This window comes from Streptomyces fructofermentans, assembly GCF_014651055.1.
GTDB classification, from domain to species: Bacteria; Actinomycetota; Actinomycetes; order Streptomycetales; family Streptomycetaceae; genus Streptomyces; species Streptomyces fructofermentans.
On record NZ_BMWD01000036.1, the window covers coordinates 1 to 57,671 of the forward strand.

The window sequence follows — 57,671 nt, forward strand, 5'->3', positions numbered from 1 at the left end:
GCGGGACGGCCGCCCGCGACCCGGCCGCCCGCGGGACGGCCGCCCGCGACCCGGCCGCCCGCGACCCGGCCGCCGTCGTCGGCGGGCCCGTGGCGGCCCGGTCGGGTCTGTCCGCCCGGAGGGGCCGGTGTGTCAGCCGAGCCGCTTCGTCAGCGTGTACTCCGTGATCCCCGGCGGATAGCCGGGGATCACGCACACCACCTCGTAGCCCTGCTTCCGGTAGAAGTCGGGCGCCTGGAAGTCCCAGGTCTCCAGCCGCGCGTGCAGGCAGCCGTGCTCCGCGCGGGCCAGGTGCTCCGCCCGGGACAGGAGGTGCGAGCCGAGTCCGGAACCGCGGTGCGGGTCCGCCACCCAGAGCAGGGCCACGTGCAGCCAGCTCGCCCAGGTGTGCCCGACCAGTCCGCCCGCGAGGTCACCGGAGTCGTCCAACGCCCATACGTGGAGCGGGACTTCCCGTTCGCCCGGAGTTCCGCGCAGTGAACGCAGCACCGGTGAGGCCGCCGTGTTTGCCGCCCGCAGCCGCGAACGCAGCAATTGGCCGCGCTCCTTGTCGACTTCTGTCTCGATACGAAACATACGGCTCACCATAAACGGGCCCGGCAATCAGTTCTGCAAATCACCTTCCGCTCCCGGCCCCCAGCCGTACTCTGATGAGCAGCACCGGTGGGGGCCGGTGCTGATCAGGGGGCGAGACAGTCGGGTACGACGCCCGGAGTGGGGGTAGCAGTTCCAGCACGGCGGCGGCCGTGCGGCTGCGGCACCCCGATTTCCGAACAGCAGGCGGGTTCGGGATCACACCGGGCGCCGTACCTGCGCCGGTCCGTCCCCCGACCAGTGGGGGTTTCTGTGGTTCGCATCCGTGTCCTGGTCGTCGACGACCACCGTATCTTCGCCGAGTCGCTCGCGGCCGCCCTGGCGGCGGAACCCGACGTCGACGTGTCCGCGGCGGGCAGCGGCCCGGCCGCGCTGCGCTCGTTGGAGCGGGCGGCCGCCGAGGGCCGCAGATTCGACGTCCTGCTCGTCGACGCCGATCTGGGCGGCAACGTACCGGGCGCCCGCCCGGCCGTGCCCGTGCACGACAACAACGAGGAAGGCCTGGTCGACGGCATCTCGCTGGTCGCGGGCGTCCGTTCGGGACAGCCCGGCGTCCGTACGGTGGTGCTGGCCGAGAAGGACGACTCACGGCGGGCGGCACTCGCCCTCCAGGCCGGCGCCTCCGGCTGGGTCGCCAAGGACTGTTCGCTGTCCCGGCTGCTGACCGTCATCAGGGGCGTACTGCGCGACGAGACCCATCTGCCCCCCGCCCTGCTCACCGGCGTGCTGCGGGAGTTGACCGCCGCGCGCAAGCACCGCACCGAGAGCGAGCGGCTCGTCGAGTCGCTCACCCCGCGCGAGCGCGAGGTCCTGCGGTGCATGGTCGCCGGGCTCGGCAGGAAGGCCGTGGCCGAGCGGCTGTTCCTGTCCCCGCACACCGTCCGCACGCACATGCAGAACGTGCTGGGCAAGCTCGGTGTGCACTCGACCCTCGCCGCTGTCGCGCTGGCACGCAGGGCAGGGGTCGGACCGGTCGACCTAACCGGGGATGTTGTCGAACGGGGCGGTCAACTGGCGTAGCAGCCCGGCCAGTTCCCCGCGCTGTGCCCTGCTGAGTTCGGCGAGGATCGCCCGCTCCTGGTCGAGGAGGCCGGCGAGCGCCTGGTCGGCGCGGTCGCGGCCCTCCTCGGTGAGGCGTACCAGCACGCCCCGGCGGTCGCTGGGGTCGGGCAGCCGCTCGACGAGGCCCTTCTTGGTCAGCCGGTCGATGCGGTTGGTCATCGTGCCCGAGGTGACGAGTGTCTGGGTCAGGAGTTGGCCGGGGGAGAGCTGGTAGGGGGCTCCCGCACGCCTGAGCGAGGTCAGGACGTCGAACTCCCAGGGTTCCAGGGCGTGCTCGGTGAAGGCGATCCTGCGGGCCCGGTCCAGGTGCCGGGCGAGCCTGCTGACCCTGCTGAGCACCTCGAGCGGTTCCACGTCGAGGTCAGGGCGCTCCCGGCGCCACGCTGCGACCAGCCGATCGACCTCGTCCTCCATGACGATCAGTGTAGTGGTTGTGTCGACATGAAGTCTCTTGATGTGAAGTCTCTTGACGTCGAGATACGTGCGGTGTGAGGCTGGAGGGACAGCCCGCACGTGACCCGACGTCGAGGAGGCCGCTCGTCATGTCCGCCGCCACCGCTCCCACCTGGGACCCGGGCCAGTACCTGCGCCACGCGGAGCACCGCGCCCGCCCGTTCGCCGACCTCCTCGCCCGCGTCCGGCCGCCGGCCGGCGGCCCGGCCCGGATCGCGGACCTCGGCTGCGGTCCCGGCAACGTCACCGTCCAGCTCGCCGAGCGCTGGCCGGCGGCTCGCATCACGGGCTACGACAACTCCCCGGAGATGCTCGCCGGCACGGCCGCGTACGCGGGGCCCACGGCGGGCGGCGGCCGGCTGGACTTCGCCGAGGCGGACCTGACGGACTGGGCGCCCCCGCGGACGTACGACCTGATCGTCTCGAACGCGGCGCTCCAGTGGGTCCCCGGGCATCTGGACTCCTTCGGGCCCTGGCTCGACGCCATCGCCCCCGGCGGCACCTTCGCCTTCCAGGTCCCCGACAACACGGACGCGCCCCTGCACGCCCTGATGCGCGAGCTGGCCGCCTCCGCACGCTGGAAGGAACGCCTCGCGGGGGTCCTGCGCCGCGAGGACTCCGTGCACGACCCGCTCGTCTACCTCGAACGGCTGGCCGGACTGGGCTGTTCGGTGGACGTCTGGCAGACCACGTACATGCAGATCCTGCACGGCGGGGACGCGGTCCTCGACTGGTCCATGGGGACGGGGATGCGGCCCGTGCTGACCGCCCTCGCGGACGACCCGGGGGCCCGGGACGCGTTCGTGGCCGAGTACCGCGACCTGCTCCGCGAGGCGTATCCGGCGGCCCCCCACGGCACGGTGCTGCCCTTCCGCCGGCTGTTCGCCGTGGCCAGGAGGCCGGACTGACACCCGCCGGGCTCGACCGCGTCCGGTCCGGTGCGCTCGACCCTGCCGGTCCGCCGCGCCGCCCGGGACTCGCCGCGCGCCCGCGGCTCCGGTGTCCTGGGCGGGGCGCAGGCGGGGCCCGGTGCCCGAAGACCGTGCCCGTCGCGGCTCGCGGCCGGCCGGGTCCCAGGGGACGGGGTCCCACGGGGCGGCTCCCGCGGGAAGGGTCCCGGGGTGGGCCTCAGGCCTTGCGGTGCCCGATCAGGCGCGGCTTCGCCGCCAGGCCGTCCAGGCCGTGCCAGGCCAGGTTCACCAGGTGTGCCGCGACCTCCGCCTTCTTCGGACGGCGGACGTCCAGCCACCACTGGCCGGTCAGGGCGACCATGCCGACCAGGGCCTGGGCGTAGAGCGGGGCCAGCTTGGGATCGAAGCCGCGGTTCTTGAACTCGCGCCCCAGGATGTCCTCCACCTGGGTGGCGATGTCCGAGATCAGCGACGCGAACGACCCCGTCGACTGGGGGATCGGGGAGTCGCGGACCAGGATGCGGAAGCCGTCCGTGTACTCCTCGATGTAGTCCAGGAGAGCGAACGCGGCCTGCTCGCACAGCTCGCGGGGATGCCCCGCGGTCAGCGAACTCGTCACCATGTCGAGCAGCCTGCGCATCTCCCGGTCGACGACGACCGCGTACAGGCCCTCCTTGCCGCCGAAGTGCTCGTACACCACCGGCTTGGAGACACCGGCCTTCGCCGCGATCTCCTCCACCGACGTGGCCTCGAAGCCCTTGGCGGCGAAGAGGGTGCGGCCGATCTCCAGCAACTGGGCCCGGCGTTCCGCACCGGTCATCCGGGTCCGGCGGGCGCGCCGCGGCTTTTCATTGCTGGGTGTGCTGGAGTCGGCCACGCCGTCAATCATGCCGCCTCGGCCGTCTCCGCCTCGCGTGGGGCGTCCTTCCCGGCCTTGATCCGACGGGAATCGATACGCGAGCGTGACGGCCAGCGCACGTCGTACGCCCAGCCGAACTTCTCGAACCAGCGGATGAGGCGGGCGGAGGAGTCCACCTGCCAGCGCTCCACTCCGTGCCGCGCCGACGTCGGCTCCGCGTGGTGCAGGTTGTGCCAGGACTCGCCGCAGGACAGCACGGCCAGCCACCACACGTTGCCCGAGCGGTCACGCGACTTGAACGGGCGCTTGCCCACCGCGTGGCAGATCGAGTTGATCGACCAGGTCACGTGGTGCAGCAGGGCCACCCGCACGAGCGAGCCCCAGAAGAAGCCCGTGAACGCGCCCCACCAGGACATCGTCACCAGGCCGCCGATCAGCGCCGGCAGGGCGAGGGACAGACCGGCCCAGAGGAGGAACTGGCGGGAGATCGTCCGCAGCGCGCTGTCCTTGATCAGGTCCGGCGCGTACTTCTCCTGAGGCGTCTGCTCCTCGTCGAACATCCAGCCGATGTGCGCCCACCACAGGCCCTTCATCAGGGCCGGGACCGTCTCGCCGAAGCGCCACGGCGAATGCGGGTCGCCCTCGGCGTCGGAGAACTTGTGGTGCTTGCGGTGGTCGGCGACCCAGCGGACCAGCGGTCCCTCCACCGCCATCGAGCCGGCGATCGCCAGCGCGATGCGCAGCGGCCGCTTCGCCTTGAAGGAGCCGTGCGTGAAGTAGCGGTGGAAGCCGATCGTGATGCCGTGGCAGCCCAGGTAGTAGAAGAAGACCAGCAGGCCGAGGTCGAGCCAGCTCACGCCCCAGCCCCAGGCCAGCGGCACCGCCGCGAGGACGGCCAGGAAGGGGACGGTGATGAAGAGGAGCAGGGTGATCTGCTCGATCGAGCGTTTCCGCTCGCCGCCCAGCGTGGCGGAGGGTAGCGGGGTGTCGCCGTCCGCCTCCGGAGCGTCATCGATCACATCGGAACTCGTGGTCATGGGGCGTCCCCTGTGGGGTCGAGGGTGGAGAGGATGGCCGGTAACCGTGCCCACGGTTTTCCGGAAACGGTGCCTACGGCTCCGTAACCTACGGCGTCGTAAGTATGGCAGCGCGGCGCCCTGCGGCAAGAGCCCGTGAGACTGCACCTTCCGACGGACACCTATCCTGGTGTCGGTCGGACAGCGCGGTCCGCTCTGTTTTCTTCCCGGATGCCCAGGCCCTATGCGGCGGCGCCCGCTGCTCGGGCCGACGGGTTCCCCTCCAGACGAGCTTCAACACTGCAAGGAGCCGCACCTGTGAGCAGTGCCGACGACCTGACTACGAGCACCACCTCGACCAGCAGTGAGCTGCGCGCCGACATCCGCCGCCTTGGCGATCTGCTGGGCGAGACCCTCGTACGCCAGGAGGGCCCCGAACTCCTCGAACTGGTCGAGAAGGTCCGCCGCCTCACCCGAGAGGACGGCGAAGCCGCCGCCGAGCTGCTGCGCGGCACCGAACTGGACACCGCGGCCAAGCTGGTCCGCGCCTTCTCCACCTACTTCCACCTGGCCAACGTCACCGAGCAGGTGCACCGCGGCCGCGAGCTGCGGGCCAAGCGCGCCGCCGAGGGCAGCCTCCTCGCCCGGACGGCGGACCGCCTGAAGGACGCCGACCCCGAGCACCTGCGGGCGACCGTCCAGCACCTCAACGTCCGCCCCGTCTTCACGGCCCACCCCACGGAGGCGGCCAGGCGCTCGGTGCTCAACAAGCTCCGCCGCATCGCCGCCCTGCTGGAGACGCCGGTCATCGAGGCCGACCGGCGCCGGTACGACACCCGACTGGCCGAGAACATCGACCTCGTGTGGCAGACGGACGAGCTGCGCGTGGTGCGCCCCGAGCCCGCCGACGAGGCCCGCAACGCCATCTACTACCTGGACGAGCTGCACGCGGGCGCGGTCGGCGACGTCCTGGAGGACCTCACCGCCGAACTGGAGCGCGTCGGCGTCGAGCTCCCCGAGGAGACCCGCCCCCTCACCTTCGGCACCTGGATCGGCGGCGACCGGGACGGCAACCCGAACGTCACTCCCCAGGTCACCTGGGACGTCCTGATCCTCCAGCACGAGCACGGCATCAACGACGCGCTGGAACTGATCGACGAACTCCGCGGCTTCCTGTCGAACTCCATCCGCTACACCGGGGCCACCGAGGAACTGCTCTCCTCGCTCCAGACGGACCTGGAGCGGCTCCCCGAGATCAGCCCCCGCTACAAGCGCCTCAACGCCGAGGAGCCCTACCGGCTCAAGGCGACCTGCATCCGGCAGAAGCTGGAGAACACCAAGCAGCGCCTCGCCAAGGGCACCCCGCACGAGAGCGGCCGCGACTACCTCGGCACCGCGGAACTCCTCCACGACCTGACCCTCATCCAGACCTCGCTGCGCGAGCACCGCGGCGGCCTCATCGCCGACGGCCGCATGAACCGCACGATCCGCACGCTCGCCGCCTTCGGCCTCCAGCTCGCCACGATGGACGTACGCGAGCACGCGGACGCCCACCACCACGCGCTCGGCCAGCTCTTCGACCGACTCGGCGAGGAGTCCTGGCGCTACGCGGACATGCCGCGCGACTACCGCGCCAAGCTCCTCGCCAAGGAGTTGCGCTCCCGCCGCCCGCTCGGACCCACCCCCGCGCCGCTGGACGCCGACGGCCAGAAGACCCTCGGCGTCTTCGAGACCATCAAGAAGGCCCTGAAGATCTTCGGGCCCGAGGTCATCGAGTCGTACATCATCTCGATGTGCCAGGGCGCCGACGACGTGTTCGCCGCCGCCGTCCTCGCCCGTGAGGCGGGACTCCTCGACCTGCACGCCGGCTGGGCGAAGATCGGCATCGTGCCGCTCCTGGAGACCACCGACGAGCTCAAGGCCGCGGACACCATCCTCGAGGACATGCTCTCCGATCCCTCCTACCGCCGTCTCGTGGCGCTGCGCGGGGACGTCCAGGAGGTCATGCTCGGCTACTCCGACTCCTCCAAGTTCGGCGGCATCACCACCTCCCAGTGGGAGATCCACCGCGCCCAGCGCAGGCTGCGCGACGTCGCCCACCGGTACGGCGTGCGGCTGCGGCTGTTCCACGGCCGCGGCGGCACCGTCGGGCGCGGCGGCGGCCCCTCGCACGACGCGATCCTCGCCCAGCCCTGGGGCACCCTGGAGGGCGAGATCAAGGTGACCGAGCAGGGCGAGGTCATCTCCGACAAGTACCTCGTCCCCTCGCTCGCCCGCGAGAACCTGGAGCTGACGGTCGCCGCCACCCTCCAGGCGTCCGCCCTGCACACCGCGCCCCGCCAGTCCGACGAGGCGCTGGCCCGCTGGGACGCGGCGATGGACGTCGTCTCCGACGCCGCCCACTCCGCCTACCGCCGGCTCGTCGAGGACCCGGACCTGCCGACGTACTTCCTCGCCTCCACGCCGGTCGACCAGCTCGCCGACCTGCACCTGGGCTCGCGGCCCTCCCGCCGCCCCGGCTCGGGCGTCTCGCTCGACGGACTGCGCGCCATCCCGTGGGTCTTCGGCTGGACCCAGTCCCGGCAGATCGTGCCCGGCTGGTTCGGCGTCGGCTCCGGCCTCAAGGCGCTGCGCGAGGCCGGCCTGGACACGGTGCTCGACGAGATGCACGAGCAGTGGCACTTCTTCCGCAACTTCCTGTCCAACGTCGAGATGACCCTCGCCAAGACGGACCTGCGGATCGCCCGCCACTACGTCGACACCCTCGTCCCGGACGAGCTGAAGCACGTCTTCACCACGATCGAGGCTGAGCACGAGCTGACGGTCCGCGAGGTCCTGCGCATCACCGGCGGGGAGCGGCTCCTGGACACCCACCCGGTGCTCCAGCAGACCTTCTCCATCCGGGACGCCTACCTGGACCCGATCTCGTACCTCCAGGTCGCCCTGCTCAAGCGGCAGCGCGAGGCGGCCGCCACCGGGGCCGAGCCGGACCCGCTGCTCGCGCGGGCCCTGCTCCTGACGGTGAACGGCGTCGCGGCCGGTCTGCGCAACACCGGCTGACGCCCGCGGAACGCACCGGTGCCCCCGTACGGACCGTACGGGGGCACCGGTGCGTCGGGCCGTCCGCGTTGTTCGGGCCGTCCGGGTTGCTCGGGTTGTCGGGGCTTCATGGGGAGCGCGTGGCTCACAGGGCCAGGAAGGCCGCCGTGACCATCGCAAGTCCCGTGCCGCCCAGGATCCACGCGAGCCGCGTCAGGCGCAGTCCGCCCGCGACCACCATCGAGGCGAGCAGCAGCGCCCCGCCCAGCGGCACCCACGCGTACAGCAGCCCGCCCGCGCCCGTACGGACCACGTCGTCGCTGCCCGGCTTCACGGCGACCGTGTAGGTACGGCCCTTCTCCACGGTGACGGCGCCGTCGAGCACGACCCGGGCCCGCGGGGTCGACCCCTCCGAGGTGGGCCGGTAGGGGCCCGTGCACCGGTCGTCCGCGCAACGCGTCACCGTCATCGTGCCGCGCTCGCGGCCCTTGGTCAGCATCACGTGCTGGGCAGTGCCCCAGGAGGCCCACACGCCGGCGATCAGGATCAGCGCCGCGACCGTCCCCAGGGCCGCGAACTGCCCGAACCGCAGCACCGTGGAGGTGTTCCGGCGGGAGGCGTGGGCAGGCATGGCGGCGATCCTTGGCCATGGCCCTGCGTTCGGTCAACTCCGGTGGGGGACAAGTACCGCGTTGTACGGACCTTTCGGCGGCCGAACGCGCGCCCGCCCGTCCAGCGGGCCCCCGATCAGGAGTTGTACGTCGACTGGGCCCGCTCCAGGCCCTCGATGACCAGACACTCCACCGCGTCCGCCGCCCGGTCCACGAAGTAGTCCAGCTCCTTGCGCTCAGCGCCGGAGAAGTCCTTCAGTACGAAGTCCGCGACCTGCATGCGCCCCGGCGGACGGCCGATCCCGAACCGCACGCGGTGGTAGTCCGCGCCCATCGCCTTCGTCATCGACTTCAGGCCGTTGTGCCCGTTGTCGCCGCCGCCCAGCTTCAGCCGCAGCACACCGTGGTCGATGTCCAGCTCGTCGTGGACCGCGACGATGTTGCCCGTCGGCACCTTGTAGAAGTCCCGCAGCGCGGTGACCGGACCACCCGAGAGGTTCATGTAGGACATCGGCTTCGCCAGGATCACCCGGCGGTTCGCCGGACCCGGCGGACCGATGCGCCCCTCGATCACCTGGGCCTGCGCCTTGCCCGCCCGCTTGAACTTCCCGCCGATCCGCCCGGCCAGCAGGTCGGCCACCATGAAGCCGACGTTGTGCCGGTTCATGGCGTAGTCCGGGCCCGGATTGCCGAGCCCCACGATCAGCCAGGGCGCGCCTGGGTCCGTGGTCACGTCCGTGTCTCCCAAGTCCTGGGTCGTCGGGGGATGCACGCCGGCCGCCGCTCCCGGGGGAACGGCGGCCGGCACACGTGGATGCGAGGCGGGATCAGGCCTCGGCGGCCTCGTCGCCCTCGGTGTCGCTGGGCTCCTCGGCCTGCGCCGACAGGACCTGGAGCACGACCGCGTCCTCGTCGATGGCCAGCGTCGTGCCGCTGGGCAGCGGGATGTCCTTGGCGTGGATGGAGGCACCGGCCTCCAGGCCCTGGATGGAGACGGTGACCGACTCCGGGATGTGCGTGGCCTCGGCCTCGACCGTCAGCGTGTTCAGCACGTGCTCCAGGAGGAAGCTGCCCGGGGCCAGCTCGCCCTCGGTCTGCACGAAGACCTCGACGGTGACCTTCTCGCCGCGCTTCACGAGGAGCAGGTCGACGTGCTCGAGGAAGCCCTTGATGGCGTCGCGCTGGACGGCCTTCGGGATCGCCAGCTCGGTCTTGCCCTCGATGTCCAGCGTGAGCAGGACGTTCGGGGTACGCAGGGCGAGCTGGAGCTCGTGGCCCGGCAGCGTGATGTGGACCGGCTCGGTGCCGTGGCCGTAGACGACCGCGGGGACCTTGCTCGCGCGGCGGATGCGACGCGAGGCACCCTTGCCGAACTCGGTGCGGGACTCGGCGGCGAGCTTGACCTCGGACATGATCACTCCTCGTAGTACAGGGGTATGAGAGTCACCCGGCCACACCGTCGGCCTGCTACGAAGAGCGCGTCGATAACGGACAGCCGCACCAAAGAGTGCGGCCTCCCTCGCCGAGCAACTGTGACAGCTTACGGGCGGGGAGGCCGTACAAGAAATCGATCTAGGCGACCGGCGGACCGGGCCTACTGCTCCTCGAACAGGCTCGTCACCGAACCGTCCTCGAAGACCTCACGCACCGCGCTCGCGATGGTCGGCGCGATCGACAGCACCGTGATCTTGTCGAGCTCCAGCTCGCCCGGCGTCGGCAGGCTGTCCGTGAAGATGAACTCGCTGACCTTCGAGTTCTTCAGGCGGTCCGCCGCCGGACCCGACAGCACTCCGTGCGTCGCCGTCACGATGACGTCCTCCGCGCCGTGCGCGAACAGCGCGTCCGCCGCGGCGCAGATCGTGCCACCGGTGTCGATCATGTCGTCCACCAGGACGCACACGCGGCCCTTCACGTCACCGACGACCTCGTGCACGGTGACCTGGTTGGCGACGTCCTTGTCGCGGCGCTTGTGCACGATCGCCAGCGGCGCGCCCAGACGGTCGCACCAGCGGTCGGCGACCCGCACGCGGCCCGCGTCCGGGGAGACGACCGTCAGCTTGGAGCGGTCGACCTTCGCGCCCACGTAGTCCGCCAGGATCGGCAGCGCGAACAGGTGGTCCACCGGGCCGTCGAAGAAGCCCTGGATCTGGTCGGTGTGCAGGTCGACCGTGAGCAGGCGGTCCGCACCGGCCGTCTTCATCATGTCGGCGATCAGGCGGGCCGAGATCGGCTCGCGGCCGCGGTGCTTCTTGTCCTGACGGGCGTAGCCGTAGAACGGCACGATCACGGTGATGCTCCGGGCGGAAGCCCGCTTCAGAGCGTCGATCATGATCAGCTGTTCCATGATCCACTTGTTGATCGGCGCGGTGTGGCTCTGGATCAGGAAGCAGTCGGCGCCTCGCGCCGACTCCTCGTAGCGGACGTAGATCTCGCCGTTCGCGAAGTCGAAGGCCTTCGTCGGGACGACCCCGACACCCAGCTGGTGGGCGACCTCCTCGGCAAGCTCGGGGTGGGCGCGGCCGGAGAAGAACATCATCTTCTTCTCGCCGGTCGTCTTGATCCCGGTCACAGCACTGTCTCCTCAGAGGTGTCTCAGCTGGATGGTGAGAGGTGGTCTCGGATGCGGTCTCAGCTGGATGTGCGGGTGTGCATCTATCACGGTACGCCGTGTCCGACGTGCCGCTTTCCGGTCAGCTTTCGCCGTCCGCCTCCCGGGTGGCGGTCTCCGCGGCCTTCGCGGCGGCGCTCCCGGGCCGCTTGCGGGCCACCCAACCCTCGATATTCCGCTGCTGGCCGCGGGCCACGGCCAGCGAACCGGGCGGTACGTCCTTCGTGATCACGGAGCCGGCGGCGGTGTACGCGCCGTCCCCGACCGTGACAGGTGCCACAAACATGTTGTCCGAACCGGTCTTGCAGTGCGAGCCCACCGTCGTGTGGTGCTTGGCCTCGCCGTCGTAGTTCACGAAGACGCTCGCGGCGCCGATGTTGGTGTGGTCGCCGATCGTCGCGTCACCCACGTACGACAGGTGCGGGACCTTCGTGCCCTCGCCGATCACGGCGTTCTTCGTCTCCACGTACGTACCCACCTTGGCCTTCATCCCGAGGCGGGTGCCGGGCCGGAGATACGCGTACGGACCCACGCTCGCCCGCTCGCCGACCTCGGCGCCGTCGGCGACCGTGTTGTCCACCCGGGCGCCCGCGCCCACGGCCGTGTCCCTGAGCCGGGAGTTGGGGCCGACCTCGCAGCCCTCGCCCAGGTGCGTGGCGCCCTGGAGCTGCGTCCCCGGGTGCACGACCGCGTCCTGCTCGAAGGTGACGGCCACGTCGACCCACGTCGTGGCCGGATCGACGACGGTCACGCCGGCGAGCATGGCCCGCTCCAGCAGCCGGTCGTTGAGGCTGCGGCGGGCCTCCGCGAGCTGTACGCGGTTGTTGATGCCGGCGATCTCGCGGTGGTCGCCCGCGACGCAGGCGCCGACCCGGTGGCCGGCCTCGCGCAGGATGCCCAGCACGTCCGTCAGGTACTCCTCGCCCTGGCTGTTGTCCGTGCGGACCTTGCCGAGGGCGTCCGCGAGGAGCTGCCCGTCGAAGGCGAAGACACCGGAGTTGATCTCGCGGATCGCGCGCTGGGACTCCGAGGCGTCCTTGTGCTCCACGATCGCGGTGACCGCGCCGGAGACGTCGTCGCGGACGATGCGGCCGTAGCCGGTGGCGTCCGGGACCTCGGCGGTCAGCACGGTGACGGCGTTGCCGTCGCCGGAGTGGGTGGCCGCGAGGGAGCGCAGGGTCGCGCCGCCGAGGAGGGGGGTGTCGCCGCACACGACGACGACCGTGCCGTCGACGACCCCGCCCAGCTCCTCCAGGGCCATCCGCACGGCGTGGCCCGTGCCGTTCTGCTCGGCCTGGACGGCCGTCCGTACGCCCGGGGCCGTCTCCGCGAGGTGCGCGGTGACCTGCTCGCGGGCGTGACCCACGACCACGACCAGGTGCTCCGGCTCCAACTCGCGCGCTGCGGCGAGTACATGTCCGACGAGGGAACGGCCACAGATGTCGTGCAGGACCTTGGGTGTGGCCGATTTCATACGGGTGCCCTCACCCGCTGCGAGAACGACGACGGCGGCCGGGCGGTTGGCGCTCACGGATGTGCCCTTCGGCTACTGGTTGGCTGGGGGGTGGACATCCGCAGGATACCGGGGCGTTTCAGGAGCGACATGAGAGTGGGCCCTGACAGTGCTGTCAGGGCCCGGATCGTGCAATGCTCCCCCGCCAGGACTCGAACCCGGACAGATGGCACCAAAAGCCACAGTGCTGCCAATTACACCACGGGGGATCGAAGTCGATCGGACCGGACGCCCGGTCGGATCGCCGAATCGGCTGCCAACACTATGCCGTACCAAGCGCCTTCCACGCGACGGTACGGATCCGAGCCCCGGTGGACGCGGGCCGCCCGAAGCGGCACCGGACGGTCGGGCGCCGTTCCGGGCGGGGCCGGGTCGCGGTGGGAGGCGGGCCGGGTCGGCGCCTGCGCCGGCGGACCGGAGCGCCCCGGGGAGCGGTCCGACCCGGGTGCGGTCGTACGGGCGGCTCCCGGCGCCGCGTCGTGCGGGTCCGGGTGCCGGAGGCGGCGGGCCCGCAGGGCCGTCCGGTCCGCATGGTCCGCGCGGGTGGCGGCCGCGCCTCCGCCGGCCGGTGCGGGAGGCGGCGGCGGGTGACCTTCGTCTCGTCCCGATCCGCCGGGAGCGGGCGTCCCCGCCGTGTGGGGAGCACCCGTCGCCGGAGGTTCCGGTGCTCCGCGGAGGCGCCGGGCGCGGACGCCATGTGCCCGTCGCCCAGGCGGAATACAAGCGTCCGCGATCGAACGGCGTGCGATTCGGCAGTTCGAGGGATTCCGGTCGGTTTCGCGTCTGTTCGATTGCGCCCGGTGGTGTAGGCCAGTACGCGAAACTCACCGGAAAAGGGGCGGGGGGCGACCGTAGGCTGGAGGCATGACCACGACGGGGGAAGAGCGCACCGCGACCTTGACCGGGCCGTGGTGGTGGGCGAGGTGGCGCAGTGCGGTGCTCGACGGGGGCCTCGCGCTCGTGTCCGCGGTGGAGTGCGCGGTGGAGGGGCTCCCGTTCGCGGAGGCCGCGGGGGTGCCGGTCCCCGCGGGCATGGTGTTCGGGGCCGTGGCAGGCTCCGTCCTGCTGATCCGGCGCCGGTGGCCGATAGCCGTCGTCCTGGTTTCGATCGCGATCACGCCGGCCCAGATGGGGTTCCTGATGGGGCTCGTCGGGCTGTACACGCTCGCCGCGTCCGAGCTGCCCCGGCGGATCATCGGGGCGCTCGCGGGCATGTCGATGCTCGGGATGCTGATCGTCACGTACGTGCGCGCGCACCAGGGGATGGTGCGCGGGGACGTACCGATGGGCGACTGGTTCGTGCCGTTCCTGTCGATCACGACATCCCTCGGGATGACCGCTCCGCCGGTGCTGCTCGGGCTGTACGTGGGTGCGCGGCGCAGGCTGATGGAGAGCCTGCGGGAGCGGGCGGACTCCCTCGAACGGGAGCTGCAGCTGCTGGCCGAACGGGCCGAGGAGCGGGCGGAGTGGGCGCGCAACGAGGAGCGGACCCGGATCGCGCGGGAGATGCACGACGTCGTCGCGCACCGGGTGAGCCTGATGGTCGTGCACGCGGCGGCGCTCCAGGCGGTGGCCCGCAAGGATCCCGAGAAGGCGGTGAAGAACGCGTCGCTCGTCGGGGACATGGGGCGGCAGGCGCTGACCGAACTGCGGGAGATGCTGGGCGTTCTGCGCACGGGCGAGGGCGCGGGGGTGCCCGCGGCGCGTCTGGAGGCCGTGCCGTTGGCCGCGGTGGGGGCGGCGGCGGCAGCGGCGGCGTCCCGGGCCGTGGACGACGAGGCGGGGGAGGGTCCCTGTCTCGCCGACCTCGGTGAGCTGGTGGGCCAGTCCGCGGCGGCCGGGATGGCCGTCGACCTCTCCGTGGAGGGGACCCAGCGGGGGTACGCGGCCGCGGTGGAGCAGACCGCCTACCGCGTGGTGCAGGAGGCTCTGACGAACGTCCACAAGCACGCGGCGGGCGCCAAGACGTGGGTACGGCTCGCGCACCGGGGCGCGGAGATCGCGATGCAGGTGGAGAACGGCCCGCCGCCCGAGGTGTCGGCCGCGTCCGACGTGCGGCTGCCCAGCGGCGGGAACGGGCTGCTCGGGATGAAGGAGCGGGTCGTCGGGCTGGGCGGGGTGTTCGTCTCGGGTCCCACGGACGCGGGCGGCTTCCGGGTGTCGGCGGTCATCCCGGCGGTGGGCTGAGCCCGGCCGGCGGGTGGGGCGGGCGGCTCCGGTCCGCCGCCGGACGCGGATCTCAGCCGGCCGTCAGGCGCGCCGGCTCCAGACCCGAGACGAGGGTGGCGAGGGCCTGGTCGATGTCATGGCCGAGGTACCAGTCGCCGGTGTGGTCGAGGGCGTAGACACGGCCCTCCGCGTCGATGGCGAGGACGGCCCCGGTGTCGGACTCCTCGCCGAGGGGCGCCACTTCCGTGTCCAGGGCGCGCCCCAGGTCGGCGAGGGTCCGCGCCATGTGGAGGCCGTGCAGCGGGTCGAGGTCGAGGGGCGAGGGCGCGAGCTGGCGGCCGGGCCCCGTGACGGGGACGTGCAGGCCGCCGAACTCCGCCCAGGCCTCGACGGCGGCGGGGAACACGGCGTGGCGGTGGCCGGCGGGGGACTCGTGGCCGCGCAGGGCGTCGGCCCAGATCTCGGCCTGCCTTATGTCCCAGCGGCCCGGCTGCCATCCGGCGGAACGCAGCGCGGCGTCGACCGGGACGGAGAAGCGGGTGGTGGAGGTGCGGTCGGTGTGCATCGGTCCTTCGTCTGTGCTGCTGCGACCGTCGTCGGAGCTTCGGCGGACGGCGCGCGGGGCGCCTCGGTGGTGGTGGGTGGTGGGAGGCCCGTCGGCCCCGTCAGTCGTCCGGTGCTGTCGGGTCCACGATGTGGACGCCGAAGTGGTCGCTGAGTGCGGTGCAGGAGCGGCAGGGGGCCGCGAAGCTGCCGTGCAGGGGGTCGCCGTCCTCACGGATGCGGCGGGCCGTCAGCTTCGCCTGTCTGAGGGACTTGCGGGCCTCGCCGTTGGTCATGGGCTTGCGGGCCGCACGTTTGGAGCGGGACGCGTCCACGGCGGCGAGGTGGCGGGAGATGAGGACGGCCTCGGCGCAGCGGCCGGTGAAGCGGTCGCGCTGGCCGCTCGCGAGGGTGTCCAGGAACTCGCTCACGAGCGGGTGCAGCGGCGGCGGCTGGTCGGCGCGGCCGGCGGTGCCCGTGAGGGTGGTGCCGCGTACGGAGAGGGCGGCGGCGATGGTGGGGAGTATGCCGTCGCGGCGGTGCAGAAGCATGGGTGCGGGAGCGGCGTCGGTGCTGCTCCAGCCGACCCGTGGGTCCCCCGATGTACCTGTCTGTGTCGCGCTCAATGTCCTGTTCCCTCCCCTTACCGCATCCCCCGGTGCTCCGACAGACTGCCAAACTCCGTGGCGGGTGCGGAAGCTGGGGCGGCGCGACACGCGTGGTCCTCGTCGCACGGTCACGGCGTGATGACGGCAGGTCACGGAACCGGAGCCCGCCCGGCGGGTGCGGAACCGGAGGCCCGGTGACCCGTGTCGTCCAACCGCATAGGCTGTCGATATCCGCGATTCTTCAGACACGCCGCAGGGGGCAACCGCCATGACGACAGGTCGGCTCGGGCTGGGGGCACCTCCCGGCCGTCAGGCCGCGGGACAAGCCGGGCCGCCGAACGCGGCCTACGCCGGGCAGGTCGTGCAGTTCCCGGACCCGGTGCGCGCGGCGCGCCACCCCAGGGGTGTACGGATCGACGAGCGGGGCCATCCCGACTTCTCGTTCTATGCGCGTGCCGCCGCGGAGATCGCCGATCCGCCCGAGGGTTTCGGTGTCGACGAGCTGCGGCTGACGGACTACGTGTCCGCGAACGCGGTGATGGCCGCCGAGGGGCACGAGCTGTGGGACACCATTCCCGCGGTGGCGACTCCGCACGGCTGGACCTGGCACCACGTTCCGGGCACGCGTCGGCTGGAGTTGGTGCCGGTCGAGGTGAAGGCGCTGCTGCGGCACCACGGCGGGCTGGCGACGGCGGCCGTGGACCAGGACAAGCGGGGCACGCGCCCGCTCCAGGAGACCCGCCCCGCGCACCTGGGACTGCCGAAGGCGTCGGTGGCGGTGACGGAGCAGCAGGTGCTGGGTGTCGAGGAGGAGCTGGGGTACCGGCTGCCCGGGGCGTACCGGTCCTTCCTGAAGGCGGCGGGCGGCTGCGCTCCGGTCGGGGCCGCGCTCGACGCCGAGTTGGGGCTGCTGGTCGACCAGCCGTTCTTCACGGTGCGCGACGAGGCGGCCGTGAACGACCTGGTGTACGTCAACAAGTGCCTGCGGGACCATCTCACCAAGGACTACCTGGGAGTGGGGTTCGTGCAGGGCGGTCTGCTGGCCGTGAAGGTGAAGGGCGAGCGGATCGGCTCGGTCTGGTTCTGCGCGTACGACGACGCCCGCGACCAGGACGCGTGGCCGCCCGAGGAGCGGGTGCGGCGGCTGCTGCTGCCGTGCGGTGACGACTTCGACGCGTTCCTGTCCCGGCTGGCGGGCAATCCGCCCGAGCTGGAGACCGTGGCGAACCTGATGGTGGACGGCGGCTTCGCGCGTGCGGTGCCGGTGGACACGGCGTCTTCGGTGGGGGAGTGAACGACGGATGGTGACCTTCGCGCAGGCGCAGGAGCGCGCGGAAGAGTGGATCAACGGGGACGTGCCCGGGTACCAGCACCGTGAGGTGCGGGTGCGGGAGTTCGACCTGGGGTTCGTGGTGTGGGCGGAGGACCGGGCGGACGGTCCGCGTTCCGACGGTGGTGCGCAGCGGCTCGTGATCGCGCGGGACAGCGGGGACGCCACGCTGTGGCCCGCGCTGCCGGTGGGCGAGGTGATCCGCCGGTACGAGGAGCGGTACGGCCTCGCGGACGTGGTGGCGGACGCGACGCCGGCGCCTCCGGCGCGTGTCGACCTCAATCAGACGTCGTTCCTGCTGACGCCGCCGGAGTGGCTCCAGGAGGCGGCCGACCGGATGGGCATCCCGGACCGCCGTGAGCGCGCGTCGGACGGGGCGGGTTCCCGTCCTGCCGCCGCCTCTGCCTCTGTCGGGGATGCCGTGCCGTCGGGTGCGGCTCCGCTGCCCGAGACGATGGCGGGGCCGGTCGCCCCGTCCGCCGCCGGAGTTCCCGCCGCGCCGGACGGCGGCACGCCGTGGCCCGCCGCCGGGGGTTCCTCCGGCGGGCGGGGCGTGCCCGCAGACGCGACCCCGTGGGCGGGCACGGACACCAACGCCGAGGCGGGGGAGGACCGTTCGGTCCCGCTGCCGACGACGGTGTACGCGCCGCAGATCCGCGAGGTCGAGGAGCCGGCCCCGCCGGCGCCCGAGGCGGCGCCGGAGGCCGAGACGAGGCTCATCTCGGGCGGCAGCTCGCTTCCGAGCACAGCCGTGGCGCCCGCGCTGGACGGTCCGGACGCGTCGCGCTTCCCGCAGGCCCCCAGTGTGCCGGGCGGCCCGCGGGGGGCGGGTGCTCCCGGTACGCCGCCTCCAGGGCAGCCGTCGTACGGCCAACCGCAGGGCGCCGGCGCCGGTACGCCGCCTCCCGGTGTGCCGGGCGGGTCCTCGTACGGCCATCCGCAGGGGGCCCCGCCCCCGCCGGCCGCGCCCGCGGGTCCGGGGCGGCCGCCGGCGTCCCACGCGGGCGACATCGCCGACGCCGCGACGAGCAAGGCGCAGGCCCCGCCGCGTGGTGCGCGCGGCGCGGGCGTCGCCGCGACGCCGCCTCCGCCGGGCGCCCCGGGCACGCCGGGCGCGCGGCCGGCCGGTGCGCCCTCGGCGTCGGGCCCCGGTGTCCCGGGAACCCCGGCGGGCGGGTACGTGCCGACGCAGATGGTGTCGCAGATCGGTCCGGACGGGCCCGTGGCCCCGGGTGTTCCCGGTGGTACGCCGCCCGGTGGCGGCCATCACGCGGCGACCGTGCTGGCGGGTCCGTCGGTGGGCGGTCCCGGCGCTCCGCAGCCTCCCGGGCCCCCCGGCGTTCCCGGACCCCCCGGGGCTCCGGGTGTTCCCGGTGGTACGCCGTCCGGTGGCGGCCACCACGCGGCGACCGTGCTTGCGGGTCCGTCGGTGGGCGGCCCCGGCGCTCCGCAGCCTCCGGGTCTGCCCGGCGCTCCCGGTGTGCCCGGAGCTCCCGGTGCCGCGGGGCCCGTGCACCATGCCGAGACCATGCTGGCCGGGCCGTCCGTCGGCGGTCCCGGCACGGCACACCCGCAGGGTCCCGGCACGCCCCCGCCCGCACCCCAGCCGTTCCCCGGCCACCCCGCGCCGGGGCAGCAGCCCCCTGCCTACGGTTACCCGCAGCCGGGTCTGCCCACGGTCGGACCCGGTTACCAGGCCGTCCTGCGCTACCGGGCCCACGACGGCAGCGAGCAGCAGCTCATCCGGCGGTCCGCGCCGGGCACCCCGCACCCGGAGTGGCAGATCCTGCACGAGCTGCGGGCGATGAACGTGCCGCCGCAGCAGGTGCTGGAACTGCACACGGAGCTGGAGTCCTGCGAACTGCCGGGCGCCTACTGCGCGCGGATGATCCGGGAGAGCTGGCCGCAGGCACGCATCACGAGCATCGCCCCGTACGGCACCGACCACGCGAGCCGTCAGCAGGGCATGGCCCAGTTGCTCGCCCACCAGGGCGAGTTGCACCAGGTCGCGGACGGACCGGCGCGGCCCGGGCCGGTCCGGGCGCCGCTGCCGCCGGTGCAGCCCGTGCCGCCGATCCCGCCGGAGGCGATCGGGCAGGAGCTCGCGGCGGCCTTCGGGCCGGGGCTGTTCCGGTTCGACCACGTGGCCGTCTCCCGGCAGGGCGTACCGCCGATCGTGGCGCACACGCTGGTGGCGGCCGGGCTGCCGGTCGACATGAACCCGTTCTTCTGGGCGCAGGCCCAGCCCGGCCGTCCGGTGCCGACGCTGGCGGAGCTGGCGCAGGAGCGCGGTGTGCAGCCGGCCGCGGACGCGGGCTCGTACCTCGTCATGGGCAGCGACTTCGGCAAGGCGATCTGTGTCCAGTACGGGACGGCGAACATCGTCGCCGTGCCGGTGGAGGCGGGTCCGGGCGGTGCGCCGGTGCCGCCGCAGTTCGTGAACACGGGGCTGCCGGAGTTCGCGCGCAGCCTCGCGCTGCTCGGGCGGATGTGGCGGCTGCGGTTCGGTCTGAACCAGGAGCAGGCGGGACGCTGGACCGTCGACTTCCAGGCGCAGTTGGCCTCGCTCGACCCGGCGGCGCTGGCGTCGCCGGAGAGCTGGTGGTCCGTGCTCCTGGAGCAGATGTGGGACGGCCTCCTCTGACGGCACGTCCCGTTCTCCCCTGAGATCCCCGCCTGCTGCAAGGGGCGGACCCGGTCGGTCGACCGGGTCCGCCCCTTTTTGTGCCGGGTCCCCGATCGCGTCCTCGACGGACGATCGCACGGAGTGTCGCGTTATGAACACTTCCGTCCGATCAACCAAGATGTGCGGCAAATCGTGTTGTACGTCGCACGCCGCAGAGGGGATTCGGGGATGAGCAGCGCATCGGTGTCACCTCATGGCTTCGAGGCAGTACGGGGCCGCGGCTACCGTCCCGAGCAGGTCGACGCGTACGCCGCGCGGATCTCCGGGGCGCGCGACGCGGCCTGGGAGCGGGCCGCCCGGCTGACCGTCCTGGCCAGGGAGATGGAGACCGAGGCGCAGCGGCTGGGCGAGGTGGTGGCGGGGCTGGTGCCGCAGACGTACGACACGCTCGGCGAGCGCGCCCGGCGCCTGCTCGCGCTCGGTGAGGAGGAGGCCGGCGCGGTCACCGAGCGGGCCCGGCAGGAGGCGCGGACCCTCGTGGAGGAGGCGGAGGCGGCGGCAGGGCTGCTGCGCGCCGACGCGCGGAAGGCGGCCGACGCGGTGCGCGAGGACGCCTCCGAACGGGCCGCGCAGCGGCTGCTCGCCGCACGGGCCGAGGCGGACGGCATGCGGATCGACGCCCGGCGCGAGGTCAAGGAGAGCCGGGGCGAGGCGCTCGCGGTGCTGCGCGAGGCCCGGCGGCGCGGCGAGGCGCTCCTCGCCGAGCAGGAGAAGGAGCAGGCCGCGCGGGAGGAGCGGGCCTGCCGGGAGGCCGCGGAGCGCGAGGCCGCCCTGGACGCCCGGTTCGAGGAGCTGGCGGAGCGGGCCGGGGCCGGTCTGGTCGAGGCCGAACGGGCCCTCGCCGAGGCCCGCGAGGCGACCCGCCACCTCCAGGAGGACGCGGAGGCCAGGGCCGCCGAACTCCTCGCCGAGGCGCACGTGTGCGAGGACCGCCTCGCCCGCGAGACGGAGCGCGTCCTGCGCGAGCACGGCGAGGAGTGGGACTGCGTACGCGCGCACATGGACCATGTCCGCAGCAGCCTCACCGCCCTGACCGGGCGGGCCGCCGCGGAGTAGCCCGCGGCCCTCACCTTCCCCTGCGTACCGCCCCCGCGAGGATCCAGCCCTCGACCGCCTCGTACTGCCTGCGCTGCTCCTGCGCCTTCCCGCGGCCGGAGGCGACCGTGCCGAGCCAGCCGAGCGCGAAGCCCAGGGGGATGGAGGCGATGCCCGTCGTGGTGAACGGGAACCAGGTGAAGTCGTGGTCGGGGAAGGCCGATATGGGTGAGCCGGACACCAGGTTGGTGCCGGTCATCAGGACAAGCGTGCCCAGCGTGCCGCCGATGAGGGTGCACATGAGTCCGGCGCGGGTGTAGCGGCGCCAGAAGAGGCTGTACACCAGCGCCGGGGCCAGGGCCGAGGCGCCGAGGCAGAACGAGAGGGTGACCAGCGGCTGGAGGCTGTGGTGCTGGACGAGCGTGGCGAGCAGGATCGCGGGGACACCGACCGCCGCCGCGGAGGCCCGGGCCAGGGTCATCTCCCGGCGCGGTGACAGTTCCCCGCCGTTGTGCGCGAACACGTCGTGGGCCAGGGAGTTGGCGCAGGCGAGGATCATTCCGGCGACCGACGCGAGCACGGTCAGGAAGATCGCCGAGGTGACGGTGGTGAAGAGGAACGTCTCCGCCGTCGACACGTCCGCGCCGAACGCCGCCCGGGAGCCCAGCAGATAGGCGGTGTTGCCCTGCGGATCCGCGGCTCCGACGGCGTTCCGTCCGATGAGCGCCGTCGCGCCGAACCCGACGATGGTGATGATCAGCACGAACAGCGCGACCGCGGGCACCGCCCAGGACATCGACCGGCGCACCTGGCGAGCGCTGCCGGCCGTGTACATGCGCATGGTGATGTGCGGCAGGCAGGCTCCGCCCAGGACCACGGTCAGTTCCGAACTGATCATGTCCAGGCGGGGGTTGGGGCCGCCGGCGAACTGGAGGCCCGAGCTGAGGAAGGCGGGGCCCGCCCCGCTGCCGCGGGCCGCCTGGCCGAACAGGGAGCCCAGGCTCCAGTCGAACCTGGCGAGGATCAGCAGGGCGATCACGGCGCCCGAGCCGAGCAGCATCACGATCTTCAGGATCTGGATCAGCGCGGTGCCCTTCATGCCGCCGATCGCCGCGTAGCTGATCATCAGGACGCCGAGCCCGATGATGCAGCCCGTCTTCAGGCCCGGGCTGGAGAAGCCGAGGATGAACGCCAGCAGGTCCCCGGTGCCCGCCAGTTGGACGAGCATCAGCGGCAGCAGCGCCGCCAGGGTGGCGGCGCACGCGGTGGCGCGGACCGCGCGCCCCGGCATGCGCCGGGCCAGCGCGTCGCCCATGGTGAACCGCCCCGCGTTGCGCAGGGGTTCGGCCAGCAGGAACATCAGGAGCATCAGGGAGAGCGCGGTGCTGAGGGCGAGGACGACACCGTCGTAGCCGAACAGGGCGATCACGCCGCTCGTGCCGAGGACCGTCGCCGCGGAGATGTAGTCCCCGGCGATGGCCAGGCCGTTGCGCATCGGCGACAGGCTGCCGTAGCCCGTGTAGAACTCGTCGAGGTCGTCGCGGTCGGGGCCCGTCATCACGCACAGCAGCAGGGTGATGGTGGCGACGACGGTGAACGCCACCAGCGACATCGTCTGGGCGGAACTGCTGAAACCGGTCATCGGGCCGCCTCCGCCCGCCTGGTGTCCAACTCCGTCTGCCTTCGCATGCGTTCGGCCAGCGGGTCGACACCGCGCCGCGCGGTGAACTCGTACAGGGCTATCGCCGCGCAGGTGACGGGGATCTGGAGCAGCCCGAGCAGCAGTCCGACGTTGAGGCCGTCACTCACCCGGCTCGTCATCAACGAGGGCGCGGACGCGGACAGTACGAGGAAGAGCGTGAAGTAGCCGAGCGCCGTCAGGGTCGCCACGCGGCGCTGACGGCGGTACGCGGTGCGCAGCACCCGCAGGTCGCTGTGCCGGCCGAGAGCGGTGTGGCGGCGGCGGGGCGGCCGGACGGGTTCGGGCGCCTGGGGCTGCGGGGCCCACGGATAGGTGGGGGGCGTCGGGGACGAGTGGTGCGCCGGGTGTGCGGGGTACGTCGGGTACGACGGGGACGAAGGGGACGGCTGGGATCGCTGGGGTTTCGGGGCCGCGTGGTGCGGGGGGACGGGCGGCGGGTCGGGCGGCGGGAAGGGGGACGACGGGGACGTGTCGTAGGACATCCCGGTTCTCCTTGCGTGGCTCGGGTCCGGGGCGGACCGCAGGGAGCGGGGGGTGAGCGAGCCTGCACGCTACTCGCAGGTAGCCGGAGTGGGCGAGGGTTTCTACGAACTGGCCGGTCGGTACGCGCTTACTCCGCCGACTCGGGGTGTTACCCGCGTTAACCTGCGCGTCTGTGCCGGGCGGCCCGCGCGCGCCGCGACCGGACGGGTCCCGGTGCCCGTGCCCCGGCGGACGCTCCGGCGCGGCCCGCCGCCGCCCGGTCGCGTGGCGCGAGTCGTGTCCGGCGGCCCGTGCGACGGGAGCGGCGCCGGCGCGGTCGGTGTGCCGCGAGTGGTGCCTGACGGCCCGTGCGACGGGAGCGGTGCCGGTGCGGTCGGTGTGCCGCGAGTGGCGGCTTCCCGCGGGTCCCGCGCCCCGGGCGGCCCTGCGCGGGCGTCGGGCCGGTGGGAGTCGGCCCGGAGGCTCTCGGCCCGGAGGCCGTGGGCCCGGTGGGTGTCGCCCACGCGCTCGGTCCGCCCGGTGGACGTCGCCCACGCGCTCGGTCCGCCCGGTGGACGTCGCTCACGCGCTCGGTCCGCCCGGTGGACGTCGCCCAAGGGCTCAGTCCGCCCGGTCCCCGGAGCCGGGCAGGACCGGGAAGCGGCGCGGCGCCAGCAACAGCAGGACCAGGAAGGCGAGTCCGGCCGCGCAGGCGGCGCCGAAGTAGACGGAGTGGACGGCGTCGGCCACCGCCCTGCGTACGTGCTCCGCGGGCGCGCCCGACTCCAGGGCTCCGGTCACCGAGTCCAGGTCGCCCGCGCCGCCGAGCCGGGCGGCCAGCACGCCGTTGGCCACCGCTCCGAAGAGGGCGGCGCCGATCGTCTGGCCCGTCTGGCGGCAGAACAGCACGGAGGCGGTGGCGGTGCCGCGCTCGGCCCAGCCCACGCTCGACTGGACCCCGATGATCAGGGGCAGTTGGAAGAGGCCGAGCGCGCCGCCCAGGAGCAGCATCAGCGCCGTGGGCTGCCAGGCCTCGCCCGGGTACGGCAGGAACGGGAAGGCGAACAGGATCAGCGTGGCCGCGCCGATGCCGAGCATCGCCGTGTTCCTGAAGCCGATACGGCGGTAGACGTGCTGGCTGAGCGCCGCCGAGACCGGCCAGCTCAGGGTCCACACCGACAGCACGAAGCCCGCGGTGACCGGTGCCAGCCCGAGCACCGCCTGCGCGTACGTCGGCAGGAAGACCGTCGGTGCCACCATCAGCAGGCCGAGTGCCCCCAGGGCCAGGTTCACGGCGGCGATGGTGCGTCGCCGCCAGACCCAGCCGGGGATGACCGGTTCGGCGGCGCGGCGCTCGACCAGGACCAGCACGGCGATCAGGGCGAGCCCCGTGCCGAACAGCGCGAGGGAAGGCGCCGACAGCCACGGCCAGGCCACCCCGCCCTGCACCAGCGCCGTCAGCAGCACGCCTCCGCAGGCGAAGACCGTGAGCGCGCCCGCCCAGTCGATGCGCGGGCGCCGCGTCCGGGCACGCTCCGGTTCGTGCAGGTGGCGCACGAGGAGCCAGAGCGCGACCGCGCCGAGTGGCAGGTTGACGAGGAAGATCCAGCGCCAGTCGGCGTAGGTGGCGAGCACCCCGCCGAGCGCCGGGCCGGCGACCGCCGAGACGGCCCAGACCGTGGACAGCCTGGCCTGGATCCGCGGGCGCTGCTCCAGCGGGTAGAGGTCGGCCGCCAGTGTCTGGACCGTGCCCTGGAGCGCCCCGCCGCCGAGTCCCTGGACCACCCGGAAGGCGATCAGCGCGGCCATGTTCCAGGCGGCCGCGCAGAGCAGCGAGCCGACGAGGAAGAGGATCGAGCCGGCGATCAGCACGGGCTTGCGGCCGAAGGTGTCGGAGAGCTTCCCGTAGACGGGCAGGCTGACCGTGACGGCCAGCAGGTAGCCGGAGAACAGCCACGAGAACACCGAGAAGCCGCCGAGGTCGCCGACGATCTGGGGGACGGCGGTGGACACGATCGTGGAGTCGAGGGCGGCCAGTCCCATGCAGAGCATGAGCGCGGCGACGACGGCCGGCCGGCGCGCGGGAGCCGGGGGGCGGTCCGCCGCCGCCGTGCGTGTGCCGGGTGTCGCACTGTCCACCGGAGGCCTCCCCCTGCGCCGCGGGGACCTGATTCATTCCCCCTGCATCTATCTGTCGCCGACAGCTTCCCACTTGACCCTCACGTCGCGGCAGGGCGCAGGCTGAGTGGGCCCGGGGGTGGAGACGCCCCCGAGAAGAGATCCACCGGAGGGTGGAGACCCCCTAGGGGGTCCTCCGTACTACGGCTCGGGGAGGGTTCGTACCGCCGGAGGACGAGAAGCGCACCGGGTGCTCCTTAACCTGGCTTTACGCCGCTGGGGGGCGGCCCGCCCGGACGAACCACACCTTCGATGGTGGGGTTTTCCCCCGCAGAAGACTGCGCTGGGCACCAGCGCGGGGGACCGCCCCCCGCCGCCAGACTTGTGGCCGTACCGAACGACACGAACCCGCCGCGCACCTCGCCGTCCCACCGGGCGGCCGACTTAGGAGACATACCGTGACATCGGCTGTAACCATCACCAGGCACGGGGGCACTGGAGGGCGTACGGCCGTTGCCGCACGGGCGCGGCAGGTCGTCAAGGCGTACGGGTCCGGAGAGACCCGCGTCGTCGCCCTGGACCATGTCGACGTGGACATCGCGCGGGGGCAGTTCACCGCCATCATGGGTCCCTCGGGGTCCGGCAAGTCCACGCTGATGCACTGCCTCGCCGGACTCGACACCGTCTCCTCCGGGCAGATCCACCTGGACGAGACCGAGATCACCGGCCTCAAGGACAAGAAGCTCACGCAGCTTCGCCGCGACCGGATCGGGTTCATCTTCCAGGCGTTCAACCTGCTGCCGACGCTGAACGCGATCGAGAACATCACGCTGCCGATGGACATCGCCGGCCGCAAGCCCGACAAGGCCTGGCTGGCCCAGGTCGTGGAGACCGTCGGGCTCGCCGACCGGCTCCGGCACCGGCCCAACCAGCTCTCCGGCGGCCAGCAGCAGCGCGTCGCCGTGGCCCGCGCCCTCGCCGCCCGACCGGAGATCATCTTCGGTGACGAGCCGACCGGCAACCTCGACTCCCGCGCCGGCGCCGAGGTGCTGGGCTTCCTGCGCCGCTCGGTCGACGACCTCGGGCAGACCATCGTGATGGTCACGCACGACCCGGTGGCCGCCTCGTACGCGGACCGGGTCCTGTACCTCGCCGACGGCCGCATCGTCGACGAGATGCTGCGGCCCACCGCCGACGCCGTCCTCGACCGCATGAAGGACTTCGACGCCCGGGGGCGCACGTCATGACCGTCTTCAAGACCTCGATGCGCAACTTCTTCGCGCACAAGGGACGCATGGCCCTGTCGGCCGTCGCCGTCCTGCTGTCGGTGGCGTTCGTCTGCGGGACGCTCGTCTTCACCGACACGATGAACACGACCTTCGACAAGCTCTTCGCGACGACCTCCGCGGACGTCACGGTGACCCCGAAGGCGGCCAACAACAACGAGGACCCGCAGAACGGCAAGCCGGAGTCGCTGCCCGCCTCGGTCATCGACCGGGCGAAGCAGGCCGAGGGCGTCAAGTCGGCCGAGGGCGCGGTCAGTTCGATGAACGTGACCGTCGTCGACAGCGACAACGACAACATGGGGTCCACCACCGGCGCCCCGACGATCGCGGGCAACTGGACCAAGAACGACCTGCGTTCGATGGAGATCACCTCCGGGCACGCCCCGCGCGGACCCACCGAGGTGATGGTCGACTCCGACACCGCCGACAAGCACCACCTCAAGATGGGCGACGAACTGCGCACCATCGCCGTCACGGGCGACTTCAAGGCGCGGATCGTCGGTATCGCCACCTTCAAGGTGACCAACCCCGGTGCCGCCGTCGTCTACTACGACACCGCCACCGCGCAGCGCGAACTGCTCGGCGCCACCGGACGGTTCACCCAGGTCAACGTCACGGCCGACGCCGGTGTGACCCACACGCAGCTCAAGCGGAACGTCTCCGCGGAGCTCACCGGCTCCGGCCCCGCCCTCAAGGTCCAGACGCAGAAGGAGCTCTCGGACGAGAACCGCGAGGGCATCGGCGAGTTCATGAACGTCATCAAGTACGCCATGCTCGGCTTCGCCGGGATCGCCTTCCTCGTCGGCATCTTCCTGATCATCAACACCTTCTCCATGCTGGTCGCCCAGCGCACCCGCGAGATCGGCCTGATGAGGGCACTCGGCTCGTCCCGCAAGCAGGTCAACAGGTCCGTGCTCTTCGAGGCGCTGCTGCTCGGCGTCGTCGGCTCGGTCCTGGGTGTCGCCGCGGGTGTCGGCATCGCGGTCGGCCTGATGAAGCTCATGTCGTCCGCCGGCATGAACCTCTCCACCGCCGACCTCACCGTCAAGGCCATGACCCCCGTGGTCGGCCTGGTCCTCGGCATCGTCGTCACGGTCCTCGCCGCCTACCTGCCGGCCCGCCGCGCCGGCAAGGTCTCCCCGATGGCCGCGCTGCGCGACGCCGGTACCCCGGCCGACGGCAGGGCCGGATGGATCCGCGGGATCGTCGGCCTGGTCCTCACGGGTGCCGGAGCCGCGGCCCTGTTCACGGCCGCCGGCGCGGAGAAGGCAGCCGACGGCTCGCTGATGCTGGGCGCCGGTGTGGTGCTCTCGCTGATCGGGTTCGTCATCGTCGGCCCGCTGCTCGCGGGCGGTGTGGTCCGGGCCATCAGCGCGGTCCTGCTGCGCGCCTTCGGCCCCGTCGGACGCCTCGCCGAGCGCAACGCGCTGCGCAACCCGCGGCGTACGGGAGCCACCGGAGCGGCCCTGATGATCGGCCTCGCGCTGGTCGCCTGCCTCTCCGTGGTCGGTTCCTCGATGGTGGCCTCCGCGACCGAGGAGCTCGACAAGTCGGTCGGCACGGACTTCATCGTCCAGGGCAACCAGCGGATCGTGCCCCAGGCCCAGAAGGCCATCGAGTCGACGCCGGGCATGGAGCACGTCACCAGCTACAAGCTGATCGAGGCGGAGCTGACCTCGCCCGACGGCCGCACCGAGGACAGCGACGTGACGGCCGCGGACCCGACGTACGCGAGCGACCTGCGCCGCGAGACGATCGCCGGCGAGCTGTCGGCGGCGTACGCGAAGGACTCGATGTCGGTCGGCTCCGACTACGCCAAGAAGCACGGCGTGAAGGTCGGCGACACCATGACCGTCGCCTTCAAGGGCGGGAAGACCGCGAAGCTGAAGGTCGCGGCCGTCACGGACGACGACGTGGCCATCGACAAGGGCTCGCGCTACATGAGCATCGCGACGATGGAGCAGTACGTCCCGGCCGACAGGATTCCGCCGAACGACATCATGTTCGCCACCGCCGAGGACGGCCAGGAGGCGACGGCGTACGCGGCCCTGAAGAAGGCGCTGGACCCGTACCCGCAGTACCAGGTGCGTGACCAGACCGACTACAAGCAGGAGCTGAAGGACCAGATCGGCCAGCTCCTCAACATGGTCTACGGCCTGCTGGCCCTCGCGATCATCGTGGCGGTCCTGGGCGTCGTGAACACCCTGGCCCTCTCGGTCGTCGAGCGGACCCGCGAGATCGGCCTGATGCGCGCCATCGGCCTCTCCCGCCGCCAGCTCCGCCGCATGATCCGACTGGAGTCGGTCGTGATCGCCCTCTTCGGAGCGCTCCTCGGCCTGGGTCTGGGCATGGGCTGGGGCGCCACGGCGCAGCAGCTCCTCGCGCTCGAAGGACTGAAGGTCCTGGACATCCCGTGGCCGACGATCATCGGGGTGTTCATCGGCTCGGCCTTCGTGGGCCTGTTCGCGGCACTCGTGCCGGCGTTCCGGGCGGGACGGATGAACGTCCTGAACGCCATCGCCACGGACTAGACGCGCGGTCCGGTTCCACCGTGGACGGGGGTCGCGGTGGGGCCGGACGGCGGACGGGGGAGGCCCGGCACCGCGAGTCCCCGGACTCGCGGTGCCGGGCTTCGGCGTGTCCGGGGCACACACGCGCCCGTCCGCACGCCGGAGGACGGGGCGCCGCAGCGACTGCCGTGCGGGGCGGTCGTACGGGGCGGAGGCGGCGGCGGGCCCGGCGGGCGCGTCCCGGACGGTCGGGATCCGTCCGCCCGCCCCCGGTGTGCGGGGCGGGCGTGCAGGGTGGCGGCCGCCGCGGGGCGGGTGTGCGGGTCCGGGCCGGGCGCCGGTATGTGCGTGCGCTCGGCCGGGAGGTGCGTGTCGCTCGTGCGGGGCCGGCGTGGCGCGTGGGGCGGGCGCGCCGGGCCGAGATGGCTTCGCGGGGCGGACGTACGGGGCGGAGGCGGCGGGCCCGGCGGGCGCGTCCCGGACGGTCGGGATCCGTCCCCGCCCCCGGTGCGCGGGGCGGGCGTGCCGGGTGGACTGGGCTTCGCCGGGCGGGTGTGCGGGTCCGGGCCGGGCGCCGGCAGGTACCCGGCCGGTCGGGCGGGAGATCCGTGTCCCTCGTCCCGGCGGGCGCGGCGCCGGTGACCCCGGCGTCGTACGCTGGAGACCCCCGGCCCGTCAGACGTGTCGGGCGGTTCGCGTTGCCCACACCCTCGGATTCCCGGATGGACACCTCTTCATGAGCCTGCACGGTCTGCTCGACGCCGTCGTCAAGGACGCCGCACTCACCGAAGCGGTGCGGGCCGCCGGCGACGGCAACCGTATGCACGTCGACCTGGTGGGCCCGCCCGCCGCCCGGCCGTTCGCGGTGGCGGCACTGGCCCGCAAGGCCGGCCGTACCGTGCTGGCCGTGACGGCCACCGGACGCGAGGCCGAGGACCTGGCGGTGGCCCTGCGGTCCCTGCTGCCGCCCGACACGGTCGTGGAGTACCCGTCCTGGGAGACGCTCCCGCACGAGCGGCTGTCCCCGCGCAGCGACACCGTGGGGCGCCGGCTCGCTGTGCTGCGGCGCCTCGCGCACCCGCGCCCCGACGACCCGGAGACCGGCCCGGTCTCCGTCGTGGTCGCCCCCGTCAGATCGGTGCTCCAGCCGCAGGTCAAGGGCCTCGGCGACCTGGAGCCCGTGGCACTGCGCAGCGGCGGCAGCGCGGACCTCGGCCAGGTCGTGGAAGCCCTGTCGGCAGCGGCGTACGCACGTGTGGAGCTCGTCGAGAAGCGCGGCGAGTTCGCCGTGCGCGGAGGCATCCTCGACGTCTTCCCGCCCACCGAGGAGCACCCGCTGCGCGTGGAGTTCTGGGGTGACGACGTCGAGGAGATCCGCTACTTCAAGGTCGCCGACCAGCGCTCCCTGGAGGTCGCCGAGCACGGGCTGTGGGCGCCGCCCTGCCGCGAACTGCTGCTCACGGACGAGGTGAGGGCGCGGGCGGCCCGGCTCGCGGAGGAGCACCCCGAACTGGGCGAGCTGCTCGGCAGGATCGCGGAGGGCATCGCCGTCGAGGGCATGGAATCCCTCGCCCCGGTCCTCGTCGACGACATGGAACTCCTCCTCGACGTCATGCCCGAGGGCTCCATGGCCGTGGTCTGCGACCCGGAGCGCGTACGGACACGGGCCACGGACCTGGTGGCCACCTCGCAGGAGTTCCTCCAGGCGTCCTGGGCCGCCACGGCGGGCGGCGGCGAGGCCCCGATCGACGTCGACGCGGCGTCCCTGTGGTCCATCGCGGACGTCCGGGACCGGGCCCGCGAGCTGGACATGATGTGGTGGTCCGTGTCGCCCTTCGCCGCGGACGACGCGCTCGAAGAGGCCGACACGCTGAAGTTGGGCATGCACGCGCCCGAGACCTACCGGGGCGACACGGCGAAGGCGCTCGCCGACACCAAGGGGTGGCTCGCCGGCGGGTGGCGCACGGTGTTCGTCACCGAGGCCCACGGACCCGCCGCCCGTACCGTCGAGGTGCTCGGCGGCGAGGGCATCGCGGCCCGTCTGGAGCCGGACCTCGGCGAGCTGGCGCCCTCCGTCGTCCAGGTGGCCTGCGGCTCGATCGACTACGGCTTCGTCGACCCGGCGCTCAAGCTCGCCGTGCTGACCGAGACCGACCTGTCCGGCCAGAAGGCCGCCGGCAAGGACGGCGCCCGGATGCCGGCCCGCCGCCGCAAGACCATCGACCCGCTCACCCTGGAGACGGGCGACTACATCGTCCACGAACAGCACGGCGTGGGCCGCTACATCGAGATGGTCCAGCGGACCGTCCAGGGCGCCACCCGCGAGTACCTGGTCGTGGAGTACGCGCCCGCCAAGCGCGGCCAGCCCGGCGACCGCCTCTACATCCCCACGGACCAGCTGGAGCAGATCACCAAGTACGTGGGCGGCGAGGCCCCCACGATGCACCGCCTGGGCGGCGCCGACTGGACGAAGACCAAGGCCCGAGCGAAGAAGGCCGTCAAGGAGATCGCGGCGGACCTGATCAAGCTGTACTCCGCGCGGATGGCGGCCCCCGGGCACGCCTTCGGCGGGGACACGCCGTGGCAGCGCGAGCTGGAGGACGCGTTCCCGTACGCGGAGACCCCCGACCAGCTCACCACCATCGCCGAGGTCAAGGAGGACATGGAGAAGACGGTCCCGATGGACCGCCTGATCTGCGGCGACGTCGGCTACGGCAAGACGGAGATCGCGGTCAGGGCCGCCTTCAAGGCCGTCCAGGACGGCAAGCAGGTGGCCGTCCTGGTGCCCACGACCCTGCTCGTGCAGCAGCACTTCGGGACGTTCTCCGAGCGCTACTCGCAGTTCCCGGTGAACGTGCGGGCGCTCAGCCGCTTCCAGACGGACACCGAGGCCAAGGCGGTCCTGGAGGGCCTGCGGGACGGTTCGGTGGACATCGTCATCGGCACCCACCGGCTGTTCTCCTCCGAGACCAGGTTCAAGGACCTCGGGCTCGTCGTCGTCGACGAGGAGCAGCGCTTCGGGGTCGAGCACAAGGAGCAGCTCAAGAAGCTGCGGGCCAACGTCGACGTGCTGACCATGTCCGCGACCCCGATCCCGCGCACCCTGGAGATGGCGGTGACGGGCATCAGGGAGATGTCGACGATCACCACGCCGCCGGAGGAGCGCCACCCGGTCCTGACGTTCGTCGGCCCGTACGAGGAGAAGCAGATCGGCGCGGCCATCCGCCGCGAACTGCTCCGCGAGGGGCAGGTCTTCTACATCCACAACCGGGTCGAGTCGATCGACCGCGCGGCGTCGAAGCTGCGCGAGATCGTCCCCGAGGCCCGAATCGCGACCGCCCACGGGCAGATGTCCGAACAGGCCCTGGAGCAGGTGGTGGTCGACTTCTGGGAGAACAAGTTCGACGTCCTCGTCTCCACGACGATCGTCGAGTCGGGCATCGACATCTCCAACGCGAACACGCTGATCGTGGAGCGCGGCGACAACTTCGGCCTGTCCCAACTGCACCAGCTCCGAGGCCGGGTGGGCCGCGGACGCGAGCGCGGCTACGCCTACTTCCTGTACCCGCCGGAGAAGCCGCTCACGGAGACGGCCCACGAGCGGCTGGCGACCATCGCCCAGCACACCGAGATGGGCGCGGGCATGTACGTGGCCATGAAGGACCTGGAGATCCGCGGTGCGGGCAACCTCCTCGGCGGCGAGCAGTCCGGCCACATCGCCGGCGTGGGATTCGACCTGTACGTACGCATGGTGGGGGAGGCCGTCGCGGACTACCGGGCCTCCCTGGAGGGCGGGGTGGAGGAGGAGCCGCCCCTGGAGGTCAAGATCGAGCTCCCGGTCGACGCGCACGTCCCGCACGAGTACGCCCCCGGCGAGCGCCTTCGCCTGCAGGCCTACCGGTCGATCGCCTCCGCCAACTCGGAGGAGGACGTCAAGGCGGTGCGCGAGGAACTCGTCGACCGCTACGGCAAGTTGCCCGAGCCGGTGGAGAACCTGCTGCTGGTGGCCGGGCTGCGGATGCTGGCGCGGGCATGCGGGGTCGGCGAGATCGTCCTGCAGGGCACCAACATCCGGTTCGCCCCGGTGGAGTTGCGGGAGTCGCAGGAGCTTCGGCTCAAGCGGCTGTACCCGGGCACGGTCATCAAGCCCGCGGCGCACCAGGTGCTGGTGCCGCGTCCGAAGACGGCGCGGGTCGGCGGGAAGCCGCTGGTCGGGCGGGAGCTGCTCGGGTGGACCGGGGAGTTCCTGACGTCGATCCTGGGGTCGTAGGGGTTGGGGTCGTGCGGGGCGTACGGGGTCGCACGGGTCCTATGGGGTCGTGCGGGGCGTACGGGGTCGCACGGGTACGGGGTCGCACGGGTCTACGGGGTCGTGCGGGGCGTACGGGTCCTGGGGGTGGGCCGCGCTCCGTCGGCGGCGCTGCGGGGGCGAGGGCCGAGGTGCGCGGTGCCCCGGTGTCCGTCGCTCGGCGGCCCCGCCGGTGCCAGGGGTGAGGGGCGGTTACGCCTTCCCCCCTTTCCCGGTTCCCCCTTCCCCCTTCCCCCTTGCCGAGTCCCGGGCGCCCGGGACTCGGCAATTCAGGGGGACTTGAAGAGCATCCCGGTGAGGAGGCGGAAGACCTCCTCGGGGTCCTGGTCGCCCATCGGCCCCTCCAGGTTGTGGCCCAGCAGGAGCGTGGCGAAGCCGTGGGCCAGTGACCAGGCGGCGACCCCCGCGAGCCGGGCGTCATCGCCGCGTCCCTCCTGCGGGACGGCGGAGACCGCGCCGCGCAGGCGCTCACCCGCGAGCGCCCTGGCCGCCGTCAGCTCCAGATCGTTGCCCCGCAGCAGTTCCGGCGTGAACATCACCTGGAAATGGGCCGGGTGCTCACGCGCGAACCGTACGTAGCGCACACCCGTGTCCCGCGGGTCGGCCGCGTCCGCGAGGGTGGCCGCCAGCAGCGCGTAGCCCTCGGCCGCGATCGCGGTGAGCAGGCCCGTGCGGTCCTTGAAGTGGTGGGCCGGCGCGGCGTGCGAGACGCCCGCGCGGCGGGCGAGGTCCCGCAGGCTCACCGCCGCCGGACCCTCGGCGGAGATCACGTCGAGAGCGGCCGCCAGGATCGCGCGGCGCAGATCGCCGTGGTGGTACGCGCGGCGCCCGGGGGCGGCCGGGGGCCCCGCGGGTTCGCCGGGCCCCGAGGGGGCCGCTTGCTGCGGGGGCTGCGGGGGCTGGGTGGGCTCCGAGGGCTCCGAGGGCTCCGCGGGCTGTGAGGCCTTCGCGGGTGCGGTGTCGGTGGACGCGGCGGGTTCTGCCGTCGGCCGGTGCGCGGGCCGGTGCGCGGGCCCTGGGCCGGTGGCGTGCGTGCTCCTCGTCATGGTCAGCAGCGTACGCCGAATCTAGGCATTGACAAGTTCGGCGGTGGCGGGCAATCTTGTCAGTGTCAAGTTTTCGTGGGGGCGGGATCGGACGAAGGGGGTACGTCATGTCTGCGGACGTCGACGGGGCGGTGCGGGACAGCGGGATCGAACCGGGCAGGGTGCGGCAGATGTGGCACCTCCTGGAGCCGCTGCACGCGGTGCTCTACTACGCGCCGGAGGTCTTCGAGGAGTCCGCCGCACTCGGCTTCGACGTCGAGGAGCGCTGGCCCTCCTACTTCCCCCTGCGGGCCGCGCCCTTGGGGGCCGTCGGCGAGGGCCGTGTCGCCTCGGCCTTCTTCAGCTTCAGTCCGCGTATGGTCGCCGCGCACATGGACGGCGTGTGGGAGACCGCGGACCCCGAGCAGGTGATCCGGGCGCGAGCGAGAGGTGTCGACCGGGCGTACCGGGCGATACTCGGCGACCGGGCGGGCAGTCCCGAACTGGCCGAGGCGGCGGCGCTGGCCCGCCGCGCGGCCGAGTCGCTGAGCACGGCGGGGCGGCCGTTGGCCGCGGCCAACGCCGAACTGCCCTGGCCGGAAGCCCCGCACGCGCAGTTGTGGCACGCGGCGACGATCCTGCGGGAGCACCGGGGGGACGGTCACTTGGCCGCGCTGCTCGTCGCCGGACTCGATCCCGTCGAGGCGCTCGTGTCCTTCGCGGCCGTGGGCGCCGCCCCCGTGGAGCGGTTCGAGAGCCGGGGCTGGAGTGCGGGGGAGTGGTCCGCCGCACGGGAACGGCTCGTCGCCCGCGGCCTGCTGGCCGGGGACGGCACGGCGACGGACGCCGGACGCGCCCTTCGCCGCGAGGTCGAGCACCGCACCGACGAGTTGGCCGCCGAGCCATGGCGGTCGCTGGGCCCGGCCGCCACCGGCCGACTGGCCGAACTGCTGGGCGAGTTCTGGGTCGCCGTCCTCGGGTCCGGGCTGCTCCCCTCGGAGACCACACTGGGCATCGGGAAGGTGTGACGCGGCAGGAGAGCGCGGTGAAGGGCGACTTGAGGCCTCGGCGCCCGAAGCCCGACCGTCGGAACCCGGGCCTTGCTGTCGGGACGGGGCCTTGCTGCCGGGACGGGGCCTTGCTGGGGTGACCGGACCGGAGCCTCGCTGTGTCGACCGGAGCCTTGCTCGGGGCTTGGGGCTTGGGGCTTGGGGCTCGGGGCTCGGGGCTCGGGTTCGGGCTCGGGCTCGGGGTCCGGGCGTCGGTACCCGAGCCCGGGCGCCAACCCCGGGTTTTCAAGTCAGGGACGCGGGAACCGTCACCACCGGGGGCGCGCCGGTGGCGCACCACACGCTCCCCCGGAGCGCGCCGGGAGCCCGGGGTGGTCCCATGACGGCACGACGGCCCAGGCCAGTACGGTGAGGGCCGGGAAGGCCCGCCCGCACGGGCGGACCCGGGGAGACAAGGGGAGGGAGTGCCGTGACGCACTGGACGAGAGTGGCCGGTGCCGCGGTCCTGGTGCTCGCCGCGACCGGCTGCACCGTGGAGACGCCGGGTTCGGCCGGGCCCGAGGAGCCCGTGGGAAAGGGCGGGGCCGCCCTCACCGCGCTGGACTCGTTGACCGTCAAGGGAAGGGCTCCCAGGACGGGGTTCGACCGGGACAGGTTCGGCACGCCGTGGGCCGACACCGACTCGAACGGCTGCGACACGCGCGACGACATACTCAAACGGGACCTGAAGGACGTGAGGTTCAGCGACGGCGAGTGCCGGGTCAGTGCGGGAAAGCTCGATCCGGACCCGTACACCGACAAGGACGTGACCTTCGAGCGCGGCGGCCGCAGCGAGGTCGACATCGACCATCTCGTCGCCCTGTCGGACGCCTGGCAGAAGGGCGCCCAGAAGTGGGACGCGAGCAAGCGGATAGCGCTCGCCAACGACCCGCTGAACCTTCTCGCTGTCGACGCGGGCCCCAACCGCAGCAAGGGCGACGGGGACACGGCCACCTGGCTCCCGCCCCACAAGGCCTACCGCTGCACCTACGTGGCCAGGCAGGTCGCCGTGAAGAAGAAGTACGGGCTGTGGGTCACCGCCGCGGAGAGGGACGCGATGAAGCGGGTGCTGTCCGGCTGCCCCGAGCAGCGGCTTCCCGAGGGCGGGACGCCGACGAGGGCGCCGGCCCGGTTCCACGCCGACTGAGCGCCGAGCCTGCCGCCCCGCCCGGTGCGGGAGCGCCGGCCCCGCACCGGCGGCCGTCGGTGGGACCGGCCCCGTACCGGCGGCACTCGCGGCCGTCGGCGGCACCGGCCGGGAGCGGTGGGGTTCGGCCACCGGCAAACGGGTTCCGCGAGGGCGGGGCCGCCGCCTACGGTGTCCCGCATGGAGCTGAAGGTAGCGAGCCTCGCCGAACGCCCGGAGATGCACGGGCGGGTGACGGGAATGGCCGACACCTGGCCGGAGTTCCTGCGCAACGACCTCGTGGGCAACGCGCACTACGCCCGTATCGCCGCCGAACTGCCGGAGTACGTGCTGTTCGCGGAGAACGAGCGCGGTGAGGTCGTCGCCCACGCGTACAGCGTGCCCTTCGCCCTCGGGGCCGGGGGCGAGCTGCCGGCGCGGGGCTGGGACGAGGTGCTGGTGTGGGCGTTCGGCGACCTGCGCCGGGGCCTGCGGCCCGACACGGTGAGCGCGATCTCGGTCGTCGTCGCGCCGCCCGTCCAGGGCACCGGCCTGTCGGCCCGGATGCTCTCGGCGATGCGGGACAACGCCCGGGCGCGCGGCTTCCGCGAGGTCGTCGCCCCGGTGCGCCCGAGCGCGAAGCACCGTGAACCGCGCACGCCGATGGAGGAGTACGCGTTCCGCACGCGGGACGACGGGCTGCCGCACGACCCGTGGCTGCGGGTCCACGTCAGGGCGGGCGGGCGCATCGAGGGGGTGGCCCCGGCGTCGATGAGCGTCGCCGCGTCGCTCGACGAGTGGCGGGCGTGGACGAGGCTGCCGTTCGACGAGGAGGGCCTGGTCGAGGTGCCCGGGGCGCTGGTCCCCGTGCACTGCGAGCCGGACCGGGGATACGCGGTGTACGTGGAGCCCAGCGTGTGGGTGCGGCACACCCTGTGAGGCCGGCCCCCGGTCCCGTCGGGCTCCGGGGGGTCAGCCGCCCAGCTCGTCCAGGTCGAGGATCTTGCCCTTGGGCTTCTCGGCGGGGACCGGCTCGTCGAAGTCGCCGAAGGTGACCGTGCCCGGGTCCTTGGCGGACTTGCTGACGACCTTCAGCAGGTAGGGCTTGCCCTCGGTGGCGACGTACAGCGTGTAGGTGTCCTTGCCGTCCTTCTCGTGCAGGACGATCGCCGGAACACCGTCGACGGTGGTCGTCCTGCCGCGCCGCGCGTCGGAGCTGACGTCGTCGAACTCGCCGAGCACGGTGCCGAGGTCGCAGAACTCCGCGATGTCGTCGGCGTCGGAGCCGGTCGCGGACATCTTGGTCCACTTGCCGGCCAGCAGTGCCACCACGCCGTCGGTCTCCTCGGCGGAGTCGCCCTCGCCCTGCGCCCGCAGGAACTTCTCGTCGTACCGCATGTAGAGGGTGTCCCCGGTCTTGACGAGGTCGGCCTTGCCCTCGCCCCCGGCGCTGATCGTGCCGGCGCAGTGGCCCTTCTTGTCGAGGGCCATGTCGATGCCGACGCGGCTGCCGTCGTCCTGGATGTCGCCCTTCATCCGCAGCGACTTGGCGTTCGAGGTGGCCTTCACGGCCCGGTCGGCGATCTCGCCGCCGGTCTGCCCGGCGAACGGGCCCTTCGGCTTGCTGTCCGCCTTGTCGTCACCGGGCAGGCAGCCGGTGAGCGTGGCGGTGGCCGCGGCGGCGAGGCAGAGAGCGGCAAGTGCGGTACGGCGCATGACGATTCATTCCTTGAGGTGTCGAGGTGTCGGGTGCAGAGGTGCAGAGGTGCAGAGGTGCAGAGGCGTTGGAGCGGCAGCGGGGACGGCGCGGAGGGCCGCGGGAGAGGTGCGGCGGGGTGCGGCCGCGCGCGGGGCCGGTGGGGGCGGCGTCAGCCGGTCTTCTTCCAGTCCTCGCAGCCCGAGGTCTTGAAGTACGTGTCACCGGGGGCGATCGTCACGACGGCCGTGCCGGACACGTTGTTGTTCGCGATGATCGAGTCGAGGGAGTGCGAGGCGTCCTTGGAGCGCTCCCAGTAGCACAGGCCGTCGGAGTTGCCGGTCGACCGGTAGGTGCCGGGGGCGATGTCGCCGCCCACTCTGTGCATCCCGCCGTCGCCCTCCATCCGCGTGGCCGGCGTGCCGGAGGCCTTCGTCCCGACGGCCTCCCAGTCCCCGCAGCCGCTGGACTTGAAGAGCTTGTCGCCGGCCTGGATCGTCACGTAACTCGTGCCGGTGACGTTGTCGTTGGCGATGATCGAGTCCATTTCGCCCGAGGCGTCCTTGGCACGCTCCCAGTAGCACAGGGAGTCGGTGTTGCCCGTGGTCCGGTAGGTCCCCGGCTTGATGTCGGTACCGACCTGGAAGTCGCCGTCGCCCGCGAGCGCGGCCTTCTTCCTGGGCGTGTCGGCCTTGGTGGCGGACTTGTCCTTCGACTTGGTCCCGGCCCCGGCCCCGGCCCCGTCCTTCGACTTGGAACCGGACCCGGAGCCGCGCTCGGCGGAGGCGGACGAGCCCTTCGCGGCCGTGCTCCCGCCGTGCTTCGAGCCGTTCGAGCCGTTCGAGTTCGCCGACACGGCGCCGATGACGACGACGCCCGCGACGACTCCCAGCACGATCTTCCCCTTGGCGCCCATGGCGGTTCCCTCCCCCGGGACGGAAGCCGCGCTCCTCGGCGGCCCCTCGTCCGATGGGTCAATCACAGCAGAGCTTGTGAACCGAGTCAACACGGTTCACGGGATCGAGTGTGTACACGGCCGTGAATAGGGGGCACTTGCGTACGTCGGTATGCTCGACGCCACACAGCGGGACGAGGGGAGCCGACGGGTGCAGGAGAACGGGACAGAGGTCACCGCGGCCGGAATCGCCCGGTTGGCCGGGGTGGGCCGTGCCGCGGTCAGCAACTGGCGGCGCCGGCACGCCGACTTCCCCAAACCCGTCGGAGGTACCGAGACCAGCCCGTCCTTCGCGCTCACCGACGTGGAGGACTGGCTGCGCAACCAGGGCAAACTCGCCGAGGTGCCCCTGCGCGAGCGCGTCTGGCAGCAACTCGCGGGCCACCCCGAGGGGCCGGTCACCGCCCTCGTCCACGTCGGCTGCGTCCTGCTCCTCGTCCACGACCGGCCCACGGTCTGGCTCGAACTGGGCGCGGGCTCCGACGCCCGGCTCGCGGAACGGCTGCCCGGCCCCCTCGACCAGGTCCTCACCCCGCGCTTCGGAACCGGTCGCGAGCGTGCCGTCGAGACACCGACCACCGCCCGGCTGCTGGCGTCCGCGCCGCTGCTGCGCGGCGCCGTGGAACTCGCGTCCGAACTCGGAACCCGCAGGACGTACGAGTTCCTGCTGGGCCGCCACCTCGACGCCAACCCGCGTCAGTACACGCTCACCCCGACCGGCCTGGCCTCCCTCATGGCCGATCTCGCCGGACCGGCGCGTTCCGCGCTCGACCCGGCCTGCGGCACCGGCGGCCTGCTCCGTGCCGTGGCCGCGGCGCAGGCCAACGGGACCGCGGGGAACCCGCACCTGCACGGCCAGGACAGCAGCCCCGAACTCGCCGCCCTCACGGCGCTGCGCCTCGGGCTGCACACGAGGGCCACCGTGCGCACGGCCGCCGCCGACAGCCTGCGCGCCGACGCGTATCCGGCACTGCGGGCCGACGCCGTCCTGTGCCACCCGCCGTTCAACGAGCGCAACTGGGGCCACGACGAACTCGCGTACGACCCCCGCTGGGAGTACGGATTCCCGGCCCGCACCGAGTCCGAACTCGCCTGGGTGCAGCACGCGCTGGCCCGACTCGCGGACGGCGGCGTGGCCGTCCTCCTGATGCCCCCGGCCGCCGCCTCACGCCGCTCGGGCCGCCGCATCCGCGCCGACCTGCTGCGCCGCGGCGCCCTGCGCGCGGTGATCGCGCTGCCTCCGGGGGCCGCACCCCCGTACAACATCCCGCTGCACCTGTGGGTGCTGCGGCGGCCCGCCGCCACCGGTCATCCGGCGCACCCCGAGGTGCTGCTCGCCGACACGGGGGCGTTCGCAGCGGACAGCCGCGACGACCTCGACTGGCAGGGCGTGCGCACCGCGGTCCTCGACGCCTGGCGGCCCTTCGACCGCACGGGCACGGCGGCGGAGCAACCGGGCCTGAGCCGCTCGGTGCCCGTCATCGAACTCCTCGACGACGACGTCGACCTGGCACCCGCGCGCCATCTGCCGCCGCCCGCGGCCGGCGGGACCGAACAGCTCGCTAACGTGCGCGAGCACCTGGGCGAGACCCTGCGGCTGACCGGCGACCTCACCCCGCCGGCCGCCGATCCGCGCCGGCCCACCCGCTGGCCGCTGACCACGGTCGGTGAACTCGCGCGCGGCGGCGCCCTCCTGCTCCGTACCGGAGGAAGCGGCGGCCAGGCGCGCGTACCCGTCCTCACCGACCACGACGTGCTCTCCGGAAGCGCTCCCTCCGGAACGCTGCCCGAGAGCGACGACGAGCCGGTGATCATCGAGTCCGGCGACGTCGTCGTCCCCGTGCTCGGCGGCGGCTCCGTCGCCCGCGTCGTCGACGGCGCCACCGCGGGCGCCGCCCTCGGCCGCAACCTCGCCCTGCTGCGCCCCGATCCGGCCGCGCTCGACGCGTGGTTCCTCGCCGGCTTCCTGCGCGGCACCGCCAACAACCGCCAGGCCAGCAGCTACGCCTCCACCGCGACCCGGCTCGACGTGCGCCGCCTCCAACTGCCGCGGCTGCCGCTGGACCAGCAGCGCGTCTACGGCGAACGGTTCCGCGCCCTGGCCGAGTTCGAGGAGGCGATCCGGCTCGCGGGCCGCCTGGGCGAGCAGTTGGTGCGCGGGATGTACGACGGCCTGACGGACGGCACGGTCGCGCCCGGCTGAGGCCCCTGGGGCACGTGTCGTGATCAGCACGGCAACGGTTCGGTACAACCCGGGACCAGTTGTCCTCGTCGGCCTATACGCTCGGACTCCGCACTCGCACGTCCGTCCCCGTCCGTCCCCATCAGGTCTCCAGGAGCAACCATGCAAGGCCACGGCCAGGCGCAGCCGCTGAAGCCGCCACCCCCGACCGGGTTGCTGGTCTTCCTGCGCGTGCTCTTCGTGGTGCTGTCGGTGTGCAGCTTCGGTCTGCTCGGCTGGGCCATGATGCTGCGGCTGGCGATCGTGACGCGCAAGTCGCTCGACTGGGGCCTGTTCGTGGCCACGTTCGCGGCCGAGGTCCTCGGCTTCGTCCTGATCGGCACGGAGCCCGGCGAGGAGATCCACACCACCGGGGGCTGGACGGGCCTCGCCCTGCTGCTCGGCCTGCTCGTGCCCGCGATCGCGTACTACCTCGCGGTGGACATCCGCCACTTCCACGCGGCCCGTTACGCGGGGCACGCCCCGCTCCACCACCACCCCGCGCCGCCCGTCTACGGGTATCCGCAGCAGCCGTACGCCGGCTCGACGGCCCAGCAGACGCCGGTGCCGCCCATGACCCCGATACCGCAGCCCTCGACCCCGGTGCCGCCGCCGCAGCGCCCCGCGCCCGCGCGCATCGACCAGGTGCGCGCCGAGCTCGACGAACTGAGCGACTACCTGCGCAAGCACGAGGACGACAGGTGACCGTGGCGTCAGGACGCGTGATCGCCGACCGGTACGAACTGTCCACGCTCATCGGGCAGGGCGGCATGGGCCAGGTGTGGACCGCCTACGACAAACGCCTCGACCGGCGCGTCGCCGTCAAGCTGCTGCGCCCCGACAAGGTCGCCGGCCAGGAGGCCGACGAGCTGCGCCGCCGCTTCGTCCGCGAGTGCCGGGTCACCGCCCAGGTCGACCACCCCGGCCTGGTCACCGTGCACGACGCGGGCAGTGAGGGCGAGGAGCTGTTCCTCGTCATGCAGTACGTCGACGGGGCCGACCTCTCCGACCACCTCGCCGAGCACGACCCCTACCCCTGGCAGTGGGCCGTCTCGGTGGCCGCGCAGCTGTGCGCGGTGCTCTCCGCCGTCCATGCCGTCCCGATCGTCCACCGCGACCTCAAGCCGCGGAACGTGATGGTCAAGCAGGACGGCACCGTCACCGTGCTCGACCTCGGCGTGGCCTCGGTGATGGACACCGACACGACCCGGCTCACGCACACCGGCTCCCCCATCGGCTCGCCCGCCTACATGGCGCCCGAGCAGGCGATGGGCGGCGCGGTCGGCCCGTACACCGACCTGTACGCGCTCGGCGTGCTGATGCACGAACTCCTCAGCGGTGACGTGCCGTTCTCGGGCTCCACCGCGCTCGGCGTGCTCCACCGCCACCTCTACGAACCGCCGCTGCCGGTCCGCAGGCTGCGCCCCGAGGTGCCCGAGGCCCTGGAGGCACTCGTGCTGCGGCTGCTCTCCAAGGACCCGCAGCACCGCCCGGACTCCGCCCAGGAGACGTACGAGCAGCTCCTCCCGCTGCTTCCCGCGCGCGGCGTCCCGTCCGGCGGCCCCCTCGACCCCACGCGTCCCTTCCTGCGGCCGCACGCGCCCTGGCCGGACCGTGCCCGCACCCCCGCGCCGCAGCCCCAGGCCGCCCCGGCCGTCGAGAAGCCCGACGTGGTGGGCGCGGTCGACGAGGTCAAGCGGCTCCTCGGCGAGGGCCGCATCACCCAGGCCGTCGACATCCTCGGCGCGATCCTGCCGGCGGCCGCCGCCCAGCACGGCGAGCACTCACCCGTGGTGCGGACCCTGCGCAAGCAGTACGCGGCCACGCTCATGGACGACGGCCAGTACCGCCGCGCCCTGCCCGAACTGCGCCGCCTGTCCGACGAGCGCGCCGCCGAGGCGGGCCAGGCCGACCCGCAGTCCCTGCGCTTCCGCTACGAGGCGGCCCAGTGCCTGGAGCAGCTCGGCGAACCGGCGGCCGCCCTCGCCGAGTACCGGGCCCTGCTGCCGTACTACGAGAACCAGTACGTCGCCCAGGACGCGGAGCTGTCGTTCGAGGTGCGCCGCCGCATCGGGCACCTGCTGCTCGCCCTCGGCGACCGCGCCGCGGCGCACGACACGCTGGCGCGCCTGCGCTACGACGCCGAACGGCTCCGCGGTCCCGGGCATCCGCTGGTCGCGGAGATCGCCCGGACCCTCCAGTGGCTGGGGCAGGTCCGGGGCTGACCGCACGCCTCCACGGGCCCCCGGCGGACACCGCCGGGGGCCCGTGTGCGGCGTGAGGGTGGAGACGGCGGAACGGCGGTGCCCGAACTCCTGGCGAATCGTTGGGTCGAATGGGTGGCCGAGAGCTGGGCCACTGCCTACCATCGATCACCGCAAGACTTTGTGCACTGTCGCACAAGCTCCTCAGGAGGTTTCCTTGCACCGCCGCCGTCGCACCGCGCTCCTCCTCTCCGCCGCGCTCGTCACCGCGGCCCCCCTGCTGGCCGCCTGCGGCAACGACGCGCACCCCGGTGCCGCGGCCGTCGTCGGCGACGACCGCATCACGGTCTCCCAACTGGAGAACCGGGTGAACGAGGTACGGACCGCGCAGCGGGCCGCCACCACGGGAGACGCGCAGTACGAGCAGGCCATCGCCAAGTCCGGCGGCCTGACCCGTGACACCCTGCACGGCATGGTCCTCGACCGCGTCCTGCACCAGGCCGCCGAGGACGCGGGCGTGAGCGTCTCCCGCAAGGAGATCCAGGAGGCCCGTACCGGTCTGGAGCAGCAGGCGGGCGACGCGAAGGCGCTGGAGGTGGCCTGGCTCCAGCAGTACGGAGTGGCCCCCGAGCGGCTCGACGACAACCTCCGCACCCAGATCGAGGCCCAGAAGCTCGCCACGGCGCTCGGCACCGAGACCAGCCAGCCGGCGTTCTGGAAGGCGTTGTCCGACGCGTCGAGGAAGCTGGGCGTGGACCTCAATCCGCGCTACGGCACCTGGGACGTCGAGAAGAGCAGCCGTGTCGACACCGAACTGCCGTGGGTGCGCGAGGTGACGGCGGCGGGAAGCCGCGGGACGGCGTAGCGCGCGCTGCGCGGGCCGGACGGCCGCCTCCGTCGTTGCCGGCGGCGTGGGTTACGTTCGGTGCGTGAACGCATCGAGCCCCGGGCGCATCGTCCTGCTGACCACCAGCCACCGCGTCGCGCCCGGACTCCTGTCCTGGCCCGCCTGGCAGGCGCTGCGCGGTGCCGACCGCGTCCTGTGCGCGGACGGCGCCCACCCCCAGCTCCCGTATCTGCGCGAGGCGGGCGTGCGTGTCGACGAGGCCGGGCCGGACGCCCAGGAGCTGGTCGCCAGCTGTGCCGGCGGGCGCACGGTCGTGGTCGTCGCGACCGGCGAGGGCGAACCGCGCCTGACCGACGGCCTGGCCCGGCTGGCGGGCTCCGGCCGCGTCTCCATGCCGGACCTCGAACTGCTCCCCGCCTCGTACGACCTGCCGGGCGCCCGGCTGCTCGACCTCGTCCAGGTCATGGACCGCATCCGTGCCGAGTGCCCGTGGTCGTCCCGGCAGACCCACGAGGGCCTGGCGAAGTACGGGCTGGAGGAGGCGTACGAACTCGTCGAGGCCATCGAGGAGGGCGACCGGGACGAACTGCGCGAAGAACTGGGGGACGTCCTCCTCCAGGTCGTCTTCCACGCGCGGATCGCCGAGGAGGACGAGACTGAGCCCTTCTCCATCGACGACGTGGCGGGCGGCATCGTCACCAAGCTGATCCACCGCCACCCGCACGTCTTCGGCGACGCGACCGCCTCGACCCCCGAGGAGGTCAAGGAGCACTGGCTGCGGACCAAGGCCGAGGAGAAGCGGCGCGCCTCGGTGACGGACGGCGTGCCGCTCGGACAGCCGGGCCTGGCACTCGCCGCCAAGCTGGCGTCCCGCGCGCGCACGGCGGGCATCGAGGTGCCCCTGCCCCGCGGGGAGGGCGTCGGCTACGAGCTGCTGGCCCTGGCCGCGCGGGCGGAGGAGCAGGGCGTGGACCCCGAGGCGGCGCTGCGGGTGGCCGCGCGGGCCTACCGGGACGCGATCAGGGCGACCGAGGCCTGACGGGCGCCCCGGTCAGTCCGGGGCGCGGGCCGACGGACGGTGCCAGTGCGGACGCGGCCGGTGCAGGAGCCACTCGCCGGGCCCCAGCGGCCGGGCCGGGCCGCCGCCGGTGGGCGGGAGCGGGTCGTGGAGGATGCGGCCGGGGTCGGCGCCGAGCAGCGGGAGGAGTTCGGCGACCTCGTCGACCAGCCGGGGCGGCCCGGCCAGGCAGACGGTGTGGCGGGCCCAGTTGGCGCGGTTTCCCAGCGCCGTCAGCAGCCGTTCGGTGGCCTGCTCCTTCGGGCGGCCGGGCGCCGGTGTGATGGCCGTGACGTCGAGCTGCGGCAGCCGGGTGCGCAGGTCGCCGAGCGCGGCCCGGTCGTAGAGGTGGGCGATGTCCCGCGCGACGAGGAAGAGCCGCGCCTCGGCGGGGCCCGGCCCGTCGGCCGCCAGTTGCTCCAGCAGGGCCTTCACCGGGGCCCAGCCCGTGCCCGCGGCGATGAACGTGACGGGGTCCTCGGCGGGCGTGCCGAGGGTCATCCGGCCGCCCGGTGCCCCGAGCCGCAGGGTGTCGCCCTCGCGGGTGCGGCGGACCAGGAGGTCGGACAGGACGCCGTCCTCGACCAGGCCCACGTGCAGATCGACGGTGTGGTCGGACCGGGGAGCGTTCGCGAGGGAGTACGGACGCCAGACGCCGGGGAGCCGGGGGCTGCAGACGCCCACGTGCTGGCCGGCCGTGTAGGGGAGCGGGCGGTGCGGGCGCAGGGTCAGGACGGCCAGGCTGTCGCCGTGGCGGACGCGGCCGGTCACCTCGGCCTCCCACCAGGGCGGTTCCCCGTCGCTCTCGGCCTGCCGCGCGCCCTCCAGCATCGCGTCCGCGACGGCCGTGTACGCCTCGCCCCAGGCCTTCTCCACCTCCGCGTTCCAGGCGGACCCCGAGACGGCGGCGAACGCGGCGAGCAGGCTCTCCCCGACGGCCGTGTAGTGCTCCGGTTCCGCGAGGTACTTGCGGTGGTCGCGCCCCAGTTCCCCCAGGTAGCCGGGCAGTCCCGGGTCCTCCAGCCGTGCCACGACGTGCGTCAGCGCGGCGAACAGCCGGTCCCGCTGGCGCTCCATGTCCTCGGGGAAGTCCAGGGGGAACAGGGCGCGGACACCGGGGTGGTGCCAGAACAGGTACGAGTAGAAGTACTTGACCGCGAACTCGGCCCGCCTCTCGACGACGGCGAAGCTGGTCCGGAGTATGTCGGGGTCCACGGTCGCGAATGTAGGGAGCAAACGCGCTCCGCGGTCAAGGAGCCGGTGATTTCGGGACGGTCGCAGAGGAATGGGGTATGGCGGGTGGGGTGAACTCGACCGGGAGGTTCCGCAGCCCCCGCATGATGAGCCCGCCCCGCCAGCGCAGTTCCTCCGGATCGGCGGCGAGCCGCAGGTCGGGCAGGCGGCGCAGCAGCGTGGCGAGCGCCGTGCGGCCCTCCAGGCGGGCGAGCGGTGCACCGATGCAGTAGTGGATGCCGTGCCCGTAGCCGAGGTGCTGGTTGTCGCGGCGGCTCAGGTCGAGGGTGTCCGGGTCGTCGAAGCGGGCCGGGTCGCGGTCGGCGGCGGCGAGCACCACGAGTACGGGGTCGCCGGTGGCGACGGCCCGGCCGCCGATGTGGAGGGGCTCGGTGGCGTACCGCCAGGTGGCCAGTTCCACGGGGCCGTCGTAGCGCAGGAGTTCCTCGATTCCGGTGTCGAGGAGTTCCTGACCGCCGTCCGCGCCGTCTGCGAGTGACCCGAGCAGCCGTGCGAGCTGGTCCGGGTTGCGGAGCAGGGCGTAGGTGCCGTTGCCGATGAGGTTGATGGTCGTCTCGAAGCCGGCGAAGAGGAGGACGAAGCACATCGCCGCGGCCTCGTTCTCGGTGAGGTGCTCGCCGTGGTCGGAGGCGCGGATGAGGCCGGAGATCAGGTCCTCGCCGGGGCCTGGGACCTCGGGCAGGAGCTCCCGCTTGCGGTGGATCAGTTCGGCGAGGTAGGCGCGGATCCTCTTGACCGACCGTGCGACGCCGCCCCGCGGCCCGCCGCCGTGGCGGATCATCATGCCCGCCCACTCCCGGAAGTCGTCCTGGTCCTCGGCGGGGACGCCGAGCAGGTCGCAGATGGCGTGGATGGGGAGCGGGAAGGCGAAGTCGTGGATGAGGTCGGCGCGTCCGGTCTCCGCGAACCCGTCGATGAGCCGGTCGGTCAACTCCTGCACACGCGGCTCGAATTCGGCGATCCGCCGGGGGGTGAACGCCTTGGAGACGAGCCGGCGCAGCCGGGTGTGGTCCGGAGGGTCGATGTTGAGCAGGTGCGTCATCAGGTTGGCGCCGCGCTCGCCCGGAATGCCCGTCCTGTTCTTGCCGTGCGCGTCCTTCGCGTGGTGCGCGGGGTTCTTCGACAGCCGGGGGTCGGCGAGAGCCTGCTTCGCGTCCGCGTACCGGGTGACGAGCCACGCCTCGACACCGCTGGGCAGGGTGGTGCGGTGCACGGGGGAGTGCTCACGCAGCCACGCGTACGCCGGATAGGGATCGGTGGCGAACTCCCAGGTGAAGAGTTCGGGTTCCATGTGCGGTGCGTTCACGGGGTGACGGTACCGGGAGGTGCCGTACGGGGTGACGGCGCCCGAACCGTGCCATTCCCCGCCGATGGCGCGCCTCGTCCCGCGCCGGGGGCGGTTGCCGCCGGGCGCCGCCGCGCCTCGGTGTCCGCGGCGTCGGGGAGCGGCTCTTGTGGTGGTTGACGCCGGATGTCCGTGATGGGGCATCCGGTGCCGGGGCCGGTGGCGGCGACCTGGCGCCGAGAATTTCCTGCCGACCTGTCATGACCTGGTGAAATGCCGCCGACTTGGCCCTCGTGACCGCAACTCGCGCCGTATTCAGGTGTTTTGCGAGGTCGCGGAAGGGTGCCATGGGTGGATTGCGGACACTTCCGGCCGAGTTCACCCCTGTACGGACGTCATGGACGGAGTCAGCGGAAGCTGAGACTCCGTCAACTTTGTGATCTTCACGTGATCTGCGCTGCATCGACTTGTGACAAGAGTTCGAGTGGTTATACGTTCACCCATCAATGCGGCAGGTCCCACCGGCCGCAGTGGACACGGGCACGGCCGACGGCCGTGTCGCAGTGCGCACCCCTTTGTTGTCACGCGAAAGGCAACCGCATGCTCTCCGGGAACGGCCGTCACCGTCGCCCCCGTCAGGCCCCGGCGCTCCTCGTCGCGGCGGGCGTAGCCGGATCGGCCATCGCGATCCCGCTGCTCGGCGCGAGTGGCGCGAGCGCCGCGAGCGGCACGACCTGGGACGCGGTCGCGGAATGCGAGAGCGGCGGCTCGTGGAGCGCCGACACCGGCAACGGCTACTACGGCGGCCTCCAGATGACCCAGGACGACTGGGACGCCCACGGCGGACTCGACTACGCGCCGACCCCCGACCAGGCCAGCCGCTCCCAGCAGATCGCCGTCGCGGAGAAGATCCTCGCGGACGAGGGCAACGGCGCCTGGACGACCTGCGGCCTCGTCGCGGGCCTGCCCCAGGACTCCGACTCGGCCGACGTCGACACGGGCCTCCTGGAGGACGTCACCGGCTCCGGAGACTCGTCGAAGAGCACGAAGGACTCGAAGTCCGACAAGTCCGAGTCGTCCACCGGCGAGGGTGAGACCTCCGTGAGCGGATCGGCGGGCGTGGAGCGCTCCGGCACCTCCGCCACGGTCGGCACGTCGAACACGGGCAAATCCGACAAGTCCTCCCGGGAGGCCGAGGCTTCGGGCGAGACCGGCGAGGACGCCTCCGCCTCCGGCCGCCACCGCGGCGGCAGCGCCGACGAGGCGGCCACCGAGTCCCGCGCCGGCGACTACACCGGGCGGCACGCCTCGCGCAGCGACAGCGAGTCCCGCATCGCCACCGACGGCGCCTACACGGTCCGCTCCGGCGACAGCCTCTGGGGCATCGCCGACTCCCTTGACCTGGAGGACGGGTGGGGCGGCCTCTACGACGACAACAAGGAGTCCATCGGCTCCGACCCGAACTTCATCCTTCCCGGTCAGAGCCTCGAAGTGGACGACGTGGAGTCGGCGAGCAAGTAGTGATCAAGCCGCCGAATCGGGCGAAAAACAGCGGTAGTTCGCGCTGAATGTCCGGTTTGGTGAAAGTGAGAGATGGGTCTCAAGGACCCTGATCGTCTTTGAAATTCGACGGAACGCGTGTCTACGGTCGTGACCGCTCGCCACTGGCGGGCCCCGACGGTCGCACGCCGAGTCCTGCCAACGGCCGTACGGGAACAGTCGTCGCGTCAAGCGCCGTAGGCAGGAGCGGGGGACCCAGGTAAGTGCCGGACCCGGTCGTTGCGACCGGGTGCGGCTGGGGGTGAAGCCGCGCGACCCGCAAGGGGACGCGCGGCCGGGCAACTCACTCGGCCCGAACCCGACAGCTCACCTCGCAGGCGTCGGTGAGGGGATCACTTCATGCTGTCTTCCGGCAAGGGCAAGCACCGCCGCCCGTCCAAGGCCACCCGCATCGCCACGTTCGCCGGTGTCGCCACCGTCGCCGTCGCCGTTCCGCTGATGGGCGCCAGTGGCGCCTCCGCCGCCACCACCTCCGAGTGGGACGCGGTCGCGCAGTGCGAGTCCGGCGGCAACTGGTCCATCAACACCGGCAACGGCTACTACGGCGGCCTGCAGTTCTCGGCCTCCACCTGGGCCGCGTACGGCGGCACCGCGTACGCCTCCACGGCCGACCAGGCCTCCAAGTCGCAGCAGATCACCGTCGCCGAGAAGGTCCTCGCGGGCCAGGGCAAGGGCGCCTGGCCGAGCTGCGGCGTGGGCCTGTCGAACGCCGCCTACGACGGTGGCGCCGACTCGGGCTCCACGGCCTCCTCCGGCCAGAGCACCTCGCAGGCACAGCAGCAGCAGAGCACGCAGGCGGCCCCCTCCGCGCAGCCGAAGGAGGAGCGCGCCTCGCGTTCCCAGGCGCGCGAGGCCGCGAAGCGCACCGTCGAGACCCCGACCGGCAAGAAGGTCAAGAAGGGCGACGGCGAGTACAAGGTCGTCAAGGGCGACACCCTGAGCGGCATCGCCGCTAAGGAGGGCGTCAAGGGCGGCTGGGCGAAGCTGTTCAAGCTGAACGACGACATCATCGACGACGCCGACTTCATCTACCCGGGCCAGCAGCTGCACCTGGGCTGACGTCCCGGCGGCCGTGTGCCGGTCCGGGCCCCCGGCCGCTCGGGCCCGGCCGGCGCGTTCCGGCCCGCCGCCGACCCGGCTGAACCACAGTGTCCTCACATCCGTGTCTTCCACAGTGGAGGCCCGTGAGGGCATCCCGCCCGTCCCCCACGGGCTCCCCGCCCTGGTGCGTGTTCCCCCGTACGCACCGGGGCGGGGCTTTTTCATGTGCACGGCAAGCACTTCAGGCCCGGTGGGCGGTTATTTGTTCCCGTTGGGAACAATCTGTAGTGTCAGTTCTGTCCATGGGATGGTCGAGCGGCTGGCCGATCCCTCCCGGGCGGTTAGGCTCATGTCGCGGAGCCACCACAGTTCCGCGCGCAACCGGGCCCCACGGTCCGGTGTACCCGCATCACATCCCAGAAGGAGATGCTCGTGCCGTCCATCGACGTCGTCGTAGCCCGGGAAATCCTGGACTCCCGAGGCAACCCCACGGTCGAGGTCGAGGTCGGCCTCGACGACGGCAGCACGGGTCGTGCCGCCGTTCCGTCCGGTGCCTCCACCGGTGCCTTCGAGGCGGTTGAACTCCGCGACGGAGACCCCAACCGCTACCTCGGCAAGGGCGTGGAGAAGGCCGTCCTCGCCGTCATCGAGCAGCTCGGCCCGGAGCTCGTCGGCTACGACGCCACCGAGCAGCGCCTCATCGACCAGGCGATGATCGACCTGGACGCGACCGACAACAAGGGCTCGCTCGGCGCCAACGCGATCCTCGGCGTCTCGCTCGCCGTCGCGCACGCCGCGTCCGAGGCCAGCGACCTGCCGCTGTTCCGCTACCTCGGCGGTCCGAACGCGCACCTGCTGCCCGTCCCGATGATGAACATCCTCAACGGTGGGTCGCACGCCGACTCCAACGTCGACATCCAGGAGTTCATGATCGCCCCGATCGGCGCGGAGTCCTTCTCCGAGGCGCTGCGCTGGGGCACCGAGGTCTACCACACCCTCAAGAAGGTCCTGAAGAGCCGCGGTCTGGCCACCGGACTCGGCGACGAGGGCGGCTTCGCCCCGAACCTCGGCTCCAACCGCGAGGCCCTCGACCTCATCCTCGAGGCCATCAAGGAAGCCGGCTACACCCCCGGCGAGCAGGTCGCCCTCGCGCTCGACGTCGCCGCCTCCGAGTTCTACAAGGACGGCAAGTACCTCTTCGAGGGCAAGGAGCGCTCCGCCGCCGAGATGACGGAGTACTACGAGGAGCTCGTGGCGGCCTACCCGCTCGTCTCCATCGAGGACCCGCTGTTCGAGGACGACTGGGCCGGCTGGAACGTCATCACCGAGAAGCTCGGCGCCAAGGTGCAGCTCGTCGGCGACGACCTCTTCGTCACCAACCCCGAGCGCCTGGCCCGCGGCATCGAGGAGAACTCGGCCAACGCCCTGCTGGTCAAGGTCAACCAGATCGGTTCGCTGACCGAGACCCTGGACGCCGTCGAGCTGGCCCAGCGCAGCGGCTTCAAGTGCATGATGTCCCACCGCTCCGGCGAGACCGAGGACGTCACCATCGCCGACCTCGCCGTCGCCACCAACTGCGGCCAGATCAAGACCGGCGCCCCGGCCCGCTCCGAGCGCGTCGCCAAGTACAACCAGCTGCTGCGCATCGAGGAGATCCTCGACGACGCCGCGGTGTACGCCGGCCGCAGCGCGTTCCCGCGCTTCAAGGGCTGAGCTTCCGCCGGGCACAGCCCGTCCTGCGTACGTCCCCGTACTCGGTCCCGTACCGTGTGCGGGGACGTACGCACGTGACGGGCGCGCATCGATCGGGGAGGCGGAGAGCCGGATGACTGTGAAGGACCGGGACCGCTTCTCGACGGCGACCAGGCTGAAGCTGCTCGGTGAGCAGACCGCCGCACGCGTCTACCGCTCCCAGACGAAGCGTCAGGCCCGCCGTTCCCGGCTGACCGGCCGGGCCGCGCTGCTCGCCCTCGTGCTGTGCTCGCTCGTCGTCGCCCTGGCCTATCCCATAAGGCAGTACGTCTCCCAGCGCGCCGAGATCGCCGACGTCGAACAGCAGCGTGAGCAGGCCCGCGAGCGGGTCGAGCAGCTGCGCGACCTCAAGGCGCGGTGGCAGGACGACGCGTACGCCGAGCAGCGCATCCGGGAGCGGCTGCACTACGTGATGCCCGGCGAGAGCGGCTACATCGTGATCGACCCCGGCGCGGCGAAGAAGACGCGCACGGATCGGACGGCGGCCGACCGCGCCTGGTACGCCAACGTCTGGGACGGCGTCGACAAGGCCGACGCCTCCGACCAGTGAACTGACGAGAGAGACTTACGCACAGGCATGGAAACGCCCCCGCCGCCCACCCCGCGCACCGAGCCGACCGACGCGGACGTCGAGGCCTTCAAGCAGCAGCTCGGACGACCGCCGCGCGGACTGCGCGCGATCGTCCACCGCTGTCCGTGCGGGCAGCCCGACGTCGTGGAGACGGCGCCCCGGCTGCCGGACGGGACACCCTTCCCCACGACGTACTACCTGACGTGCCCGCGGGCCGCCTCGGCGATCGGCACGCTGGAGGCGAACGGCGTCATGAAGGAGATGACGGACCGTCTCGCCACGGACCCCGAACTGGCCGCCGCCTACCGCGCGGCCCACGAGGACTACATCGCCCGCCGTGACGCCATCGAGGTCCTCGCGGGCTTCCCGAGCGCGGGCGGCATGCCGGACCGCGTGAAGTGCCTGCACGTGCTGGTGGCGCACTCCCTGGTGGCGGGGCCCGGAGTCAACCCGCTGGGCGACGAGGCCGTCGCGATGCTTCCGGAGTGGTGGCGCAAGGGCGCGTGCGTGGTCCCCGCCGAGGCGTGACCCCGCCGCAGTCCGCCCTCCCGCCCCGATCCGGCGGGGAGGCGGCCGGGCGCACCAGGACCGCACCGGAACCGACCGCAACAGGAGACCCCAGCCCATGACTCGCGTCGCCGCCATCGACTGCGGTACCAACTCGATCCGCCTCCTCGTCGCGGACGCGGACCCCGCGACCGGTGAACTCGTCGACCTGGACCGGCGGATGACGATCGTCCGGCTCGGCCAGGGCGTCGACCGGACGGGCCGCCTGGCCCCCGACGCGCTGGAGCGCACCTTCGCGGCCTGCCGCGAGTACGCCCGCGCCGTCAAGGACCACGGCGCCGAGCGGCTGCGCTTCGTGGCGACCTCGGCCTCCCGGGACGCGGAGAACCCCGACGAGTTCGTACGCGGCGTGCTGGACATCCTGGGTGTCGAGCCGGAGGTCATCTCGGGGGACCAGGAGGCCGAGTTCTCGTTCACGGGCGCCACCAGGGAGCTGACGGGCCGTGACGACCTGGACAGGCCGTACCTCGTGGTGGACATCGGCGGCGGCTCCACCGAGTTCGTGGTCGGCGACGACCGCGTGCGGGCGGCGCGCTCGGTGGACATCGGCTGCGTGCGGATGACCGAGCGTCACCTGGTCCGCGACGGGGCGGTCACCGACCCGCCGACCGGGGAGCAGGTCGCCGCGATCCGTGCCGACATCGAGGCGGCCCTGGACCTGGCCGAGCGGTCCGTGCCGCTGCGCGAGGCACGCACTCTGGTCGGCCTCGCAGGCTCGGTCACCACGATCGCCGCCATCGCCCAGGACCTTCCCGCGTACGACTCCGAGGCCATCCACCACTCCAGGGTCTCCGTCGACCGGGTCCGGGAGATCACCGGGCGGCTGCTCTCCTCGACCCACGCCGAGCGGGCCGCGATCCCCTCGATGCACCCGGGCCGTGTCGACGTGATCGGCGCCGGAGCCCTCGTACTGCTCGCGATCATGGAGCGGACCGGGGCGGCGGAGGTCGTTGTGAGCGAGCACGACATCCTGGACGGGATCGCCTGGTCGGTGGCGTAGGCGCGGCCGTGGAAACGGCCCCGCGGTGCCGTCCGGCACGGGACGGGCACCCCCCTCGGATTACCGGCTGGTAGCCTCGGCTGAGCAGGTCGGACAACGTTTGAGCGTGCCCGAAGGGCCGATCGGGGGGCTTCCGCGAGTCCCCCGCGGAAAACTTCGTGAAGTTCTTCACAAGAGAATGGGCCCTGTTGGGCGAGGTTTTTCCTCCAGTAGGCCTTCCGGGGCCCCCAGGGGGGTCCAGGCCATGATCAACAGGGTGTTCCGGCGGTGTTGCGGCCCTGTGAAGCCGGGGGGTGGTCCAGGGGGCTCCAGGGTCCGGAGTGGCAGCTCACGCGGCATTGACAACGGTCCGCGGTACGCGCTGGTTCCCCCGCCCGGGCATGACCTGGGTCACGCGAGCGGCGCAGTGTAGCAGAGGGCTCGGGCAAGCTTGTGAAGGGGCGCACGAGCGACCCCCCTGGAGCGGGTGGATACTCGATGGCATGAGCACCACGGAGCGTCCCAGGATCCTCGTAGTAGGCGGTGGGTACGTAGGCCTGTACGCAGCTCGGCGCATCCTCAAGAAGATGCGCTACGGCGAGGCGACCGTCACGGTCGTCGACCCCCGGTCGTACATGACCTACCAGCCCTTCCTCCCCGAAGCAGCCGCCGGCAGCATCTCCCCGCGGCACGTCGTCGTCCCACTGCGACGCGTGCTGCCCAAGGCGGAGGTCCTCACCGGCCGGGTCACCACCATCGACCAGGACCGCAAGGTCGCCACGATCGCCCCCCTCGTGGGTGAGGCGTACGAGCTGCCTTTCGACTACCTCGTCATCGCGATGGGCGCGGTCTCGCGCACCTTCCCGATCCCCGGCCTCGCCGAGCAGGGCATCGGCATGAAGGGCATCGAGGAGGCCATCGGCCTGCGCAACCACGTCCTCGAGCAGCTGGACAAGGCCGACTCCACGACGGACGAGGAGGTCCGCCGCAAGGCGTTGACCTTCGTCTTCGTGGGCGGGGGCTTCGCGGGCGCGGAGACCATCGGTGAGGTGGAGGACATGGCCCGCGACGCGGCCAAGTACTACACCAGCGTGTCCCGCGACGACATGCGCTTCATCCTCGTCGACGCCGCGGACAAGATCCTTCCCGAGGTCGGCCCGAAGCTGGGCCAGTACGGCAAGGAGCACCTGGAGGGCCGCGGGGTCGAGGTCTACCTCTCCACCTCCATGGACTCCTGCGTCGACGGCCACGTGGTGCTGAAGAACGGCCTCGAGGTCGACTCCAACACCATCGTGTGGACGGCCGGCGTCAAGCCGAACCCGGCGCTCTCCCGCTTCGGCCTGCCGCTCGGCCCCCGGGGCCACGTGGACACGCAGGCGACGCTCCAGGTGCAGGGCACGGACTACATCTGGGCCGCCGGCGACAACGCCCAGGTGCCGGACCTCGTCGGGCGCAAGGCCGGCAACGAGAACGCCTGGTGCCCGCCGAACGCGCAGCACGCGCTGCGCCAGGCGCGGGTCCTCGGCGACAACGTGATCTCCGGCCTGCGGGGCTTCCCGCAGAAGGAGTACTCGCACGCCAACAAGGGCGCGGTCGCGGGACTCGGCCTGCACAAGGGCGTCGCGATGATCGTCATGGGCAAGATGAAGATCAAGCTCAAGGGCCGCCTCGCCTGGTACATGCACCGCGGCTACCACGGCATGGCGATGCCGACCTGGAACCGCAAGATCCGTGTCTTCGCGGACTGGACGCTCGCCATGTTCCTCAAGCGCGAGGTCGTCTCCCTCGGCGCCATGGAGACTCCCCGCGAGGAGTTCTACGAGGCCGCCAAGCCGGCGCCGGCGCCCGCCGCCGTCGCCAAGACGGAGGAGAAGGCCAAGGCCTCCTGACCCCCGGGTCACCGTTCGTCCCGAAGGGGCTTCCCGCCATCCGTGGTGCGGGGAGCCCCTTCGGCGTTCCCGGACGGGCGGGCGGCACCCGGAGAGGAATCGTTTTGCCCAGACATGACGGTCTGCCGGGACTGCGCATCGGGCGCGTTGGTGTTTACGTGGTGCTGGAGTCTGTGGGAACCCGTCATCACGGAGGTGTGCGGCATGCAGGACGCGGCGCTGCGGCTGAAGGCGCTGATGGAGCAGTTGCTGGGAGCACCGCTCCCGGTACGGATTCGCGCCTGGGACGGCTCGGAGGCAGGACCGCCGGAGGCTCCCGTACTCGTCGTACGGAACCGCCGGGCCCTGCGCCGACTGCTGTGGAGACCGGGGGAGTTGGGGCTGGCCCGGGCCTGGGTCTCGGGCGACCTGGCGGTGGACGGCGATCTGTACGCCGTCCTGGACATGGTCGCCGGGCTGGTGTGGGAGCGCGGCGAGGACGCCAGGACCCTGCGCGGGGCGCTGGCGGACCGCGAGGTACGGGCCGCCGTGCGCGGGCTGGTGCGGATGGCGGGACCGCCGCTGCCGCCCGCCCCGCCCCGCGAGGAGGTCCGCAGGCGCACCCATCTGCACACCAGGCGCAGCGACAGACGGGCGATCAGCCACCACTACGACGTCGGCAACGACTTCTACGAGCTGGTCCTCGGACCGTCCATGGTCTACTCGTGCGCCTACTGGCAGTCCCCGGAGTCCACTCTGGAGGAGGCGCAGGGCGACAAGCTGGAACTGATCGCCCGCAAGCTGGACCTGAAGCCGGGCACGAGGCTGCTCGACGTCGGCTGCGGCTGGGGCTCCATGGCCATCCACGCCGCGCGCGAGCACGGTGCGAGCGTCGTCGGGGTCACGCTGTCGCAGGAGCAGGCCGCGTACGCCCGCAAGCGCGTCGCGGACGAGGGACTCACCGACCGGGTGGAGATCCGCGTCCAGGACTACCGCGACGTCGGTGACGGACCGTACGACGCGATCTCGTCCATCGGCATGGCGGAGCACGTCGGCAGCGAACGCTACCTGGCGTACGCCCGGGCGCTGTTCGCGCTGCTGCGGCCGGGCGGAAGGCTCCTGAACCACCAGATCGGGCGCCGCCCCCGGCGCGACGAGTCGGCGTACGAGATCGACGAGTTCATCGACGC

General features: G+C 72.5%; 45 protein-coding genes, 1 tRNA gene and 1 riboswitch (1 of these 47 running past the window's edge). Of the genes, 26 read left to right on the plus strand and 20 right to left on the minus strand.

Annotated features, from left to right (window positions below):
* Positions 1-132 precede the first annotated feature (132 nt).
* Complete coding sequence (locus IE265_RS33685; protein WP_229916825.1) at positions 133-576, minus strand: GNAT family N-acetyltransferase; 444 nt, start codon at positions 574-576, stop codon at positions 133-135.
* A gap of 270 nt (positions 577-846) precedes the next feature.
* On the opposite strand from IE265_RS33685, the gene IE265_RS33690 reads away from it, so the two are divergent.
* A complete protein-coding gene (locus IE265_RS33690) occupies positions 847-1,614 on the plus strand; it encodes a LuxR C-terminal-related transcriptional regulator (protein WP_190039565.1) in 768 nt (255 codons plus the stop codon).
* Here the strand turns inward: IE265_RS33690 and IE265_RS33695 are convergent.
* Positions 1,573-2,070 (minus strand): MarR family winged helix-turn-helix transcriptional regulator, encoded by a 498-nt coding sequence (locus IE265_RS33695; protein WP_190039566.1) that lies wholly within the window; start codon positions 2,068-2,070, stop codon positions 1,573-1,575. The genes IE265_RS33690 and IE265_RS33695 overlap by 42 nt on opposite strands.
* A gap of 128 nt (positions 2,071-2,198) precedes the next feature.
* Here IE265_RS33695 and IE265_RS33700 point away from each other — a divergent pair, with 128 nt between their 5' ends.
* Positions 2,199-3,017, plus strand: coding sequence for a trans-aconitate 2-methyltransferase (locus tag IE265_RS33700; protein WP_190039567.1), 819 nt, complete (start codon positions 2,199-2,201; stop codon positions 3,015-3,017).
* A 220-nt stretch (positions 3,018-3,237) separates the two neighbouring features.
* Here the strand turns inward: IE265_RS33700 and IE265_RS33705 are convergent, their stop codons facing one another.
* Together IE265_RS33705 and IE265_RS33710 are read right to left on the minus strand one after the other, a co-directional pair.
* On the minus strand, positions 3,238-3,909 hold the full coding sequence (locus IE265_RS33705) for a TetR/AcrR family transcriptional regulator (RefSeq protein ID WP_190039568.1): 672 nt from the start codon (positions 3,907-3,909) through the stop codon (positions 3,238-3,240).
* Complete coding sequence (locus IE265_RS33710) at positions 3,906-4,916, minus strand: acyl-CoA desaturase (RefSeq protein WP_190039569.1); 1,011 nt, start codon at positions 4,914-4,916, stop codon at positions 3,906-3,908. The genes IE265_RS33705 and IE265_RS33710 overlap by 4 nt, the downstream gene beginning before the upstream one ends.
* Before the next feature lie 297 nt (positions 4,917-5,213).
* On the opposite strand from IE265_RS33710, the gene ppc reads away from it, so the two are divergent.
* On the plus strand, positions 5,214-7,955 hold the full coding sequence (gene ppc / locus IE265_RS33715) for a phosphoenolpyruvate carboxylase (protein ID WP_190039570.1): 2,742 nt from the start codon (positions 5,214-5,216) through the stop codon (positions 7,953-7,955).
* Between the two features lie 124 nt (positions 7,956-8,079).
* Here ppc and IE265_RS33720 read toward each other — a convergent pair whose 3' ends face one another.
* The 6 genes from IE265_RS33720 to IE265_RS33745 all read right to left on the minus strand — a co-directional run bounded on the left by IE265_RS33720 (position 8,080) and on the right by IE265_RS33745 (position 12,875).
* Complete coding sequence (locus IE265_RS33720; protein WP_190039571.1) at positions 8,080-8,565, minus strand: hypothetical protein; 486 nt, start codon at positions 8,563-8,565, stop codon at positions 8,080-8,082.
* Between the two features lie 116 nt (positions 8,566-8,681).
* Positions 8,682-9,278, minus strand: coding sequence for an aminoacyl-tRNA hydrolase (pth, locus tag IE265_RS33725; RefSeq protein ID WP_190039572.1), 597 nt, complete (start codon positions 9,276-9,278; stop codon positions 8,682-8,684).
* 94 nt (positions 9,279-9,372) lie between these two features.
* Complete coding sequence (locus IE265_RS33730; RefSeq protein WP_190039573.1) at positions 9,373-9,957, minus strand: 50S ribosomal protein L25/general stress protein Ctc; 585 nt, start codon at positions 9,955-9,957, stop codon at positions 9,373-9,375.
* A gap of 182 nt (positions 9,958-10,139) precedes the next feature.
* Positions 10,140-11,114, minus strand: coding sequence for a ribose-phosphate diphosphokinase (locus IE265_RS33735; protein ID WP_190039574.1), 975 nt, complete (start codon positions 11,112-11,114; stop codon positions 10,140-10,142).
* A 121-nt stretch (positions 11,115-11,235) separates the two neighbouring features.
* Positions 11,236-12,684, minus strand: coding sequence for a bifunctional UDP-N-acetylglucosamine diphosphorylase/glucosamine-1-phosphate N-acetyltransferase GlmU (glmU, locus tag IE265_RS33740; RefSeq protein ID WP_190039575.1), 1,449 nt, complete (start codon positions 12,682-12,684; stop codon positions 11,236-11,238).
* A gap of 119 nt (positions 12,685-12,803) precedes the next feature.
* A tRNA-Gln gene (locus IE265_RS33745) sits at positions 12,804-12,875 on the minus strand.
* Between the two features lie 655 nt (positions 12,876-13,530).
* Between IE265_RS33745 and IE265_RS33750 the strand changes: the two genes are divergently transcribed.
* Positions 13,531-14,853 carry a sensor histidine kinase gene (locus tag IE265_RS33750; protein WP_190039576.1) on the plus strand — a complete coding sequence of 441 codons (1,323 nt, stop codon included), beginning with the start codon at positions 13,531-13,533 and terminating at the stop codon, positions 14,851-14,853.
* A gap of 52 nt (positions 14,854-14,905) precedes the next feature.
* Here the strand turns inward: IE265_RS33750 and IE265_RS33755 are convergent, their stop codons facing one another.
* Both IE265_RS33755 and IE265_RS33760 read right to left on the minus strand, forming a co-directional pair.
* A complete protein-coding gene (locus IE265_RS33755; protein ID WP_190039577.1) occupies positions 14,906-15,400 on the minus strand; it encodes an SUKH-3 domain-containing protein in 495 nt (164 codons plus the stop codon).
* A gap of 100 nt (positions 15,401-15,500) precedes the next feature.
* Positions 15,501-16,004 carry a YwqJ-related putative deaminase gene (locus IE265_RS33760; RefSeq protein ID WP_229916827.1) on the minus strand — a complete coding sequence of 168 codons (504 nt, stop codon included), beginning with the start codon at positions 16,002-16,004 and terminating at the stop codon, positions 15,501-15,503.
* Between the two features lie 250 nt (positions 16,005-16,254).
* Here IE265_RS33760 and IE265_RS33765 point away from each other — a divergent pair, with 250 nt between their 5' ends.
* The 3 genes from IE265_RS33765 (at position 16,255) to IE265_RS33775 (ending at position 21,058) form a co-directional block, all read left to right on the plus strand.
* Positions 16,255-17,280, plus strand: coding sequence for an SMI1/KNR4 family protein (locus tag IE265_RS33765; RefSeq protein ID WP_190039578.1), 1,026 nt, complete (start codon positions 16,255-16,257; stop codon positions 17,278-17,280).
* Between the two features lie 7 nt (positions 17,281-17,287).
* Entirely contained in the window at positions 17,288-19,960 is a 2,673-nt protein-coding gene (locus IE265_RS33770) for an SUKH-4 family immunity protein (protein ID WP_190039579.1), read from the plus strand.
* Positions 19,961-20,170: 210 nt separating this feature from the next.
* Positions 20,171-21,058, plus strand: coding sequence for a cellulose-binding protein (locus IE265_RS33775; protein ID WP_190039580.1), 888 nt, complete (start codon positions 20,171-20,173; stop codon positions 21,056-21,058).
* A gap of 10 nt (positions 21,059-21,068) precedes the next feature.
* Here IE265_RS33775 and IE265_RS33780 read toward each other — a convergent pair whose 3' ends face one another.
* From IE265_RS33780 to IE265_RS33790, 3 genes are all read right to left on the minus strand, one after another.
* Entirely contained in the window at positions 21,069-22,679 is a 1,611-nt protein-coding gene (locus IE265_RS33780; protein WP_190039581.1) for a sodium/solute symporter, read from the minus strand.
* Entirely contained in the window at positions 22,676-23,221 is a 546-nt protein-coding gene (locus tag IE265_RS33785) for a DUF485 domain-containing protein (protein ID WP_190039582.1), read from the minus strand. The genes IE265_RS33780 and IE265_RS33785 overlap by 4 nt, the downstream gene beginning before the upstream one ends.
* 601 nt (positions 23,222-23,822) lie before the next feature.
* On the minus strand, positions 23,823-25,340 hold the full coding sequence (locus IE265_RS33790) for an MFS transporter (protein WP_190039583.1): 1,518 nt from the start codon (positions 25,338-25,340) through the stop codon (positions 23,823-23,825).
* Between the two features lie 437 nt (positions 25,341-25,777).
* Here IE265_RS33790 and IE265_RS33795 point away from each other — a divergent pair, with 437 nt between their 5' ends.
* The 3 genes from IE265_RS33795 (at position 25,778) to mfd (ending at position 33,385) form a co-directional block, all read left to right on the plus strand.
* Positions 25,778-26,566: an ABC transporter ATP-binding protein gene (locus tag IE265_RS33795; RefSeq protein WP_190039584.1), complete on the plus strand. Its 789-nt coding sequence runs from the start codon at positions 25,778-25,780 to the stop codon at positions 26,564-26,566.
* The gene (locus tag IE265_RS33800; protein ID WP_190039585.1) at positions 26,563-29,136 is read left to right on the plus strand and encodes an ABC transporter permease; all 2,574 of its coding nucleotides are present in this window, start codon (positions 26,563-26,565) and stop codon (positions 29,134-29,136) included. The genes IE265_RS33795 and IE265_RS33800 overlap by 4 nt, the downstream gene beginning before the upstream one ends.
* Before the next feature lie 715 nt (positions 29,137-29,851).
* On the plus strand, positions 29,852-33,385 hold the full coding sequence (mfd, locus tag IE265_RS33805; RefSeq protein WP_190039586.1) for a transcription-repair coupling factor: 3,534 nt from the start codon (positions 29,852-29,854) through the stop codon (positions 33,383-33,385).
* Between the two features lie 308 nt (positions 33,386-33,693).
* Here mfd and IE265_RS33810 read toward each other — a convergent pair whose 3' ends face one another.
* Complete coding sequence (locus IE265_RS33810) at positions 33,694-34,227, minus strand: TetR/AcrR family transcriptional regulator (protein ID WP_190039606.1); 534 nt, start codon at positions 34,225-34,227, stop codon at positions 33,694-33,696.
* Between the two features lie 350 nt (positions 34,228-34,577).
* Between IE265_RS33810 and IE265_RS33815 the strand changes: the two genes are divergently transcribed.
* The 3 genes from IE265_RS33815 (at position 34,578) to IE265_RS33825 (ending at position 37,563) form a co-directional block, all read left to right on the plus strand.
* The gene (locus IE265_RS33815) at positions 34,578-35,477 is read left to right on the plus strand and encodes an SCO6745 family protein (RefSeq protein WP_190039587.1); all 900 of its coding nucleotides are present in this window, start codon (positions 34,578-34,580) and stop codon (positions 35,475-35,477) included.
* Between the two features lie 451 nt (positions 35,478-35,928).
* A complete protein-coding gene (locus tag IE265_RS33820; protein ID WP_229916829.1) occupies positions 35,929-36,645 on the plus strand; it encodes an HNH endonuclease family protein in 717 nt (238 codons plus the stop codon).
* 180 nt (positions 36,646-36,825) lie between these two features.
* Complete coding sequence (locus tag IE265_RS33825) at positions 36,826-37,563, plus strand: GNAT family N-acetyltransferase (RefSeq protein ID WP_190039588.1); 738 nt, start codon at positions 36,826-36,828, stop codon at positions 37,561-37,563.
* A 33-nt stretch (positions 37,564-37,596) separates the two neighbouring features.
* On the opposite strand, the gene IE265_RS33830 is transcribed toward IE265_RS33825, so the two are convergent.
* Both IE265_RS33830 and IE265_RS33835 read right to left on the minus strand, forming a co-directional pair.
* The gene (locus IE265_RS33830; protein ID WP_190039589.1) at positions 37,597-38,340 is read right to left on the minus strand and encodes a hypothetical protein; all 744 of its coding nucleotides are present in this window, start codon (positions 38,338-38,340) and stop codon (positions 37,597-37,599) included.
* Positions 38,341-38,492: 152 nt separating this feature from the next.
* Positions 38,493-39,236, minus strand: a complete 744-nt coding sequence (locus IE265_RS33835) for an Rv1352/Rv1906c domain-containing protein (protein ID WP_190039590.1) — start codon at positions 39,234-39,236, stop codon at positions 38,493-38,495.
* Between the two features lie 190 nt (positions 39,237-39,426).
* Here IE265_RS33835 and IE265_RS33840 point away from each other — a divergent pair, with 190 nt between their 5' ends.
* The 5 genes from IE265_RS33840 (at position 39,427) to IE265_RS33860 (ending at position 45,586) form a co-directional block, all read left to right on the plus strand.
* Positions 39,427-41,478 (plus strand): N-6 DNA methylase, encoded by a 2,052-nt coding sequence (locus IE265_RS33840; RefSeq protein WP_190039608.1) that lies wholly within the window; start codon positions 39,427-39,429, stop codon positions 41,476-41,478.
* A 141-nt stretch (positions 41,479-41,619) separates the two neighbouring features.
* On the plus strand, positions 41,620-42,201 hold the full coding sequence (locus tag IE265_RS33845) for a hypothetical protein (protein ID WP_190039591.1): 582 nt from the start codon (positions 41,620-41,622) through the stop codon (positions 42,199-42,201).
* A 38-nt stretch (positions 42,202-42,239) separates the two neighbouring features.
* Positions 42,240-43,721 (plus strand): serine/threonine-protein kinase, encoded by a 1,482-nt coding sequence (locus IE265_RS33850; RefSeq protein WP_268255895.1) that lies wholly within the window; start codon positions 42,240-42,242, stop codon positions 43,719-43,721.
* A gap of 196 nt (positions 43,722-43,917) precedes the next feature.
* Positions 43,918-44,565 carry a SurA N-terminal domain-containing protein gene (locus IE265_RS33855; protein ID WP_190039593.1) on the plus strand — a complete coding sequence of 216 codons (648 nt, stop codon included), beginning with the start codon at positions 43,918-43,920 and terminating at the stop codon, positions 44,563-44,565.
* A gap of 46 nt (positions 44,566-44,611) precedes the next feature.
* Positions 44,612-45,586 carry a nucleoside triphosphate pyrophosphohydrolase gene (locus tag IE265_RS33860; RefSeq protein ID WP_373303085.1) on the plus strand — a complete coding sequence of 325 codons (975 nt, stop codon included), beginning with the start codon at positions 44,612-44,614 and terminating at the stop codon, positions 45,584-45,586.
* Between the two features lie 12 nt (positions 45,587-45,598).
* On the opposite strand, the gene IE265_RS33865 is transcribed toward IE265_RS33860, so the two are convergent.
* Complete coding sequence (locus IE265_RS33865; protein ID WP_190039595.1) at positions 45,599-46,819, minus strand: globin domain-containing protein; 1,221 nt, start codon at positions 46,817-46,819, stop codon at positions 45,599-45,601.
* A gap of 34 nt (positions 46,820-46,853) precedes the next feature.
* A complete protein-coding gene (locus IE265_RS33870) occupies positions 46,854-48,149 on the minus strand; it encodes a cytochrome P450 family protein (RefSeq protein ID WP_190039609.1) in 1,296 nt (431 codons plus the stop codon).
* 594 nt (positions 48,150-48,743) lie between these two features.
* Between IE265_RS33870 and IE265_RS33875 the strand changes: the two genes are divergently transcribed.
* The 8 genes from IE265_RS33875 to IE265_RS33910 form a co-directional block, all read left to right on the plus strand.
* A complete protein-coding gene (locus tag IE265_RS33875; protein ID WP_190039596.1) occupies positions 48,744-49,664 on the plus strand; it encodes a LysM peptidoglycan-binding domain-containing protein in 921 nt (306 codons plus the stop codon).
* Between the two features lie 201 nt (positions 49,665-49,865).
* Positions 49,866-50,038, plus strand: a riboswitch (cyclic di-AMP (ydaO/yuaA leader).
* 4 nt (positions 50,039-50,042) lie between these two features.
* Positions 50,043-50,762, plus strand: coding sequence for a LysM peptidoglycan-binding domain-containing protein (locus IE265_RS33880; protein WP_190039597.1), 720 nt, complete (start codon positions 50,043-50,045; stop codon positions 50,760-50,762).
* 414 nt (positions 50,763-51,176) lie between these two features.
* On the plus strand, positions 51,177-52,457 hold the full coding sequence (gene eno, locus IE265_RS33885) for a phosphopyruvate hydratase (protein WP_190039598.1): 1,281 nt from the start codon (positions 51,177-51,179) through the stop codon (positions 52,455-52,457).
* A 112-nt stretch (positions 52,458-52,569) separates the two neighbouring features.
* Positions 52,570-53,046, plus strand: a complete 477-nt coding sequence (locus tag IE265_RS33890; protein WP_190039599.1) for an FtsB family cell division protein — start codon at positions 52,570-52,572, stop codon at positions 53,044-53,046.
* A gap of 27 nt (positions 53,047-53,073) precedes the next feature.
* Positions 53,074-53,595: a DUF501 domain-containing protein gene (locus IE265_RS33895; protein WP_190039600.1), complete on the plus strand. Its 522-nt coding sequence runs from the start codon at positions 53,074-53,076 to the stop codon at positions 53,593-53,595.
* 97 nt (positions 53,596-53,692) lie between these two features.
* A complete protein-coding gene (locus tag IE265_RS33900; protein WP_190039601.1) occupies positions 53,693-54,634 on the plus strand; it encodes a Ppx/GppA phosphatase family protein in 942 nt (313 codons plus the stop codon).
* 482 nt (positions 54,635-55,116) lie between these two features.
* The gene (locus tag IE265_RS33905; protein ID WP_190039602.1) at positions 55,117-56,502 is read left to right on the plus strand and encodes an NAD(P)/FAD-dependent oxidoreductase; all 1,386 of its coding nucleotides are present in this window, start codon (positions 55,117-55,119) and stop codon (positions 56,500-56,502) included.
* Between the two features lie 204 nt (positions 56,503-56,706).
* Positions 56,707-57,671 carry the 5' portion of a class I SAM-dependent methyltransferase gene (locus IE265_RS33910; protein ID WP_190039603.1) on the plus strand. The gene runs 325 nt beyond the window's last position, so the window shows 965 of its 1,290 coding nt (coding positions 1-965); the start codon lies at positions 56,707-56,709; its stop codon lies off the right edge, out of view.

Coding starts and splice junctions, on each gene's coding strand:
- IE265_RS33710 (WP_190039569.1), bottom strand. CDS start 4,916: ATGACCACGAGTTCCGATGTGATCGATGACGCTCCGGAGGCGGACGGC.
- IE265_RS33830 (WP_190039589.1), bottom strand. CDS start 38,340: ATGCGCCGTACCGCACTTGCCGCTCTCTGCCTCGCCGCCGCGGCCACC.
- IE265_RS33750 (WP_190039576.1), top strand. CDS start 13,531: ATGACCACGACGGGGGAAGAGCGCACCGCGACCTTGACCGGGCCGTGG.
- IE265_RS33785 (WP_190039582.1), bottom strand. CDS start 23,221: ATGTCCTACGACACGTCCCCGTCGTCCCCCTTCCCGCCGCCCGACCCG.
- IE265_RS33695 (WP_190039566.1), bottom strand. CDS start 2,070: ATGGAGGACGAGGTCGATCGGCTGGTCGCAGCGTGGCGCCGGGAGCGC.
- IE265_RS33755 (WP_190039577.1), bottom strand. CDS start 15,400: ATGCACACCGACCGCACCTCCACCACCCGCTTCTCCGTCCCGGTCGAC.
- IE265_RS33800 (WP_190039585.1), top strand. CDS start 26,563: ATGACCGTCTTCAAGACCTCGATGCGCAACTTCTTCGCGCACAAGGGA.
- IE265_RS33780 (WP_190039581.1), bottom strand. CDS start 22,679: ATGACCGGTTTCAGCAGTTCCGCCCAGACGATGTCGCTGGTGGCGTTC.
- IE265_RS33815 (WP_190039587.1), top strand. CDS start 34,578: ATGTCTGCGGACGTCGACGGGGCGGTGCGGGACAGCGGGATCGAACCG.
- IE265_RS33880 (WP_190039597.1), top strand. CDS start 50,043: ATGCTGTCTTCCGGCAAGGGCAAGCACCGCCGCCCGTCCAAGGCCACC.
- IE265_RS33835 (WP_190039590.1), bottom strand. CDS start 39,236: ATGGGCGCCAAGGGGAAGATCGTGCTGGGAGTCGTCGCGGGCGTCGTC.
- mfd (WP_190039586.1), top strand. CDS start 29,852: ATGAGCCTGCACGGTCTGCTCGACGCCGTCGTCAAGGACGCCGCACTC.
- IE265_RS33700 (WP_190039567.1), top strand. CDS start 2,199: ATGTCCGCCGCCACCGCTCCCACCTGGGACCCGGGCCAGTACCTGCGC.
- IE265_RS33730 (WP_190039573.1), bottom strand. CDS start 9,957: ATGTCCGAGGTCAAGCTCGCCGCCGAGTCCCGCACCGAGTTCGGCAAG.
- IE265_RS33875 (WP_190039596.1), top strand. CDS start 48,744: ATGCTCTCCGGGAACGGCCGTCACCGTCGCCCCCGTCAGGCCCCGGCG.
- IE265_RS33685 (WP_229916825.1), bottom strand. CDS start 576: ATGTTTCGTATCGAGACAGAAGTCGACAAGGAGCGCGGCCAATTGCTG.
- IE265_RS33900 (WP_190039601.1), top strand. CDS start 53,693: ATGACTCGCGTCGCCGCCATCGACTGCGGTACCAACTCGATCCGCCTC.
- IE265_RS33765 (WP_190039578.1), top strand. CDS start 16,255: ATGACGACAGGTCGGCTCGGGCTGGGGGCACCTCCCGGCCGTCAGGCC.
- IE265_RS33720 (WP_190039571.1), bottom strand. CDS start 8,565: ATGCCTGCCCACGCCTCCCGCCGGAACACCTCCACGGTGCTGCGGTTC.
- IE265_RS33825 (WP_190039588.1), top strand. CDS start 36,826: ATGGAGCTGAAGGTAGCGAGCCTCGCCGAACGCCCGGAGATGCACGGG.
- IE265_RS33775 (WP_190039580.1), top strand. CDS start 20,171: ATGAGCAGCGCATCGGTGTCACCTCATGGCTTCGAGGCAGTACGGGGC.
- IE265_RS33770 (WP_190039579.1), top strand. CDS start 17,288: ATGGTGACCTTCGCGCAGGCGCAGGAGCGCGCGGAAGAGTGGATCAAC.
- IE265_RS33905 (WP_190039602.1), top strand. CDS start 55,117: ATGAGCACCACGGAGCGTCCCAGGATCCTCGTAGTAGGCGGTGGGTAC.
- IE265_RS33870 (WP_190039609.1), bottom strand. CDS start 48,149: ATGGAACCCGAACTCTTCACCTGGGAGTTCGCCACCGATCCCTATCCG.
- IE265_RS33895 (WP_190039600.1), top strand. CDS start 53,074: ATGGAAACGCCCCCGCCGCCCACCCCGCGCACCGAGCCGACCGACGCG.
- IE265_RS33705 (WP_190039568.1), bottom strand. CDS start 3,909: ATGATTGACGGCGTGGCCGACTCCAGCACACCCAGCAATGAAAAGCCG.
- IE265_RS33890 (WP_190039599.1), top strand. CDS start 52,570: ATGACTGTGAAGGACCGGGACCGCTTCTCGACGGCGACCAGGCTGAAG.
- IE265_RS33845 (WP_190039591.1), top strand. CDS start 41,620: ATGCAAGGCCACGGCCAGGCGCAGCCGCTGAAGCCGCCACCCCCGACC.